The 56,573-nt window shown below is 40.3% G+C and carries 65 protein-coding genes and 1 tRNA gene (1 of these 66 running past the window's edge); 34 read left to right on the top strand and 32 right to left on the bottom strand.

All coding sequences use genetic code 11. From position 1 onward, the window contains the following. Both dph5 and KSK55_RS01385 read left to right on the top strand, forming a co-directional pair. Positions 1–151, top strand: partial view of a diphthine synthase gene (gene dph5 / locus KSK55_RS01390; RefSeq protein ID WP_218607877.1) — the 3' end only. Its footprint begins 605 nt before the window's first position; only the last 151 of its 756 coding nucleotides appear in the window; its start codon lies off the left edge, out of view; it ends in the stop codon at positions 149–151. Then, on the top strand, positions 141–716 hold the full coding sequence (locus KSK55_RS01385; protein ID WP_218607876.1) for a DUF357 domain-containing protein: 576 nt from the start codon (positions 141–143) through the stop codon (positions 714–716). Before dph5 ends, KSK55_RS01385 begins: the two co-directional genes overlap by 11 nt. Here KSK55_RS01385 and hisE read toward each other — a convergent pair. The 7 genes from hisE to KSK55_RS01350 form a co-directional block, all read right to left on the bottom strand. Continuing rightward, positions 713–1,006 (bottom strand): phosphoribosyl-ATP diphosphatase, encoded by a 294-nt coding sequence (hisE, locus tag KSK55_RS01380; protein WP_214418452.1) that lies wholly within the window; start codon positions 1,004–1,006, stop codon positions 713–715. The genes KSK55_RS01385 and hisE overlap by 4 nt on opposite strands. After that, complete coding sequence (locus KSK55_RS01375; protein ID WP_214418451.1) at positions 1,003–1,446, bottom strand: NusA-like transcription termination signal-binding factor; 444 nt, start codon at positions 1,444–1,446, stop codon at positions 1,003–1,005. The genes hisE and KSK55_RS01375 overlap by 4 nt, the downstream gene beginning before the upstream one ends. Positions 1,447–1,705: 259 nt before the next feature. Continuing rightward, positions 1,706–2,116: a hypothetical protein gene (locus tag KSK55_RS01370; protein WP_214418450.1), complete on the bottom strand. Its 411-nt coding sequence runs from the start codon at positions 2,114–2,116 to the stop codon at positions 1,706–1,708. A gap of 175 nt (positions 2,117–2,291) precedes the next feature. Then, the gene (gene cfbC, locus KSK55_RS01365) at positions 2,292–3,143 is read right to left on the bottom strand and encodes a Ni-sirohydrochlorin a,c-diamide reductive cyclase ATP-dependent reductase subunit (protein WP_214418449.1); all 852 of its coding nucleotides are present in this window, start codon (positions 3,141–3,143) and stop codon (positions 2,292–2,294) included. A gap of 22 nt (positions 3,144–3,165) precedes the next feature. After that, the gene (locus tag KSK55_RS01360) at positions 3,166–4,155 is read right to left on the bottom strand and encodes a phosphoribulokinase (protein ID WP_218607875.1); all 990 of its coding nucleotides are present in this window, start codon (positions 4,153–4,155) and stop codon (positions 3,166–3,168) included. Between the two features lie 42 nt (positions 4,156–4,197). Further along, entirely contained in the window at positions 4,198–5,385 is a 1,188-nt protein-coding gene (locus KSK55_RS01355) for an FprA family A-type flavoprotein (RefSeq protein WP_218607874.1), read from the bottom strand. A 127-nt stretch (positions 5,386–5,512) separates the two neighbouring features. Continuing rightward, positions 5,513–5,731 carry a hypothetical protein gene (locus tag KSK55_RS01350; protein WP_214418446.1) on the bottom strand — a complete coding sequence of 73 codons (219 nt, stop codon included), beginning with the start codon at positions 5,729–5,731 and terminating at the stop codon, positions 5,513–5,515. A gap of 101 nt (positions 5,732–5,832) precedes the next feature. Here KSK55_RS01350 and KSK55_RS01345 point away from each other — a divergent pair, with 101 nt between their 5' ends. Then, positions 5,833–7,341, top strand: a complete 1,509-nt coding sequence (locus tag KSK55_RS01345) for a methanogenesis marker 14 protein (protein ID WP_214418445.1) — start codon at positions 5,833–5,835, stop codon at positions 7,339–7,341. A 59-nt stretch (positions 7,342–7,400) separates the two neighbouring features. Continuing rightward, positions 7,401–7,640 carry a hypothetical protein gene (locus KSK55_RS01340; protein WP_214418444.1) on the top strand — a complete coding sequence of 80 codons (240 nt, stop codon included), beginning with the start codon at positions 7,401–7,403 and terminating at the stop codon, positions 7,638–7,640. Here KSK55_RS01340 and KSK55_RS01335 read toward each other — a convergent pair. Further along, entirely contained in the window at positions 7,621–8,217 is a 597-nt protein-coding gene (locus KSK55_RS01335) for a hypothetical protein (RefSeq protein ID WP_218607873.1), read from the bottom strand. The two genes, KSK55_RS01340 and KSK55_RS01335, sit on opposite strands and share 20 nt — an antisense overlap. A 45-nt stretch (positions 8,218–8,262) precedes the next feature. On the opposite strand from KSK55_RS01335, the gene KSK55_RS01330 reads away from it, so the two are divergent. From KSK55_RS01330 to KSK55_RS01315, 4 genes are all read left to right on the top strand, one after another. Then, positions 8,263–9,015 carry a type 1 glutamine amidotransferase gene (locus KSK55_RS01330; RefSeq protein WP_218607872.1) on the top strand — a complete coding sequence of 251 codons (753 nt, stop codon included), beginning with the start codon at positions 8,263–8,265 and terminating at the stop codon, positions 9,013–9,015. Between the two features lie 79 nt (positions 9,016–9,094). Further along, complete coding sequence (locus KSK55_RS01325) at positions 9,095–9,610, top strand: YeeE/YedE thiosulfate transporter family protein (RefSeq protein ID WP_214418441.1); 516 nt, start codon at positions 9,095–9,097, stop codon at positions 9,608–9,610. 9 nt (positions 9,611–9,619) lie between these two features. Continuing rightward, complete coding sequence (locus tag KSK55_RS01320) at positions 9,620–10,177, top strand: YeeE/YedE thiosulfate transporter family protein (RefSeq protein WP_218607871.1); 558 nt, start codon at positions 9,620–9,622, stop codon at positions 10,175–10,177. A 36-nt stretch (positions 10,178–10,213) separates the two neighbouring features. Beyond that, positions 10,214–10,537 carry a hypothetical protein gene (locus KSK55_RS01315; RefSeq protein WP_214418439.1) on the top strand — a complete coding sequence of 108 codons (324 nt, stop codon included), beginning with the start codon at positions 10,214–10,216 and terminating at the stop codon, positions 10,535–10,537. A 187-nt stretch (positions 10,538–10,724) separates the two neighbouring features. Here KSK55_RS01315 and KSK55_RS01310 read toward each other — a convergent pair whose 3' ends face one another. Beyond that, positions 10,725–11,048: a transcription factor S gene (locus tag KSK55_RS01310; RefSeq protein ID WP_214421368.1), complete on the bottom strand. Its 324-nt coding sequence runs from the start codon at positions 11,046–11,048 to the stop codon at positions 10,725–10,727. A gap of 108 nt (positions 11,049–11,156) precedes the next feature. On the opposite strand from KSK55_RS01310, the gene artA reads away from it, so the two are divergent. After that, on the top strand, positions 11,157–11,966 hold the full coding sequence (gene artA, locus KSK55_RS01305) for an archaeosortase A (RefSeq protein ID WP_218607870.1): 810 nt from the start codon (positions 11,157–11,159) through the stop codon (positions 11,964–11,966). Here artA and KSK55_RS01300 read toward each other — a convergent pair. Continuing rightward, on the bottom strand, positions 11,938–12,570 hold the full coding sequence (locus KSK55_RS01300; RefSeq protein WP_218607869.1) for a CDP-alcohol phosphatidyltransferase family protein: 633 nt from the start codon (positions 12,568–12,570) through the stop codon (positions 11,938–11,940). The two genes, artA and KSK55_RS01300, sit on opposite strands and share 29 nt — an antisense overlap. Before the next feature lie 156 nt (positions 12,571–12,726). Between KSK55_RS01300 and KSK55_RS01295 the strand changes: the two genes are divergently transcribed. Further along, positions 12,727–13,407, top strand: coding sequence for a RibD family protein (locus KSK55_RS01295; RefSeq protein WP_214418436.1), 681 nt, complete (start codon positions 12,727–12,729; stop codon positions 13,405–13,407). 8 nt (positions 13,408–13,415) lie between these two features. Here the strand turns inward: KSK55_RS01295 and truD are convergent, their stop codons facing one another. Together truD and pth2 are read right to left on the bottom strand one after the other, a co-directional pair. Further along, complete coding sequence (gene truD, locus KSK55_RS01290) at positions 13,416–14,684, bottom strand: tRNA pseudouridine(13) synthase TruD (RefSeq protein ID WP_218607868.1); 1,269 nt, start codon at positions 14,682–14,684, stop codon at positions 13,416–13,418. After that, entirely contained in the window at positions 14,681–15,043 is a 363-nt protein-coding gene (pth2, locus tag KSK55_RS01285; RefSeq protein ID WP_218607867.1) for a peptidyl-tRNA hydrolase Pth2, read from the bottom strand. The genes truD and pth2 overlap by 4 nt, the downstream gene beginning before the upstream one ends. A gap of 63 nt (positions 15,044–15,106) precedes the next feature. On the opposite strand from pth2, the gene KSK55_RS01280 reads away from it, so the two are divergent. Both KSK55_RS01280 and KSK55_RS01275 read left to right on the top strand, forming a co-directional pair. Continuing rightward, positions 15,107–16,282: an NAD(P)/FAD-dependent oxidoreductase gene (locus KSK55_RS01280; protein WP_256664136.1), complete on the top strand. Its 1,176-nt coding sequence runs from the start codon at positions 15,107–15,109 to the stop codon at positions 16,280–16,282. Between the two features lie 49 nt (positions 16,283–16,331). Continuing rightward, positions 16,332–16,649: a hypothetical protein gene (locus tag KSK55_RS01275; RefSeq protein ID WP_256664134.1), complete on the top strand. Its 318-nt coding sequence runs from the start codon at positions 16,332–16,334 to the stop codon at positions 16,647–16,649. 2 nt (positions 16,650–16,651) lie between these two features. Here the strand turns inward: KSK55_RS01275 and KSK55_RS01270 are convergent, their stop codons facing one another. The 3 genes from KSK55_RS01270 to KSK55_RS01260 form a co-directional block, all read right to left on the bottom strand. Beyond that, a complete protein-coding gene (locus KSK55_RS01270; protein ID WP_218607865.1) occupies positions 16,652–18,010 on the bottom strand; it encodes a tetratricopeptide repeat protein in 1,359 nt (452 codons plus the stop codon). Between the two features lie 81 nt (positions 18,011–18,091). Further along, positions 18,092–18,991 carry a nitrogenase cofactor biosynthesis protein NifB gene (nifB, locus tag KSK55_RS01265; protein ID WP_218607864.1) on the bottom strand — a complete coding sequence of 300 codons (900 nt, stop codon included), beginning with the start codon at positions 18,989–18,991 and terminating at the stop codon, positions 18,092–18,094. A 109-nt stretch (positions 18,992–19,100) separates the two neighbouring features. Then, positions 19,101–19,961 (bottom strand): TMEM175 family protein, encoded by an 861-nt coding sequence (locus KSK55_RS01260; RefSeq protein WP_218607863.1) that lies wholly within the window; start codon positions 19,959–19,961, stop codon positions 19,101–19,103. A 63-nt stretch (positions 19,962–20,024) separates the two neighbouring features. Here KSK55_RS01260 and KSK55_RS01255 point away from each other — a divergent pair, with 63 nt between their 5' ends. Then, a complete protein-coding gene (locus KSK55_RS01255; protein WP_214418429.1) occupies positions 20,025–20,417 on the top strand; it encodes a thioredoxin family protein in 393 nt (130 codons plus the stop codon). Position 20,418: 1 nt separating this feature from the next. On the opposite strand, the gene KSK55_RS01250 is transcribed toward KSK55_RS01255, so the two are convergent. From KSK55_RS01250 to KSK55_RS01235, 4 genes are all read right to left on the bottom strand, one after another. Continuing rightward, the gene (locus tag KSK55_RS01250) at positions 20,419–20,925 is read right to left on the bottom strand and encodes an Hsp20/alpha crystallin family protein (RefSeq protein WP_218607862.1); all 507 of its coding nucleotides are present in this window, start codon (positions 20,923–20,925) and stop codon (positions 20,419–20,421) included. A 303-nt stretch (positions 20,926–21,228) separates the two neighbouring features. Continuing rightward, entirely contained in the window at positions 21,229–23,643 is a 2,415-nt protein-coding gene (locus tag KSK55_RS01245; RefSeq protein ID WP_218607861.1) for a CDC48 family AAA ATPase, read from the bottom strand. An 8-nt stretch (positions 23,644–23,651) separates the two neighbouring features. After that, positions 23,652–24,215 (bottom strand): 5-formyltetrahydrofolate cyclo-ligase, encoded by a 564-nt coding sequence (locus KSK55_RS01240; RefSeq protein WP_214421366.1) that lies wholly within the window; start codon positions 24,213–24,215, stop codon positions 23,652–23,654. A gap of 8 nt (positions 24,216–24,223) precedes the next feature. Further along, positions 24,224–25,288, bottom strand: a complete 1,065-nt coding sequence (locus KSK55_RS01235; protein WP_218607860.1) for a hypothetical protein — start codon at positions 25,286–25,288, stop codon at positions 24,224–24,226. A 144-nt stretch (positions 25,289–25,432) separates the two neighbouring features. Here KSK55_RS01235 and KSK55_RS01230 point away from each other — a divergent pair, with 144 nt between their 5' ends. Continuing rightward, a complete protein-coding gene (locus tag KSK55_RS01230; protein ID WP_214418425.1) occupies positions 25,433–25,693 on the top strand; it encodes a pro-sigmaK processing inhibitor BofA family protein in 261 nt (86 codons plus the stop codon). 13 nt (positions 25,694–25,706) lie between these two features. Here KSK55_RS01230 and KSK55_RS01225 read toward each other — a convergent pair whose 3' ends face one another. Beyond that, entirely contained in the window at positions 25,707–27,263 is a 1,557-nt protein-coding gene (locus KSK55_RS01225; RefSeq protein ID WP_218607859.1) for a hypothetical protein, read from the bottom strand. An 11-nt stretch (positions 27,264–27,274) separates the two neighbouring features. Next, positions 27,275–28,060 carry a tetratricopeptide repeat protein gene (locus KSK55_RS01220; RefSeq protein ID WP_218607858.1) on the bottom strand — a complete coding sequence of 262 codons (786 nt, stop codon included), beginning with the start codon at positions 28,058–28,060 and terminating at the stop codon, positions 27,275–27,277. A gap of 259 nt (positions 28,061–28,319) precedes the next feature. Between KSK55_RS01220 and KSK55_RS01215 the strand changes: the two genes are divergently transcribed. After that, entirely contained in the window at positions 28,320–28,847 is a 528-nt protein-coding gene (locus tag KSK55_RS01215) for an FxLYD domain-containing protein (protein ID WP_218607857.1), read from the top strand. Between the two features lie 4 nt (positions 28,848–28,851). Here the strand turns inward: KSK55_RS01215 and purB are convergent, their stop codons facing one another. Further along, positions 28,852–30,192 (bottom strand): adenylosuccinate lyase, encoded by a 1,341-nt coding sequence (gene purB, locus KSK55_RS01210; RefSeq protein WP_218608844.1) that lies wholly within the window; start codon positions 30,190–30,192, stop codon positions 28,852–28,854. Between the two features lie 103 nt (positions 30,193–30,295). On the opposite strand from purB, the gene KSK55_RS01205 reads away from it, so the two are divergent. The 10 genes from KSK55_RS01205 to KSK55_RS01160 are packed head-to-tail and all read left to right on the top strand — an operon-like array spanning position 30,296 to position 38,181. Next, positions 30,296–30,649, top strand: coding sequence for a dihydroneopterin aldolase family protein (locus KSK55_RS01205; protein ID WP_214418420.1), 354 nt, complete (start codon positions 30,296–30,298; stop codon positions 30,647–30,649). Continuing rightward, positions 30,621–31,451, top strand: coding sequence for a TatD family hydrolase (locus KSK55_RS01200; protein WP_218607856.1), 831 nt, complete (start codon positions 30,621–30,623; stop codon positions 31,449–31,451). The genes KSK55_RS01205 and KSK55_RS01200 overlap by 29 nt, the downstream gene beginning before the upstream one ends. Before the next feature lie 45 nt (positions 31,452–31,496). After that, complete coding sequence (locus KSK55_RS01195) at positions 31,497–31,790, top strand: DUF424 domain-containing protein (RefSeq protein WP_218607855.1); 294 nt, start codon at positions 31,497–31,499, stop codon at positions 31,788–31,790. A 9-nt stretch (positions 31,791–31,799) separates the two neighbouring features. Continuing rightward, complete coding sequence (locus tag KSK55_RS01190; protein WP_218607854.1) at positions 31,800–32,837, top strand: 60S ribosomal export protein NMD3; 1,038 nt, start codon at positions 31,800–31,802, stop codon at positions 32,835–32,837. A 16-nt stretch (positions 32,838–32,853) separates the two neighbouring features. Then, the gene (locus tag KSK55_RS01185; protein WP_218607853.1) at positions 32,854–33,720 is read left to right on the top strand and encodes a class I SAM-dependent methyltransferase; all 867 of its coding nucleotides are present in this window, start codon (positions 32,854–32,856) and stop codon (positions 33,718–33,720) included. Then, the gene (gene coaBC / locus KSK55_RS01180) at positions 33,717–34,853 is read left to right on the top strand and encodes a bifunctional phosphopantothenoylcysteine decarboxylase/phosphopantothenate--cysteine ligase CoaBC (protein ID WP_218607852.1); all 1,137 of its coding nucleotides are present in this window, start codon (positions 33,717–33,719) and stop codon (positions 34,851–34,853) included. Before KSK55_RS01185 ends, coaBC begins: the two co-directional genes overlap by 4 nt. A gap of 2 nt (positions 34,854–34,855) precedes the next feature. Further along, entirely contained in the window at positions 34,856–35,725 is an 870-nt protein-coding gene (locus KSK55_RS01175; RefSeq protein ID WP_218607851.1) for a pantoate kinase, read from the top strand. Then, positions 35,722–36,453 (top strand): 4-phosphopantoate--beta-alanine ligase, encoded by a 732-nt coding sequence (locus KSK55_RS01170; RefSeq protein ID WP_218607850.1) that lies wholly within the window; start codon positions 35,722–35,724, stop codon positions 36,451–36,453. The genes KSK55_RS01175 and KSK55_RS01170 overlap by 4 nt, the downstream gene beginning before the upstream one ends. Further along, positions 36,440–37,435: an AAA family ATPase gene (locus tag KSK55_RS01165; RefSeq protein ID WP_218607849.1), complete on the top strand. Its 996-nt coding sequence runs from the start codon at positions 36,440–36,442 to the stop codon at positions 37,433–37,435. Before KSK55_RS01170 ends, KSK55_RS01165 begins: the two co-directional genes overlap by 14 nt. Positions 37,436–37,440: 5 nt before the next feature. After that, positions 37,441–38,181, top strand: a complete 741-nt coding sequence (locus KSK55_RS01160; RefSeq protein WP_214418411.1) for a class I SAM-dependent methyltransferase — start codon at positions 37,441–37,443, stop codon at positions 38,179–38,181. A gap of 9 nt (positions 38,182–38,190) precedes the next feature. Here the strand turns inward: KSK55_RS01160 and KSK55_RS01155 are convergent, their stop codons facing one another. Beyond that, positions 38,191–38,625: a hypothetical protein gene (locus KSK55_RS01155; protein ID WP_214418410.1), complete on the bottom strand. Its 435-nt coding sequence runs from the start codon at positions 38,623–38,625 to the stop codon at positions 38,191–38,193. A 177-nt stretch (positions 38,626–38,802) separates the two neighbouring features. Here KSK55_RS01155 and KSK55_RS01150 point away from each other — a divergent pair, with 177 nt between their 5' ends. From KSK55_RS01150 to KSK55_RS01120, 7 genes are all read left to right on the top strand, one after another. Further along, a complete protein-coding gene (locus tag KSK55_RS01150) occupies positions 38,803–40,257 on the top strand; it encodes a glycoside hydrolase family 57 protein (RefSeq protein ID WP_214418409.1) in 1,455 nt (484 codons plus the stop codon). Positions 40,258–40,316: 59 nt separating this feature from the next. Continuing rightward, positions 40,317–41,456 carry a glycosyltransferase family 4 protein gene (locus KSK55_RS01145; protein WP_214418408.1) on the top strand — a complete coding sequence of 380 codons (1,140 nt, stop codon included), beginning with the start codon at positions 40,317–40,319 and terminating at the stop codon, positions 41,454–41,456. A gap of 161 nt (positions 41,457–41,617) precedes the next feature. Beyond that, positions 41,618–43,381 (top strand): amylo-alpha-1,6-glucosidase, encoded by a 1,764-nt coding sequence (locus KSK55_RS01140; protein WP_218607848.1) that lies wholly within the window; start codon positions 41,618–41,620, stop codon positions 43,379–43,381. A 78-nt stretch (positions 43,382–43,459) separates the two neighbouring features. Beyond that, on the top strand, positions 43,460–43,957 hold the full coding sequence (locus KSK55_RS01135) for a hypothetical protein (RefSeq protein WP_214418405.1): 498 nt from the start codon (positions 43,460–43,462) through the stop codon (positions 43,955–43,957). Position 43,958: 1 nt separating this feature from the next. After that, complete coding sequence (locus tag KSK55_RS01130; protein WP_218607847.1) at positions 43,959–45,938, top strand: type B DNA-directed DNA polymerase; 1,980 nt, start codon at positions 43,959–43,961, stop codon at positions 45,936–45,938. Positions 45,939–46,045: 107 nt separating this feature from the next. Further along, positions 46,046–46,636 carry a response regulator gene (locus KSK55_RS01125; RefSeq protein WP_218607846.1) on the top strand — a complete coding sequence of 197 codons (591 nt, stop codon included), beginning with the start codon at positions 46,046–46,048 and terminating at the stop codon, positions 46,634–46,636. A gap of 6 nt (positions 46,637–46,642) precedes the next feature. Further along, the gene (locus tag KSK55_RS01120) at positions 46,643–47,842 is read left to right on the top strand and encodes a cation:proton antiporter (protein ID WP_218607845.1); all 1,200 of its coding nucleotides are present in this window, start codon (positions 46,643–46,645) and stop codon (positions 47,840–47,842) included. A gap of 5 nt (positions 47,843–47,847) precedes the next feature. On the opposite strand, the gene nikR is transcribed toward KSK55_RS01120, so the two are convergent. The 8 genes from nikR to KSK55_RS01080 all read right to left on the bottom strand — a co-directional run bounded on the left by nikR (position 47,848) and on the right by KSK55_RS01080 (position 55,149). Further along, the gene (gene nikR / locus KSK55_RS01115; RefSeq protein WP_214418401.1) at positions 47,848–48,303 is read right to left on the bottom strand and encodes a nickel-responsive transcriptional regulator NikR; all 456 of its coding nucleotides are present in this window, start codon (positions 48,301–48,303) and stop codon (positions 47,848–47,850) included. 78 nt (positions 48,304–48,381) lie between these two features. Beyond that, positions 48,382–49,038, bottom strand: coding sequence for a class I SAM-dependent methyltransferase (locus tag KSK55_RS01110; protein WP_218607844.1), 657 nt, complete (start codon positions 49,036–49,038; stop codon positions 48,382–48,384). Continuing rightward, complete coding sequence (locus KSK55_RS01105) at positions 49,022–50,086, bottom strand: MFS transporter (RefSeq protein ID WP_218607843.1); 1,065 nt, start codon at positions 50,084–50,086, stop codon at positions 49,022–49,024. Before KSK55_RS01105 ends, KSK55_RS01110 begins: the two co-directional genes overlap by 17 nt. Positions 50,087–50,132: 46 nt before the next feature. Beyond that, the gene (locus KSK55_RS01100) at positions 50,133–52,022 is read right to left on the bottom strand and encodes a beta-CASP ribonuclease aCPSF1 (protein WP_214418398.1); all 1,890 of its coding nucleotides are present in this window, start codon (positions 52,020–52,022) and stop codon (positions 50,133–50,135) included. Between the two features lie 40 nt (positions 52,023–52,062). Beyond that, positions 52,063–52,692, bottom strand: coding sequence for an archaeal proteasome endopeptidase complex subunit beta (psmB, locus tag KSK55_RS01095; RefSeq protein WP_214418397.1), 630 nt, complete (start codon positions 52,690–52,692; stop codon positions 52,063–52,065). 91 nt (positions 52,693–52,783) lie between these two features. Then, the gene (locus tag KSK55_RS01090; RefSeq protein WP_218608843.1) at positions 52,784–53,620 is read right to left on the bottom strand and encodes a CBS domain-containing protein; all 837 of its coding nucleotides are present in this window, start codon (positions 53,618–53,620) and stop codon (positions 52,784–52,786) included. Positions 53,621–53,646: 26 nt separating this feature from the next. Then, positions 53,647–54,075 carry a universal stress protein gene (locus KSK55_RS01085; RefSeq protein ID WP_218607842.1) on the bottom strand — a complete coding sequence of 143 codons (429 nt, stop codon included), beginning with the start codon at positions 54,073–54,075 and terminating at the stop codon, positions 53,647–53,649. A gap of 42 nt (positions 54,076–54,117) precedes the next feature. Further along, entirely contained in the window at positions 54,118–55,149 is a 1,032-nt protein-coding gene (locus KSK55_RS01080) for an amidohydrolase family protein (protein ID WP_218607841.1), read from the bottom strand. Between the two features lie 51 nt (positions 55,150–55,200). Here KSK55_RS01080 and KSK55_RS01075 point away from each other — a divergent pair, with 51 nt between their 5' ends. Next, a complete protein-coding gene (locus tag KSK55_RS01075; RefSeq protein ID WP_214418394.1) occupies positions 55,201–55,362 on the top strand; it encodes a preprotein translocase subunit Sec61beta in 162 nt (53 codons plus the stop codon). A gap of 5 nt (positions 55,363–55,367) precedes the next feature. On the opposite strand, the gene KSK55_RS01070 is transcribed toward KSK55_RS01075, so the two are convergent. Next, positions 55,368–56,069 (bottom strand): coenzyme F420-0:L-glutamate ligase, encoded by a 702-nt coding sequence (locus tag KSK55_RS01070; RefSeq protein WP_306128567.1) that lies wholly within the window; start codon positions 56,067–56,069, stop codon positions 55,368–55,370. Between the two features lie 146 nt (positions 56,070–56,215). Between KSK55_RS01070 and KSK55_RS01065 the strand changes: the two genes are divergently transcribed. Beyond that, positions 56,216–56,299 (top strand) — tRNA-Ser (locus KSK55_RS01065). Positions 56,300–56,573 lie beyond the last annotated feature (274 nt).

Raw genomic sequence — 56,573 nt, 5'->3', positions numbered from 1 at the left:
AGGTTCAGATAATCCAATCGTTGCAGCAGGATCATCAACCCAACTAAAACACATAGATTTTGGCCCACCTCTTCATATTCTGGTTATACCAGGAACACTTCATGAGATTGAAGAAGAATATCTGAAAATTTTTGCCGGATATGAACCTTGAGACTTATTCAGATATTCTGAAATCATTAGTTCATCAGATATCCATATGTTGTGTGAAAAACACTCCATATTATCATTTAACAACTGAAATAATCCAGATGATAGAATCATATCTTGATGATTCTGTTTTTTTTTATAAGAATAAAGACATCGTAAATTATTATGCTTCTTTAGCATACGCTCATGGCTGGATATGTGCCGGATCTTATCTGGGTCTTTATTCTATTCCATTTTTTCCAATTTCATGGCGGAATATAGAATTTCCCAAAGAATATGATAAAACACACTTAAATGAAAAAACTGAACGATATATTTCAATGCTTTCGTGTGCTATTCCATCAGTATCCAATTGTCTGATGATAGGATCACCACTTTCGAAAGCATCAGATCATTGCCTTTACATAGCAAAATTGAATCTAGAAAAAGGTGAATTTTTATACAAACAGGATTCTAATATCCCAGCCTTAGGTTATCTATGCTACGGATACGGATGGCTGGATACTGCTGTCAGATCTGGCCTGTTACATGTGATACAACGACCAGACCTTTTTACAACAGAATGTTAATGGCGTCTTGAATTAAGTTCGTCCCAGACCGCCTGAACATGTATATCTGCACGTTTTAATGCAAGCATCAAATGAAAAATAACATCTGCAGCTTCCTCAGTAATTCTTGACTTTTCACCATTCTTGACAGCTATAATAAACTCAGAACATTCTTCTCCGACTTTTTCCAGAGATTTATCAATTCCTTTTCGATGAGTTAGAATTCTGGTCGTGTATGAATCCTCTGATGGATTGATTGCTCTGTCTTCAATGACTTCCCAGATTTCGTCCAGGATTTCTGCTTTTTTCAAACTGTTCCCTCTTCTGGAAATACTTCACCAATTTCATACCCGTAGAACCGGCGAATGAGAAGACGGGCCTTTTCTATGGTGCATCCCCCTTTTCCAATTGCGATCCCTACATCATTTTTATCAGAAACCACGATGTTCATCTTTTTAGATTGATCATCGCATGAGAATCGAAGAATCTGAGCGGGTTTAAATATATTTGCAAGAAATTCCTGGAGTTCTTCGGCAAATTCAACCATCTCAACTTTTCGACCAGTAACTCCCTGAAGACGACGGATATTATCACCTTTTTTTCCGATGGCATATCCCATGTCCCCGGCTTTTATGACATAAATAATTCTATCAAATTTGTCATCAATTAAACAATCAAGAGCGGTAGATTTGGTAAGGATCCTGAGTTCTTCAATATATCTTCGTTCTTTAAATCCAAGATTTCGTTCCATAGATGATTCAAACTCCATATTCGCAATGTATTGATATCCGAGGGTAATCCAGCATAGAGGTGAGTATTACGAGAGAAAACTAATCTGCTTAAGAATTTATTGTGATAAAATCTGTGTGCCATCTCTTTGTTAGAAAACCGTGGAAATATTACCGGTTTAATCAATTAAAGGTTATGGTAATAAAAATATTGATTATCAGGAAAACTTTCCGGATTAACAGAGAATATACCTGGAACGCGTAAATGATGATCAAGAGAGATTAACAGGTGACAAGCATCCGCTGTGAGTCACCAGCAAGAGAAGGAAATTTTATTGCGCTACTCATGGGAAGACGAGCAACAGGTGCATAGGTAGAACGTTTGCATAATAATGATTTCAATGAATCGAGCGACACAGTATATCTGTTTCCATCAATCAATTCAATATTCATTGCTTTGCCTGAATATGACAAATATGCAAGACCAACTGTAGAACTTACATATTGTTTCCAGTTCATTCGTAACTGAAATGTTCTTGCAGAAATTTTTCCTCTGATGGCCCGTTTCAAATCATCCATTCCAATGCCAAACCTTTTTCCGTCAAGGACAAGTTCAATGATCTCAGTAGGGAATCCTTCTTCATCAATTGTTATCGTTTTCGCTTTTTGCATATAGCCTGCTTTTTCCAGCATTATTGTCACCCTGTTAATACTAGAACGTCTACAGTACCCTATTTAAATCTTTAAAAAGCAGGGTGAAAGTGAAAATAAATTTATACATATAATATAATAAAATTCAAATTGAAGATTTAAATTAAAAAAAATGAGAATTTGTTCTTGAAAAAAAAATAGATTACTTTCGCAAAACCTATATTTTTTTGTGAGAATTAAGATCTGGATGGAATTTAGGAAGGTATGATCTAGCTAATTTTTCCAGTTCTTCTATCTCTAACGGAGAGGGTATAACAAATTCTGAATTTGTTAATATTGCATCTGCCAATAATTCATAACTGTGGGTGAGAGATGATTCAGGAGCATATTCAACAACTGTCTGATTATGTAATTCTGCATGTTGAACAATCTCACTTCGTGGAATATATGCTATGATTCGTGAACCGACTGCTGTCGCAAATGCTGATACAAGGTTTTCTTCATCTGGGAGATTTCTACTATTACAGATTACTCCTCCTAGTCTACAAACCTGTCTGACATTCTGAGAAATTCTGACAATCGCTTTACAAATATTATTCGCTGCATACAATGACATAAGCTCGCCGGATGTTACCAAATAAATCTCCTGAGCATATCCCTTTCTCATTGGCATCGCAAATCCGCCACACACGACATCTCCAAGTACGTCATACACTATGACATCTTCGTCAAATGCAGACAATCGCTCAAGAAGTTGAAATGTTGCAATAATACCTCTGCCTGCGCAGCCAACTCCAGGTTCCGGACCACCTGCTTCTACACATCTGACTCCTTTGTATCCGGTAAAAACAACATCTTCAAGAGTAAGGTTTTCTTCGCCTCTCTCCCGGATTAAATCCAGTACTGTTGGTATTAAGGTTCCTGCCATCAGCATCCGGGTGCTATCACGTTTCGGATCACATCCAATCTGCATTACAGAAAGATCCTTGTTAACAAGGGCTGCAGAAAGATTTGCTGATGTAGTTGATTTCCCGATACCTCCCTTACCATAGAGGGCGATCTGTTTCATCCCTATTCAATACTGACGCTAATTATATCAGGGATGCGGTTTGTGAATGGTTAGGTAGAGACAAAGAAATCCTTCCATTAATAATCTGCCATGAAAGCATGAGACGGACAAGATCCGTGCCGGTTATGTGTTCCTGGTTTCGGAAAATATTGATAGGAGATACTCCGGTTTGGTATTCTATCTGCCGTTCAATTTTATGAATGGTGTCAGGCATTAGTTCCCCATCGACAACAAGTGCTCTCATCTTCCGATTATCCGGGTTTTGTGATATGCATGATAATGAAAAATTATGTGAAGATTTTTTAAATAAATCGCAAAGATCGATATTAAGTTCAATATCTTCAAAACAATACTCCTGTGCAGGCATCGAAAGAATTACCTGGTATACATTCCTCTTCTCCCCTTCTTCTTTTCCATAAGCGGAGTATTTTATCTGAATAACCGCATCAGCAATCAATCGTTGTGGTTCGACATATTGATGATAATCAGGTTCTCTTTTTTTTATCTCTGATTCAACATCGGTCCGATTGTAATTTCGTTTTCCCATATCACGCCGGATCTTCCAGTCATATTTAACATCCTTATCTGGATCCACAAATATCGTGTAATCATAGAGCGCACGAAGTTCATCAGTTGCATATGGATGGAGTCCCTCGACTATGACAAATTTTGTAGGCTCAAATTGCACATTCCGAGCAAAAGTTCCGTGTTCATGAGAGTAAACTGGTTTTAAAATTGATTTTCCTGCTTTAATATCCCTGAGATTCTGAGTTAGTAATGTCAGATTATTTGCAGAATGAAGAAGTGGGGTAATACCCATTTTTGCACGGTCATTACGATCATACAGATGATAATCATCCACCGTTATAGAAGAAACAAGTTCATCTCCAAATATATCGGATATTGCTCGGGTAAATGTGGTCTTACCTGAACCTGAATCGCCAGCCACTCCGATAAGGTATACTATTGGAGACTGTCGAATAACTTCCCTGAAATTTTCCGGATGAGTCATATCTATATGCATTTTCTTTGTAAACCGAGATCTGTCACAGTCTCAAGATATGAGGGGATCAGATGTGTGCTTTTCTGCAATTGCTTCTGCAAGGGCAAGAAGGTCTGCTCTGGATTTTTCATCAGGTGCTCCCTGGATGTAAACCGGGCTTAACAATTCGGCTTTAATATGGGGAATCATTGATTTTAGTGTTTCAACAGTTTTTCCACCCCATCCAAATGACCCAATTATTGAGGCAAACCTGGTTTTTGGTTTTACAAGATTTGCCAGATATGCAGCAGTTACCATTTCCGGGTGGGGCCCAAATAAAACGGTAGGAGTTGCAAACACAACCGTAGCAGCATCAACCAATTCAAGCGCTAACAGACCTGAATCTCCTCCGGTCAGATTAAAAGGTCTGACACCAATTCTCCGTTCCATAAGAAAATCGGTAAACATCCGAACCATTCTTTCGGTGCTGCCATGCATAGAGACATAAGGAATGAGAACGGTATTCCGGACTGAATCGCTCGTCCAATCTACATATTTTTCTAAAATCCACTGAGGATTATTTAGAAGAGGACCGTGGCTTGGAGCAATGATTGCAATGTCCATCTCTTGAATTTTTGCCAGGTATTGTTTGATGCTGTTCCGAAATGGCATCATAATCTCTGCATAATACCGTTTTGCCAGAATTTCTGTCCGGCATGGATCATCCATATATAGAGAAGAGGTTGCAAGATGTGAACCAAATAGATCACAGGAAAATAAGATTTTCTCTTCAGGACAATAGGTAACCATCGTTTCTGGCCAATGAACCCATGGATATTCAATAAATTGAAGAGAAATTCCTCCAAGATTAAGACTGTCTCCGGTTTTTACAATCTCAATACGAGAGGGAGGAACATCCAGTAAAGAGGATAAAAGGTCTTTGCATTTCTCTGTACAATATACCTTTGCACCAGGGAATAATTCAAGAATTACCGGCAAACTTCCTGAGTGATCCTGCTCTGCATGATTGATAATGATTGCATCAATCCGATCACATCCCGCCTTCACAAGATTTGTGATAAATTCTTCCTCATGGACAGGATCTACAGTATCAATTAAAGCTGTCTTTTCTTTCCCTCTGATCAGAAAAGAATTATATGAAGTGCCTTCTGGAAGTGGAATAAGATTATCAAAAATCCTTCTATCCCAGTCGATAGTTCCAACAGATAATATCTTATCAGTAATTTTTCTCACGACCATTTCAATCCCTCAAATATTCTGTTGAATATTATGGACAGGAAAGAACATAAAGAGCCCGTTTCTTTTTTTTTGATGATGAAAAAGAGATAGAGGGAAAGAATCTATATGAGTAAAAGGATTGAAAAAATCACCAGAATCCCATCTTTTTCTCTTTCCATTCAGCACATTTCCATGCAGGCTCAACTTTTGATCGCATATGTATGATTTTATATTTACCGTCGCTATCTGATCCAACATAAACCGGAACTGGGGGATTTTTCCAACACTCAAGCCGCAATATCTCTTTGCTTTTACCAAGGATTGGAACACAGAACTGACAATTTTGACAAAAATGCGGATCTGACATACTCATCAGATTCTGAAAGATGTCACATTTATAGATATACATTTGACTTATCTGACACTCAAATCGAAACATATATCGCAAACCCTGAGTCACAGGTTTTTATGAATCCGGGAATCTTCGACAAATTTTTTAAGCCACTTCCGAAACCTTACATTGTCGAAAGTCCTCCGCCACCCCTTATTGTGAGGGGGCCCGGAATGGAACACCGGGAATACGACGAAAAACCCTATTTTATCGTGGCATCAGTAGAGATGGGGAACACCACGACAAAATGTATTCTGACAGGTGTTAATCTTGAGACCGGGATGTGCTATGTAATTAATAAAACAGTCAGTATGAGCCGGGATGTGCGGCGTCCCCTACCTGGAGAAGAAGTATTTGGCAGGACATTGGATGGGACCGAGCTGACACGTGAATCAGTTACTGAACTGGTGCGTGACACACTAATTAAGTGTCATAAAGATGCCAAACTGGATATAAAAAAGGATCTTGATTTTGTTGTCCGGAGTACCGGAGTTGTGGCAGCCATGGACTCGCCTGATCAAGTAGGGGATTTTATTATTGCTCTTGCAAATGGCTGTCTTGAAGCAGGGGTTCCTCCAAAAAAGATGACACCCCCGATGTCTAAAATGAACCAGGCACAAAAACTCCAGCCCTTCTCATTTGCAGATCGTGTTAATTTTACAGGGGCAGTTGCAGGCGTTGTTCCTCCCCAGGGAACTACCGGAGTTGAGATGGTAGCAAATGAGATGGAAGGTGAACTTGCTATGGCAGGGATTAAAGAAGGCGCAAAATGGACCCCTGTTGATTTTAGAAATCCCTGTATTTCCATCGATTTTGGAACAACTCTTGATGGTCGCATAACCTCTCCGGTGGATCTAAAATCAACAAATCCCTTTTCTAAAACAATTGGTAACTTTTGTGGGCTGGCAGGGGCTATCCCGGATGCTATTGTAAAAGGGACTGGTCTTGTTAATGAGAAAAACGGAACCGCGCTTGATATTTTTGGTGAAAAAAGCAGACTTTCCGGATCTATTGGATCAAAAAAGATATCAGATACCGTCAGTTCATATGTTTCCCGCTGTCATGAACTCATATCTGTAGAAATTGTTCCAAAAGATAGAACCAGATATGGGATGGTACCAGTCTACGCTGAAGTGGCCATACAATCAGGAGTGGCTTTGATTGGTGTTGATGCAGGAGTAAATGGTTCCAACCTCCATGCACTTGGTGAGATCGGTAAGGAGATAGTAACAAAACACTCAATGCCAATTCTAAACGAGGTTATTGACCGAGTTTGTGCAGATATGGCATTACGCATGATTGATGTTGTTGACCAGCAGAATTTGATATATCCGGATACCTCAATAGGATTTACAGGACGGGCAGCAATTTCCGGGAAAAAACCAGAATATATTCTCCAGGGAATAATGGACAGGAAACTATTTCAAAAACCTGTTGATCATGTTGTCTTTGTTGATGATGGGCTTGCCAGAGGAGCAGCCCTAATGGGCAGATGTATGAATTCCTTAGGAAAGCCTGACAAGCCTATTGGTGGCGTCAGAGGGGGGAAATGTATTATGTCCAGGCGGATTGCAATAGGAAAATAAACTCTTTTTCCGATTCAAAAGGAAATGCTCATCCATGTATAATGGCAAACGATTGAAGCATGGAAGATGAGCAGTTATATGACCTTGTTTTTCCTCCTGGGACCCCCCGGACCATCATTCGTGAAATAATAAATAAATTTGACGTTGAACTTGTAGATAGAGGAGAGCCCATATCATTTGCGAACATGGAAGGTGATGTGCGAAATCTCATTGCTGCTCGGGGAAAAAAAGAAACGATGATTGAAGTTGAAAAATTTTTCAGAGCTCAGTTACAGGAATTTATTGGCGATTCTTCATAATGAAAACCATGGTTGCACCGAGAACCAGTGATAGAAGAACACAAAAGCCAGATATAGGACTTTTCTGAGTCTCAACAGGTGAAGGAGTTGTTATATTTGTTTCCGGAATAGTGGTTAATGTCGGAACAAGAGTATTATTCTCTTCTACCGTTTCGGAACCAGATTGGATTATTGTCGGGACAGGTGTATTACCAGTCTCCATTTTTTCTTCAGTCAAATCAAACATTACGGTCTCTACATATCCTTTCCCTATTACCTCAGTCCGTACCATATATGAATCAGGCATCCATTCTGCAGAATTGAATGATAAACTCCAGGAATAGGTGCCATTTGTTGATACTACAGGAACAACTCCTGAACCGCCACCAGTCATTGATGATTCATATTTACCTTTAGGACCAAAAGATGCAGGCCAGATTTCAATGAGAACTTTATTGTCAGTATTGTAATTTGTATTTCCACCGATGATAATCTCATCTCCTACGGAATAAACCGGCAGGACAGAAATATCTGCATAAATCGGAGATATAATACAGAATAAAAGACACACAATTCCAATAGCTGAATACCAGTTCATGATACTATTTAGATGCTAAAAAAGAATAAATCAAGTACATAAAACATGTCTGAAATTTTAAAAATCGAAACACTATCAAAAGGAAAATATGTTGTCGCGCTTGAACACGCACCATATGAGACACCTTGTTATATTACTTCGTGGTTAGCCAGTCAATCCATCCCGGTAAAAGAGATAAAGGTCTGGGAAAGAGAACCATTTCCGGACCATAATGAAGTCCTTCTTCTCATTATTATGGGCGGACCGATGAACATATATGAACATGATATATTTCCATGGCTTATTTCAGAAAAAAAGTATATCAAAGAGATTATTGATCTTTCAATACCTGTCTTGGGGATATGTCTTGGTGCTCAACTTATTGCAGACGTATTAGGTGGCGTAGTAACCAGACTCCCAGTACCTGAATTTGGATGGACTCATATTTGTCGAAATAATGAACACAAGATTCATTCAGAAATAGATCACCTGTTTCCGAATACTCTTGAAATATTTCAATGGCATCAGGATACCTTTTCAATACCAGAAAAAGCAGTCCATCTCTATTCTTCGCAAACTTGTACAAATCAGGCATTTATATATGCAGATTTTGTTATTGGACTACAATTTCATCCGGAATTATATGAGAACGATATTTTAAATTTTCTAATGTTGGTAGAAAAAGATACAGGAATAACAGAAGATGAATATCCAAAAATGGACATTCTTGATAGAATATTTTTATATCAACAAGGTATTGAATTTTTAGAAAAACTCCTGATTTTTCTTTTATCATCTTCAAAAATCTCTCTTTTGTAACATTTTAAAAATTAATAATTATTTCACTATTTTATGGTTTCATCGAACCATTCAAATCATTAGAAGAATGAATATTGGTATGCTTGAATTGTTGCTGGAACCGAGGTGGTCACCATATCTGGCTGGTGCAGGTATCGGATTGCTTCTCTGGTGTTCCTTTTTATTTTCAAATAAACCATTGGGATGTAGTACCGCTTTTTCACGGACATCCGGAATGATTGAAAGTGCATTTAATCCGGAAAAAGTAAAAAATTTGGAATATTATACTATTTTTCCTCCCGTAATTGAATGGCAATGGATGATGGTTGTAGGCATCATTATTGGTTCTTTCTTATCATCATACATATCAGGAACATTTCAGATTATATTTATTCCACACACTTTTTACACATTTTTTGGAGATAATCTCCTTTTCCGATTTCTGACTGCTCTCATAGGTGGCATTTTAATGGGGCTTGGAGCAAGATGGGCATGGGGATGTACCAGCGGACATGGGATTTCCGGTCTAGCTCAATTATCTCTTGCTAGCATGGTTTCAGTTATTGGATTTTTTATTGCAGGAATTGTGACAGCAATACTGCTATATTCTCTATAAGGTGACAGGATGTTCGAACAATACCATACAAATAGCCTACTTCAAAAATTTTTCGGATTATTCATCGGTATCGGGTTTGGGTTTTGTCTTCAGAAAGGAGGAGTAACGAGTTATGACATTATAATCGGACAACTTCTCCTTACCGATTTTACGGTAGTAAAAGTTATGATCTCTGCAGTTGTCGTTGGGATGATTGGAATACATCTGATGAAAACTCTAGGCTGGATTGAATTTCACACCTTTCCTGGTTCAATAGGTTCAAATGTTATTGGGGGACTATTATTTGGAATTGGATTTGCTCTTCTTGGATATTGTCCGGGAACTGTTGCAGGTGCAATAGGACAGGGACAGATGGATGCTCTTATAGGAGGAGCGGTTGGAATACTAATAGGTACTGGAATTTTTGCACATTTTTATCCCATAATAAATTCTAAAGTATTAACTATTGGAACGTTTCCTGTAGAAACTATTCCTGAACTGATTCAAATTCCTCGATGGATCGTAGTAATAATTATGATTCTTCTCATGATAGCAGTTTTACAGTATCTTCCGGTATTCGGATTATAAAGAATGAAGCAATCAATAATTTTTTAGAGCACATATATGACCGTTACCCCCCCTGAAAAAAGACAAATACGACCTTGTTCAGCCTGTGCTTTCTTTGTATTTACTTCAGATACTGGTGAAGGGAGATGTAATCTTGGGAAAGATGAAAAACCCGGATCTGATGAAAGGAGATGGGAATTATCAGAAATTTCCGACTTTATTCATTGGCCATGTATGTATAACCTGACCCCTGAGGAGATTGAAGTCTCTGTAGATTCCTGGGTAAAAAGTCTGGTTAATGAATCGCTCAGATTCAGAACCTCAGTTCAGACCCGGCGATCCATTTCAACGAATCGAAGAAAGGGAAATCGAAAATACTAAATTTATTCATCTTACTATTTTCCATGGCAGAGAAGAGAGTATATGGTGAATTAATATAACTCTTACGTTTAAGAATTTCCATAAAGGAAATTGCATAATTTAAATGAACATCCCTAAATTTTTTAGAAATATTCACAAAAAAATTTAAAAATAATTTTTTAAAGGATGTTAAAAATGATAGGAAAAATTAGTCGTATTCACGCCAGGTATGATTACACTTACTATTCGTACATCTAAAAAACCGGACCTCACTTTCATCAGCTGAACGAAGCTGCCGCAGCCACCAGAACGCTTCTCCATTCCCACAATTCGGGCACTTTACAGCGATGGTTGGAAGTGTGCGGAGTGATTCGGTGTCTTCTACAATGACGATTTCTTTTTCTTTTCTCTTATCGGTGATCTTCATTTTAGTCTCGCCATGACCCTCTTTTTCCCAGCCACAAGAGGTGCAGACAAATGAGCCACCTTGATTTTTTAGTAATTTTCCGCACTTCTCACAAAACATACTCATAAAGTCTGACAAAGATACATTTAAAATATACAGCAGTACTTCCTTACTCGTGTGAATAACCTCTTCCATAGAGAATAATTATCACATTCTCATTCAGACAATATGAGGATGTTTGAATTCCTAATTCCTGTTTCTTGTCTATTTTTCTTACTCGCTCTTTTTCCGGGTATACATCGGGAGTATGCAGGGATCTTAGCATGGACAACGATAATCATCGTCTTTATCGGAGGTCTTCCATCCTGGATAGAAGAAAGCAATATCTTGTATCCGGTCATGGCAGTTCTCTCAATACCATTCTTACTCATTACGATTCGGCTTCTTCTCAGGAAAAATATTGCTGTATTAAGTCTTACTCGTGCTGCCGGGGTGGCATTTATTATTTATGCGCCGTTTGCGTTCATTGAAGAGGTAGGAAACGCTCTCATATCTCTTGTCGTTTCTCATACCAGGTATGTGTTGGATCTTATCGGATACCAGGTGGACATTGTATTATGGAATACATTTCAAAGTGGGATATTCAGAGTTGAAATTATTCTCGCATGTACTGGAATACAGGCGATCGCAATTATGCTGGGTGTAGCATCTGCTGTTCCTACTACGATAAAACAGAAGGTGTTAGCCTTTCTTCTTATCGCTCCCGTCATTTACATACTTAATCTATTTCGAAATGCTGGAGTTATAATGGCATATTCAAGCCAGTTTTTTTCTTTCCTTCCCGATATTTCAGGAAATCCAGAGATTGGATATGCAAGTTTTTTCTGGGCACATAATATTCTTGCAGAAGGTGTGGCTCTCATATTCTTAATTGCTTTAGCTTACAGTCTTTTCAGACTTATTCCAACTCTTGGAGATTTTGCAGGTAATCTTGTAGGAACATATGAAAAAGAGATTAAGAGTATCGTTTATAAAGATAGGTAATTCTCTGAATTGCAGACATATTCGTGCAGACTGCAATAATCAACACTGACACCCAGATAAATCCGGTAAACCCGCCAAGGACGAGGACAAGAACTGTTTCAGGTCTTCCAAAAAAGCCGATACCTTCGAGGGGATCGTCAATTTTCCCTTCCTTTCTTTCAGTAAATCCTATCTCAGCATAAGTTACCGGTTTGATAAACGTGTTCATCATTGAACCAATAATTGCAATTGCTACAATTCCAAAATCCCATATATGGGGGACATTTGCTATCCCTGATATGATCGGAATTCCGGAAAGACCAACGCCAAGGAGAACTATCGTGTCTACATACTTGTCTGCTATCCAGTCAAAAACAGCACCAAACGGAGTCTCACGTCCGGTCATTCTCGCAACTGAGCCATCAACAAGATCAAGAATCGCCGAGCAGAAAAGTAAAAGGCTTCCAATAAAAAATGAGTGAAAAAAATACGATATTGAGCAGAGACAACCTGCAACTATAGATAAAATTGTAATGGTATTTGGGGTAAAACCAGCCTTTTTACATATTTCTGCTATCGGTTCAAGATGCTTAATAAACCTATACCGAAATGCAGTTATATTCATTCTTCACGTACCGTTGAGAGCCATGAGTGATATTTCTACCGATAGAAATCGTATCCCTGAATACTGGGTAATGAACTTTCTTCTGGTCAGAACTGAAGATTATCTGGTATCTCACATTATCTATTAGTCTTGTTCCATCCAATAGTACCGCTACATATGTCCGACCAGCACACCCGCCCTCATGTCATGCTCGTATCAGAAGTCACCATTGATGGTAAACTTACCGTTACCAGGGGCGCTTCATCCAAACTTCTTATGCAGTTCATGTCTCACGAAGCTGAAGTTCTTCTTCACCAGATACGAGCTGATTCTGATGCTATTATGGTCGGTGCAAACACTATCAGAATCGATAATTCATTTCTGACCGTTCGTCATGTTCCAGGAAAAAGTCCTATCCGGGTTATCCCAACATCAAAAGGAGATATTTCTCCTGATGCGAATGTTCTATCGCCCGACGCCCCTACAATTATTGCGGTTTCAAAATCAGCATCCCATGAAACATGTAATGAACTTGCGCAAAAAGGTGCAATAATAGAAGTTTGTGGAGAAAAATCAGTAGATTTACCTTATTTAATGAAGATTCTTTATAATAAACACGGAGTGCATAATCTCATGATTGAAGGGGGATCCACCCTGAACGGACAGATGTTTCAGAATGATCTAATCGATGAACTGACTCTAATCCATCTTCCCTTCATAGCCGGTGGAGAAGACACCCCTTCATTGGTTACAGGTCTGTATCCTCGTGATGTTGCGGATCTTTTAAAATTGGATCTTATTACCCAATATATGGCAGGAGATAATCTCATAACAAAATGGCGGGTTATCAGATCCTAATCAGGAGATCATATCATACTGATCGGATCCGATTTCATTAACTCACGCAGGATAGTGGTTGCATATTGTCCAGGAGGAAGAGAAAATCTGACAATAGTATCCTCTTCTATATGACTTATTGACAGATCTGTTTTCATCAGAATCGGACGAAATGATCCAGCAAAAGTTGTGTCAAGAGTTTTTGTAATAGTTCCAAACATATCCGAAGTTATTCCCTGTTGCTCCAGAATATGTGAGATATTTTTATCATCATCTCCAGGTCCAGGAACAAAGGTTCCTCCTGGTAGAAGAAGTGCCAATCCGCATTTCCCTCGTTTTGTCTGAACTGTGGCTGCACGAACAGTTGCAGATGTTGTCTGATCTGTTCTGCCATCCGGCCAGATCAACCGATCACCAACATCAGGTTCATACAAAGACCGTCCTTCTTCTATACGTAAACTTAAGGTAACATTAAAGATCCAGGACTGCACAGCGCTCACATACATCGATCGAAGTGTCCGGGGTAGTGAACGAATAGCACCAAGGTAGTCATGTGGACTGCTAACCAGGTAATGGAGAACAGATCGTTCCAAAGACAGACGGTTTGGTAGAAGATGAAGACACTGAGCTGGATCTTCTGTATCAAGATAGCAGGCCCTTCCTTCCTGCTCCCGCTCTTCCATACGAATTCCGGGTTTTCCAATCATCACCCTGATTGCTTCCTGATAATTTCCTTTTAAAATCTCTAATCCGATGTGATGGGTTACCGGACGTATCACACCAAACCGTTGGTACCCAACATAATTTGGAACACCCTCAGCGATGGTCTGAATGAATGATTCAGGAGATACTACTAATGATGAATCTGAAAGCCCTCGAATTCGAATTTTAAATTCATTTCCCTCCAGATTTCCAAGTCCAATAGGATGTTGAGATGTTCCAACCGGAGTAAGAGACATATCAGGAATTGAAAGACGGGAAATATCATTTTCTGAACAATTATATAAAGAAATATACTGAGTCGTTATAGCTCGTTTATCTTTAGTTCCGGCAAAACTAATTCGTTGCTGACTTATTCCAAGACCTGAAGCAATTGCTTTTATTGCCCGGTGTTGGTCCCAGTTTTTCTTTTTTAATACGCAGATGAGATAAGGGCCGGTACTCATTGTATGATTGGCAATCTCAGAGACTTCAAAGTCATCTGGTGTATTCCGGAGAGTTCCTCCGGTTCCGGCAAAATCAGTCCGATACCATGAAAGCCCAAGTTCCTGATCAATCTCCCAGGGACTTCGAATCATAATAATGAAAGTGAACCGGTAATTTTATCAAGATCTTCACATTTCGCCGGACCTAGTCCCAGAGCAGTGATCGTACCCGGAGGAATTTCAGTCATTCCAGCATCCTGAATTAGGGCCGCAGCAATTCCTGCTGACTCTGCCAGAGTTTTTAATTCAAACAAGGTCTTCTGATCCGATACTTTTAGGACAACTTTTTTCTGCCCTTCATTCATCCATGCTTTTTTCATTGTCAATGAGCTTTTTTCATAAGCGACGATGGCAGCATGTCCTGCCTGTGCACATTTTTTTCCACAACTCATCTTTACATCATTGCGGATTATGATACATTGCTTATACTTAAATTCAGGTTCTGGTACCATCTTCCTCTAGCAATAGGATTCCCAAGCACAAAGGTATGCCCTCCGGTGAGTTCATAGGCAGTCATGAAGAGTATATACCAGACTATGAACCGGAAATATGATGTTATTGTTGTGGGAGGAGGGCCAACAGGATCTACAGCGGCTCGAATTTGCGCTAAATCCGGTCTATCCACCTTACTTGTCGAAGAACAGGCTCACATTGGATACCCGGTTCAGTGTGCTGGTTTATTATCTAATAGTGCTTTTACAGAGTGTGAAGTATCAGATTCCTCTGTCCTCAATATAGTCTCCGGCGCAGATGTTCTGGCTGGGAAAGCCATGTGTTCATTTGATGCAGGAAGAGATATGGCGTACGTCGTGGACCGGGGGGCTTTGGATCATGAAATGATTACAGCTTCAGCAGATGCTGGTGCAGACATCAGGCTCAAAACAATTGCATCAGCTGTTTCGCGCACATCAAGATCTCTTTATCTAAAAGGTTTGTATGGAAAAGAACAAATAGAATATTCAATGCTAATTGCAGCTGACGGACCCAGAAGTTCAATAAGCAGAATGATTGGTATACCACGGGCTCCAGTATACCTTTCCGGACTACAATGTGATGTGGCCTGTTCAACTCCAACAGAACATGTTCGTATTTTCCCTAATGCTGCACCAGATTTTTTTGGGTGGATGATTCCTATTCATCCTGAAAGAACACGGATAGGACTTTGTGGAATTCATCAGGTACAGGAATTGTTCCAGAAATTTATCCAACCATATAAGAAAGCCTGTACACATTTTGTAAGTGGAACCATACCACTTGGAACATTAACCAGAACATATGACGACAGAATTCTGATAGCAGGTGATGCAGCAGCAATGGCTAAACCAACTTCAGGTGGTGGTGTTTACACCGGAATACGTGCAGCCAGACACGCAGCACGTGTTGCAACAGAAGCGATTGAGCAGAGTGATTATTCGATACAAAAAATGAAGACATACGAACATTCCTGGAAAGCAGATTTTGGTCATGAAATCAGAAAAGGATTTTATATGTATACTATCCGACAACAGGTGTCAATCCAGGATATGGAGCGAATTATTGAGATCCTGGCAGATCCTAAAATCAGGGAAATCATTTCAAAAAAAGGAGATATTGACCGGCCATCCCACCTAATCACATCACTCATGCAAAATCCCCTGATGATTCCAGCCTGGTATTTAATGGGAAAATCCTTGTTGAAAAGCTTGATCTAATGAAAACTTCATACATTTACTATTCAATACTACAGGTATGGTAAGTCATATGCCCACCAGTAAATATGGAAGAGGATTTATTGTAAATATCACTCATTTAAAAGTAAAATTTTCTCTTCCTCCTGAACAAGCTTGGCCCGGGATTCAGGATTATCTGACCGAACTTATTCTTCCAACACAGTTCAAAGGGACTGAAGTGGAAACACTAACAGATTTACTCAGGCAAAAAGTTGTATGGCATCAGGCTGGCGGACCTGTTGACAAAGAGATGTATACAGATGTAAAACGGTTACTAAACAGGATTATTGTTGCTATTGATAAAGAGCTTGGAATAGAAAATCCCGATATTGGTCAATATCATGCGTAATATCAGAAACCGAGAATGCTTCTAAATGAGCTGATTGAACCACCAATCACATCCCCATTTTTAAACTGAACATTTGACAGAGCATCAAACATTTCACTTTTATCTCCTCCAAATTCCAGCCCTTTTTGAAGTGCTGCAATAGCGTCATCACGCTGTCCATAAAAAGAATTGATGAGACCTTTAAAGAGATACGATCTTGAATATCCTGGTTCGACCTCAATAGCCTTGTCAATATTTTTCATGGCATCTAGATAATCACCGAGCATTCCGGTTGCATACCCATATGAGGAAAGAACCTCAGGATCATTTGGATAAAATTCCATGGCCCGTTTATAAGCATCACGAGCACTTTCCATACGCTCGGTTTTTATTGCACAATACCCTTTCTTTTTCCATCCTTCGGCATAATCAGGAGTAATGGCAAGAATTTGGTCATATACATCAATGGTATCCTGGTATCGCTTAATCTTATAATTGATTATTGTGGTTCGCTCCCACATACCTGTAAACTTGACATTACTTGCAATAGCCACATAATATGCATCCATTGGTTGCATATCCTTTGTTATCTGGGTATTTTTCGCTCCCTGATAATACCAGAGTTCGTTCTTAGCCAGGGCATTAAATCCACCATCAAATGAAAAAAATGCATCCTTCCAGTTACGGTTATGAAATTGTGCCTCACCAGAAACAAACCAGGCAGGAACACAGGTAAGATCCATGTTTCGGGCTGTTTTTGCACTTGAGAGTGCTCCATAATAATCACCTTTCTGAAGCAGCACATACCCTTTGTTGGAATAAAATTCTGGTTCATCCGGTTTGAATGAGATCGCTTTATCAAAAGCTGAAAGGGCTTTATCATATTCTTTCATTCCATAAAAAGTGACACCCATATTGTTCCATGCTGCAGCATAAGATGGATTAAGGGCCGTTGCTTTTTGAAATGCCTGAATAGCTTCATTAAATTTTTCCGTCCTGGAAAGAGCCACACCCTGCACATTAAACTGAACCGGATCATCAGGATTTAATGATACTACGTTCTGAAATGCTTCAACCGCTTTTTCAGGCTGATTTAAAAAACCCCATGAACTTCCTATGATATGCCATGCAAAACTGCAGGTTTTATCAACAACAAGACATTGTTCTGCTGCTTTGATGGCTTCAGGATATTGTTTTTCATTAAAAAAAATTAAAGCACGAAATTGGAGGGCTGTCAGGTTTTGAGAGTCATGAGATAACACATAATCATTTTCATTAATCAGATCTTCCAGAGTGATATTCTCGACCGAAGTGTTATCCTCCGCTCCACTAACAACACATATGATTATAAGCAACACAAGGAAAGGGAGGATAAATTTCATAGGATTTCCTCCCGCCAACTCAGTGGGGGGTACGCAATATTGGAAGTCGTGGTTAAAAAAGAATATGATGAAAGATGAGGTTTATGTTTTTCTGCCGATGCATGAATTAACATCTTTGCCAAGGCAGCCAACTGCATCTGATCTGCATCGTTGACAATGAGACATCTGCCTGACATATGGTTTACATTTTTCCTGCATTGCAAGTTTTTCTTCCATGGTTGGAGGAGTAATATGAGCAAATTTTGCCTGGGATATTAATGGAATAATGTTATGAATGAACACTCCCATTTCGCTAATCTTTTTAGCAATATCAGGAATATGATGATCGTTGATACCCGGAATATACACAGTATTCACTTTTATCAACATTTTTCGTTCAACTGCCATCTTTATTCCCTCCAATTGCCTTGACACCAGAATTTCTCCCATTTCATGGCTTGAATAATATCGCCGACCATTGAAATCTATATACTGGTAAACTTTTGCTGCAATATCGGGATCAATGGCATTCATTGTCACAGTAATGTTTGTGACGCCGTATTTTTCCAGAAGATCGATTTTATCCGGAAGAAGAAGGCCGTTTGTACTGACACAGAGAATAAGGTGAGGGTATTCTTCATGTACCAGCCTGAATGTTTCAAATGTTTCTTCGTTATCCAGTGGATCACCAGGTCCGGCAATTCCAATTACTTTAATATATGGATATTCATTGATAATGTCGCGGACTTTTTCAAATGCTTTCTGAGGGTCAAGAACTTCACTGGTAACACCAGGGCGGCTTTCATTGACACAATCAAATTTGCGGACACAATAGTTACATTGAATATTACATTTCGGTGCTACAGGTAAATGGGCCCGTCCGAATGTGTGACTAGCCTTTTCACTATAACACGGATGCTCTTGGATCTTACGTATCTGGTCGGGATCCCATTTTACTATTTGACCATCTATTTCGGTCTCCCGGTACGATTCCTCAGCCATGGAATACACGTTATCTTTAGTCCTATTATAGTTCATCGTTCGATGAATCCAAATGAACGATTCGAAATGTCAGAAATGAATGGATGTAAGTGGGTTAAATTTCATAGATTCAACCAATTTTGTTTAATTCTTGAACTTTAAGATTACAAAGCTGAGTCTCTTTTCCGGTGTTAACACGATTTTCAGAACTCCATCTGAGCAAAATTTTTTCTACAAGTTTATCTTTACTTATCTCCATTTCTTCAGAGACCTGATGAAGAACTGCATCAATATCTGGGTGTATACCTATCATAAGAGAGATAGAATTAATCTTTGATGGTAAACCATTTGCATCAGTTTGAAGATCGGTAGGTTTGAATAGCAGTATGAGTGCTTCAAATGCAAAGATGAAAAGATAACTTGCTGAACTCCAGGATGGACTAAAAAAGAGTATTCCGATTGCAATCAAAGATACCAAAGGAACAATACAGGATTTAAAAAAGATAAACCGGTATAATGTTTGAGTAACTGGAACAGATAATCTAGCTTTATTGATATATATCCATTGACTCAGGAATAACAGACCTAAAAAAAACATATTTAGATGAAATAACAGCAATGCGGATTCCTGAGAATAATTATCTCCGGCAAGACTGGACGTAAATGGCAACAGACAGGTGATAAATAATAGAATAAATGTCAGTCTGATGAGAATACTATCAACTTTTTTAACCAATACAAACAGTCGGTGATGAGCACTCCAGAATGCAGCGAGAATAAAGAAAGCTAATGCAAAATGAATAAACTGAGGTAACATCTCTTCAAGTATTTCTCCAGGTGATAAGAATTGGGAATTATCTGGCAGATTCAAACCTAATACCAGGATTGTCATAACAATAGCAAATACTGCATCAAAAAATGCTTCTAAACGATGAGGATTTTGCTCAGTATATGTAGAAACGAGCAGGTGATAAGGATAAATTTTTCTCATAAATAATTGGTGAGATGTAATCCCGAATCAATCTATATATATCATGACAGGAGAGGTCTGTATATGACTGAAGAAAATGTCCAGGAAATCAATGATATAGAATGGGAAAAACTGGTAGAGAGAAATGAAAAACCTGTTTTTGTGATGTTTTACAGTCCTTCCTGTACTCATTGTATTAGAATTATGCCATCGGTTGAAGATTTGGCAAAGGATTTTGGAACAGAGGTTTCGTTCGTGAAACTCAATCTTCTCAGATTTGATTATATCGGAGAGCGATATGGGGTTATGGCAACACCGACTTTTATCTTCTTCTGTGGAGGTAAACCGGTTCAGACACGAGTTGGGGCAATTTTCCCAGTTATGCTTAAAAAAATGGTAGAAGAAATGGTAACACAAGGGGAAGCATGTCGTCTCTCTTCAACTGAATGGAAATATGAAATTACCGGTTATGGATAATTTAACCTGTTTTTTCATGTTCAGGTTCTTGAATAGAACCTATTTCCTCACTCATTATTTCAGTTTGTGCAACAGTCTGACTCTCTTCAGGAGAACGCATAAGGTATACTAATTCTAATATCCCGTTTCGGAAAGTGCGAACACAGGATGATTCAACAACAGGAGGTAATGGTGCAGAACTCCGGTATCGTGTTTTTCCATCAAAGCCAATTATATGGAGAGTATTTTCAGATATTGCTACGTTAATTTGCTCATCAAACAGCCCTTTTAATTCGCAGGTAGCAATAACCCGATCATCCCATTCAATTACTTCTATTGGCGGGTGTTCGATATCATGGCCTGGACCTGACCCTCCAGGAAAAGGAAAACCGGGGGGGAGATTTCCGGCCATTATGATATTTACCCCAATGACACCCGGACGAATTTGTCCCTGGCCAAAGGCTTGTGAGAGTATTTTTCGTAATATATCTTCCATATTTCTGAAATCTTCTGGTGGACTATCATTCATGTGGTTTATTCTCCCTGTATCATAGGGTCTTCTTTCTTATCAAGTTCCTCAGTCATATATTATATGAAGGAAATTTTCTGAACATAATCGTAGACACCTGACCACTTTCGCTCAGGTTTTTGAGTCATTCTATAATACTCCACTTATGTTGATAAAACCATAACAGGTTTTTCCAAAATCAGAAAACAGCGTTAAAATGTTACCAAAGCGAATTTAGTGAGTTAAGATTAATAAATAATGTTTAATAAAAAAAATAAATCATCGATTTTTTGATTAAATTTGCTGAACAGAGAAAGGGTAAAATTATGATGAATTAATAAACGGTTTGTTTTTATTGATTTGTTTATGCAAAGCTTCTTCGACCTGATTTGTATGTTCCTCAATTTTAGAAAAATCCTTATCCTGCCAGAATGTCATATCCCGAAGTGCGGTGGCACGTTCATTTAGATCTGGTGAGAGTTCTGTAATTAATCCGGCTCGTTCTACCTGTTTGAGAATATAAGCAGAGCGGAGGAGGATCTGTTGCTTACTTCTGGGATATAGTAATGCCCATGCACCAGATTCAAATATCTCAAGGTTTTGATTATCAAGTGTCCCTTGTTGACGTGATAAAATGTCTTTCAGATAATCGGATGAAATTTTTGGAACATCATCAGGTTTTTTCGGTTTCGTGAATATATCATCGAGAAGATTCATCTTTACTTCCCTGACAAAAGCACTGATATCTGCTCCTACAAAATATTTCATTTCCTGTGCCATTTCATCATAGTCAATATCCTCATCCAGAAGAGATGAGAGATCTTTTAGGTATAATTGTAAAATTGATTTCCTTCCTTTTTGATCCGGAGGTTTGATGTAAATATGTTTTTCAAGCCTTCCTGGCCGAAGAAGGGCGGGGTCAAGAAGATCGGGCCGGTTCGTTGCTGCTATAATTACTACACCAGATAAGTCTTCCACACCATCCATCTCGGTAAGGATTTGAGATAAGACACTTTCTCCGACTCGAGAACTTCCACCATGTTCCTGACCACGCTTCTGAACCAGTGCATCAATCTCATCAAAAAAGATAATTGAAGGAGCTGACTGTCTGGCTTTTCTGAAAGCTTCTCTAACCTGTTTTTCAGACTCACCAACCCACTTAGAAAGAAGTTCAGGCCCTTTTACGGAGATAAAATTCATTCTGGATTTGGCAGCAACTGCTTTTGCAATCAGAGTTTTACCAGTTCCGGGCGGACCAAATAGCAGAATTCCCTTTGGGGGTTTTATTTTTAATTTTTCAAAAGCATCCCGCCTGTGAACCGGCCATTCAATAATTTTTTCTATCTCATGTTTTTCAGCATCTAGTCCTTCTACCATCTCCCAAGGTACTTCTGGTATTTCTATGTACAGTTCACGCATGGCAGAAGGTTCTATTCCTTTTCTGGCCTCTTGAAAATCCAAATTTGTGATCATGAGAGAATCAATAACTTCAGCTGGAACTTCCTGATCCTCTTTCATCCGACCCATAATTCCTCGTAAAGCATGCATAGCTGCTTCTTTGCAATGCAGCGCGATATCTGCCCCGACAAATCCATAACTAGTTTCAGCATAATATTCGAGGTCTACATCATCAGCAAGAGGCATGGTACGGGTATGAACATGGTAAATTTCAAGTCTGCCAATACGGTCTGGTATGCCAATTTCTATCTCCCGGTCAAACCGTCCTCCGCGACGAAGTGCGGGATCGATAGAGTCAGGCATATTCGTTGCAGCAATGACAACGACCTGACCACGACTGGCAAGACCATCCATCATCGTAAGAATCTGAGCAGTTACTCTCCGCTCAACTTCTCCGGTTGTATCCTGCCGTTTGGTAGCTATAGAATCAATTTCATCGATAAAAATTATTGAAGGAGCTTTTTGTCTGGCTTCTTCGAAAATTTCCCGGATTTTCTTTTCAGAATCTCCATAATATCTGCTCATCACCTCAGGACCTGATAACGGAATGAAATGAGCATCCACTTCACTTGCTACTGCCCGTGCAAGCAGAGTTTTACCTGTTCCTGGAGGACCATATAGTAAGACCCCTTTTGGTGAATCAATACCAAGACGTTCAAATATTTGCGGATACCGAAGAGGTATCTCAATCATTTCCCTGATAAGACTAATCTCCCGGGATAATCCACCTATATCTTCATAATGGATTGAGAGTTCTTCTGACTTTTTCTCTTCTGTCCGGTATGGTGTATCATGAAGGATAACCTCCGTTGTAAATGTTACAACCCCGGTACCCCTGGGCTCGATAGAAGCAACAACAAATGTAACTGTATTTCCAATCAGATCAATTCTGACGGTTTGTCCTTCTATGATCGGTCTGCCCCTGAGTTTTTTAGCCAGTAGTAGTTCAGGATTATTAAGAGAAATATTCGTGACTGGTTGCAGGACAACTTTTCTGACATCATGCACAATTACTCTTCGAACAATTACCCGGTCATCAATCCCACATCCGGCATTACTTCGAATCTCGCCATCTATTGCAATGTCATTCCTGCCTTGTGACACACTCTGGGAACTCCATGCAGCTGCTACGGCCCGCTTTCCTCCAAGAATCTCAATAAACTCACCATTTACTATCCCGAGAGCCCGCATCACTGCCGGATGAATCCGAGCAAGCCCCTTTCCTGCGTCTTCTTCTGCAGCACGGCGAACTTCAAGTCTGATTCCTGATTTTACGGTCATATTAATTCCTATGAGCAATGAAACGTAGTTGACTCTGTTATGATAACATCCATCCGGATATCATGTTCTTGAACCGGGATGGTGGGAACCTCCTGAACTGAATAGGCAATGCCTATCTTCCTTATATGTGAATGCTCAGATAAAAACCGATCATAATAACCCGCACCATACCCTATTCTTCCTCCGGTCTGATCAAATCCCAACATAGGGATAATCGCACAGGATATATGCTCTGGATCTGCAGGGATTTCGTACCCGACAGGTTCTGGAACATGGAAAGTACTTGGGGTGAGCACTTCACGGGTTTGTATATAAGATAACCGAAGACCTACTGTTTCTTCTTCAATAATCGGGACTATTACTTTCCGATCATTCTGAAGGAGATGATCAATGAACCAGCAGGTTTCAACTTCAGGATCTTTTGCACAATATACAAGAACCGTATCACATGGATGAACTACCTGTGAAAGGGTCATGCAAATTTTTTTGCTCATCAAAATTCGTTCATCTTCAGGCAAACTCCATCGTCTCTCCCGAAGTTCGGATCTGATTGCTTCTTTATGAACTAACATGCCAAAACCTACCAGATAAATTCCCACATAGCAAGCACAAACTCCATGGTGATGAGAATAATAATGACCCATTCAAGGAAATTCGAATGTTGAATCCGGACTTCATCAGACAGCATAGCGTAATTTTCCTGAATAACCTCAATTTTTCGGTTGACACTATCGCTCCAGAGCTGGCTTCGAAGTACTTTTAAAGCGGTGGCATATACCCGTGCATAGTATACATCTTCAGTAACCTTGATGAGATTATTTACTTTCTCGGTTATTTCGGATACTTCGGCATGAAGTTCCATAAGGTCAGCCATGATCTGATGATACAATCTCATGCGTGACAGCCAGGTAGAACGGTCAGCAAGTTCAATATCATCATACATTTTCTCCATTTTTCGTGAAAGTTCCTGGTCATAATACCTCAATTCCAAGACCTGAACATTTGCATATTCAATAAGATCAAAAAGATCGGTTGGAACCTCGCGGTTTTTTAAAAGAGCTGCCCCCCATGATAGAATAGTGACATCATCATCGGTATAACTCATACTGTTTTTGAGAATTTCTTCTCTCATCTGGTGTGAAAAACGGGTTCTCTCACCGAGTAGCAATACTGCTTCATCTATTGGTTTGTCCGGATTATCAGTAAAGAAAATAAAATAATCCTCAAAAAAGGTTTCATCTATTTGAATGTCGGTGATATGGGGCCTTAGTATTTCTTTCAGGGTGGTGAGATGTGAAGAAAAAAGATCAGATATTATTTCATCATTAAAAAATGATAAGCCCGTTTCCTCAAATGAAATATCATTTTTACTCTCATCGATCTCATATACAAAACAGATACTAATAGCACCAATATCAAATATCCGGGCAGAAACCTGTAAATCATACCGAAGTCCGGAAATAATCACTTCAGTCGGATGCATCCGTAATAATAGCGGAGGATCTTCTATCCTGATAGATTTGGGTTTTATTCTCTGAAAATTTGTTCTGGCTGTATAATAACTTCGTGCCAGAGCAATTTCCAAATTTTGAATATCAATTTCCCTTCCGATATCATATATACGAAAAAACCGGATAGCGTCCATGTTTTTTATACTCCTGTCTGATTATCAGTATGAAAAGATAGTTTTTGTTTTCACATCATAACCATCATCAGGTATGATGAAAAATTCTTTCCATATCATCTGCGTTCTGAAAGGTTAATATGCTAATATCTGAAGAAAGAATGTATGATAGGTACACTGATTTTGTTAGTACTCTGTCTGATTGTACTAGCAGTCCTTTGGATCCTCTTAAAAAATATTGCCAAAATTATTATTAACTCAATCCTGGGTCTTTTATTACTTGGTATAGTAAAAGTGCTGAATATCTTCCCATTATTGGGTTTTCCTGATATCCAAATAGGATGGTTATCGGTGATAGTATGTGCGATAGCAGGAATACCTGGAGCAATACTTCTTTTAATATTGCATATATTTGGATTAATATAAAATTATTACAAATTTATTTTTCAGAAGGAAGAACCGGAACAACCAGAACATCAGAGCTTACAATTTCCTGTGAAAGATTGGTATAGGATGCCCTGAAGTACCAGTATCCTGGTTTATCCGGTTGGATAAAAACTGTTTTTTGTTCTTCAGAAAAGCGTTTTATCTCTTCATACGGAAAAATTTTCCATTCATATCCATTATCAGAGTAATATAGAAGAAGCGAAAGTTCTGTTGTGTCCAACTCATCAAATCCCTTCTGGGATATGTTAATACCTATTTTATCAGATAAACGGATTGGAGATTGCTGTGCCTGCAAAAGAATATTCCCGGTAGGTTGAACCTCTTTATAATCTTCTTTTAATTCAGGGATTACTACAGACAATGCAAGAACATTTGAGTATAATTGATTTGAAGTAACACTTCCCGGCCTTCTTCTCATCCCAAGAAGGTACATTCCTGGTGTCTGTGGAGCTTTTACTGTGCATTCAAATTTTCCATCTGCATTCGTCAGAACCTGGCTGCTGTTCTGATATCTATCCCAGATCTTTTCACCAAAATTATACCATACAAGATCTAAGGAAGAGAGTGGAACACCAGAACCGCCATTTCCATTGTACCAACCAAACACGGTAATATTCTGAATAGGATCAACCGTTTCATTTTGAAGATATGCAATTATCGTCTCTTTTTCGTGAACTATCCGAGCAGGGGGATTTATTCCGGATTCAAGAGGGATAAAGGAGATTGTATTTGATCTATAGATTGGTTCATTCTGATTCTTTTGATAGGATAAGAAAAAATGAACTGAATCCGGACCGGAAAGATGGTAGGAAAAATTTACCCTCCCATCCTGTTTTGTTTGTCCGGGAACAAGAGGATTTATCGGATCGGTAATATTAGAATAAATATCAGGATATATCTTTATCGGTGCATAGGGTATTGGTTTATGGTAAGAGACAAGATATCCGAATAGAGATATAGATTCACCAGGAACAAATTCTAAAGAATTCGCATTGAGTGACAATGAGAGATTTTCTCCATAATTTTGAAATGAACCGTTCGTACTATTCAAATTAACAAAGGATATTTCCTCATTCAAGATATTTTGTTCACCTTGCCAATTCACAAGTACCTGATATCTGTCACTTTTCAAGGATTCACGACTGTTATCTTTCGGAACGTATTGAGCCTGATAATCAACAGGTCCAGTTTCATTTACATAATCTGTTAGAATATATACTCCGTTAGCATTAGTGACCGTTTCTAAAACAGAAGATAAATTTGTACCATTATACCGCTCAATTAGAACAGAAGCATTAGAAAGTGGTCCAAATATGCCTTTCAGTGTTCCTGATAGAACAATTTGCTGACCCGGTATTTGATAATAATGATCCGGAGAGATGAATAGAGTAAGATCTGCACCAGTCAGATAATCTATCTCATCACCTATGGCAAGAATATTCTTCCATTCTTCATGAGAGAGAGAAGGTTCAGCCAGAACCGGGAATATAATCCATATCAATCCCAGAATAATTAAAATAGAAAAACCCAGATTTTTCTTCAGATTCATTCATTGCCTCTCTAGTTTTTATCAAGGTATTTATATTGCGTATATCTGGATTCCAGGTCTCCAATTGTTTTTGGAACTACATCTATTGATCGTTTTGTCAATTTAAACTGAATTTCAACTGCTTTTCCAGGATTTAACCGGATAGCATTTTCATAACTTTTTATACCTTCGGTATAGAGATCCTGTGTCTTTAATTCATCATCAGCATTCAGCCCTGCTGTGGGAATAGTAAGAAGGGCGAAGATGACATCTCCCCTTTTTTCCCAAACCTGAGCATTCGTAGAATCTAATGCAAGTGACTGTGTGTATTGGTTATAAGCTTGTTGATACATACCCCGATCTAAGCCTGCGTCTCCAGAATAATCAAAACCAGATGCGGTTTTTGGTTTAATCTGATCAATACGGGAATATGTTGCATCTGATTCCTGAATTTTATTTAATGATTTTGTAATTCTGGCTTTTTTAAGCAGATATTCAATATTTTCTGGTTCTCGCCCGATAGCCCCATCAAGTGCAGTAACTGACTCTTGTAACTTTCCTAATTTTTGAAGATATTCTGATTTTTTCTCAAAGTAGTGACCAATTTCGGGATATTTGGTGATAAGATAATCATATACTTCAACACATGTTTCATATCTTCCAAGAATTGATGAACCATCTGCACATACTTGGGCAAAGGTTTGTCTCATTTCTGTTGGAAGAATCGGTTCGCTCGCCTGGAGCAGAAGAACCGGTGTGAATATCGAAAAAATTACAAAAAGAATCAGAATAACTATTGGGATGGTAATAAGTCTCATGATTATTCAAAAAATCTCGCTAATTGACTGCATACGGTAAAAATTTCTTTACCAAATTTGATCCAATAACTCATCATTTTTCTGGCCCCCCCTTTTTAACTGTTTTAGTTTTGAACAGTCTTGACCAGAATCCTATCATTACTCTGATTTTTGCCTATTTATCGGTAGTCTTATAGGTACAGTGAACAAATCAGAAGTTGTTAAAATAAGTAAGAATTATATGATGTATTTTTTGAATACAGGGGGCATGACATAGGGAATGAATAAAAAAATTAAAACCGGGGTTGCCTTTTTTTCGATCCTTTTCACATTGATTTTTCTCATAATTGTATCACCAGTATCTGTCTTTTCAGATCAGGTGATAACCATTGAAGATTACGGAAATTCTGTTCCGGTATATGATTCAGTAAATTATCAAGTCCAGAGTACCATTGAAAAAGAAGATTCAAACGGAAGAAAAATATTTGTCTCACGTCCATTTGGGTATCTTGAATGTACAGAAGATTCAATGGTAAATCTCTCAATTAAAAAGACCTATATTGACCGTATCTCCCGGGATAAAGCATACATTAAAGGTGAAATCAGAAACCTGGATGATAAAACAATTGACATCATTGTACTGACATTTAATCTCTTTAATGCTGATGGAGATCAGATAGGTAATGCCTATGCAACGATAGATTACCTGGAACCAAAAAAGACGTGGAAATTTTCCACAGATGTCATTGACTGTTCAGACTTTAAATTTGAACGATATGGATCTATCTTTACCGGGTATTATGATTAATTTTTTACAGATATAACGATTCTAATTTTTTAATTACCCGCTCAACCTGCCGGACTGATGTCCCGATATATGACTCGGGTGAAAGCAGTTTTTCAATATCTCTTGCTTGAATAAACCGGGTAACTTCGGGTGTCTGAGAGAGGAGAACAGAAAGTGGTTGTCCTGTGGTAAGAGCTTCCATACTCTTTTCTCTGATTACTTCATGAGCCTCCTGCCTTCCCATCCCTTTTTTTGTCAATTCAATCATGATTGATTCTGCCATATTTATTCCATGAAGCATTGACAAATTCTGTTTAATCCGGTCCTCCCTCAGGTTCAGGTCTTCAAGAACAGACACCATCGTTTTCAGAATATGGTCTGTCAGAATAGTGGCTTCGGGAAATAAAATTCGCTCTGGTGAAGAATTGGTCAGATCACGTTCATCCCAGAGAGTATTGTTCTGAAAAGCGGGTTCAACTGACGAACGTATAATTCGGGCAAGACCACATACCTGTTCACTTTTAATTGGGTTTCTCTTATGAGGCATAGTTGAAGATCCAACCTGCTTTGAACCAAATGCTTCCTCAACTTCACCTATTTCTGTACGCTGCAGAGATCTGATCTCTACACCGATTTTGTCAAGGGTTGTAGCAAGATTTGCCAGGAAACAGAAATATTCAGCATATCGGTCACGTTGTATAATCTGGTTTGAGACATCAACTGATGAAAGATTTAAAAATTTCATCATCTGTTCTTGTATCTCGATACCTTTCTCTCCAAGGGCTGCCTGTGTACCAACCGCACCGGTTAGTTGTCCGACACATACTCGTGGACGGATCTGCGATAATCGTTCAATATGCCTTCCAATTTCACTCGCCCAGATCGCAAACCGAAGTCCATATGTTGTCGGAACGCCATGCTGCCCATGTGTCCGGCCAATACATACCAGATGTTTAGTCTCTTCTGCTCTTTTAAGAAGCACAGATAGAATATTTTTTAATTTAATCTCGATGATATCGAGCGCATCACGAATCTGAAGTCCGGTTGCGGTATCAAGGATATCATTGGATGTAGCTCCATAGTGAATCCATCTCCCGGCCGGTCCACAAACTTCTGATACAGCCCGGACAACAGCCATCATGTCATGATGAATCTCTTCTTCAATCTCTTTTGATCGTTGAAGTGATGCCCCCTGAGCTTTTTCTGCAATAACAGCCGCATCTTCATCAGGTATCATTCCAAGAGATCCTTCAGCCTTTGCAAGAGCTATCTCTGCCTCAATAATACAATGAAAACGGTGTTCTTCGCCAAAGACCTGCTTCATCTCAGGGGTTCCATATCTGAATTCTATAGGGTGTATCGCCATTACATACCTGTTAGACTCCATGCTAGTTAACCATATGAATTCTCAAGACATGTTCGGGAAAAACGCGGGATCTTATATAGGCTGAAATCACTCATGTGAAGATATGATTACTGACAGGGAACGAGCAGCCTTTGAAGCTGGTATAAAACTGGGCGCTTTATACCATCAATGGGTAGGAGTGCCAGTATCCCGCGAATCTGCTTCATCCCTTGAGAAAGCAATAGAAAATGCGCACATTCAACAACCATATATGACAGACATAACGGTCAGCCTTGATCGTGAGCTCATGATCCCTAACAGCTTTGGGTATAGTGAACTAACTGGTCTGATGCTTGATGTTGAACTCACCATCAGGGTGAATGAAGCATCCTGCCATGCCTGTATAGCAAGAGAAGGTGATTACCCTATGATGAGAATCGAGTGGATGGATGAGGACACCGAAGTATCCAATCCTTGATGATCATATTCATATCGATCCCAGAAATGGGAAAGGTATCGAAGCTGCAAAGGAGTACCAGCGGGCAGGTGGCACTCATATCTGTCTTGTGACAAAACCATCATGGTCTCTTGGAGTTCATCCCACTACCGGAGAAGATTTCAATCAGGTATTTGATGAGACTCTGGATATTGCAAAGCAGATTCATGATAAAACAGGATTAATAGTTTTTCCAATTCTGGGGGTCCATCCGGCTGAGATAACGGTTCTGGCTGAACGCATGAGTTATTCAGAAGCTGCGGATATCATGATGGGAGGGCTCGCCTGCGCAGCACACTATGTTGCTGAAGGAAAAGCTATAGCGATAAAAAGCGGCAGACCTCATTACGACACCACTAAAGAGATAACAAACCTCTCAAACCAGGTTGTATCTCATGGATTCAGACTAGCAGCAGATATCGGATGTGCCATACAAATTCACGCAGAATCTGGTCCATGCTCTGATATGGTCGAGATGGCAAAAACAGAAGGCCTAGATCCGAATAAGGTAATAAAACATTTTGGAACCCCGGACACACCCCTTACTCCTTCATTGGTTGCAAAACATGAAGCTATTCCGGAGTTATGTAGACAACAACGGGAATTTACCATGGAGAGCGATTACATGGATGAAAACAGCAGACCCGGAGCAGTTATCGGACCAAAATCGGTTCCACGTTTTACCATGAGACATCTCGAGCAGGGGACCATCACTGAAAATGACCTCTACCGGATACATATGCACACTCCGAATAAAGTATACGGTATTGACATCTCGCTTTGATCTACCTGAAAGGTTTTTCTCCCTCTGGTACCCGATCATATCAGGATGTTACTTCGTATTCACCGATCTGCAGACAACAAAGAAGTCATAGGACTCTGCGACCGGGAACTAATCGGAAAGACCTTCACAGAAGGAGATATTTCAATATCTATTACAGAATCTTTCTTTGGCAATGAACCGGCCTTAGAAGAAGAGGTGGTCCGCGTTCTCATGACCTCTGATAACATTACCATATTCGGGCATCGGTGCGTTGATTTAGCGACCCGATATGGAGTTATAGAAAATGATTCTTGTCGACTTATCGAAGGAATACCCTACGTAACAATCTTACGGATATAAGCGATAAATATGGATTTACAAGAGGCAATTTGTCCAAAATGTGGTGGCCCGTCTCAAACAGGCGATATCTGCGGAAAATGTCGTGCATCTGATATCGATTGGTTTTCCTGTGATGGCCGGGTAAAAATGGTCCGTTGCCCGAGCTGTAATTCTATGCGGGATAAGAGTGGGTGGAATGATTGTGAAAGAAACCGAGAGGATCTTGAATATGAAGCTGCGCTCTCCGCCATTCATTTGTTTCAGGATATTAGAAAGCCTGAAGTCTCTATAAAACTTGACGAAAATAGTAAAAACCGGTCTTTTGCACATGTTTCAGTAGCCGGAACATTATATGGTCAAAAAGTTGAGGCAGCCTGTACGGTAGAGATACTATGGCAATATGATTCCTGTGACCGGTGTAGCAGATACCACGGAAATTACTGGCAGGGTGTTGTACAACTTCGTGCAGAAGGAAGAAAAGCTACACCTGAAGAGCAGGAACGAGCCAAAAGAATAGCATATCAGGCAGAAGAAGAGTTACAATTACAAGGTGATCGCCTTTCATTTGTAACCCGGATGGAAGAAGGTCGGGAGGGTCTTGACATCATTGTCGGGACACAAACCCTTGGTGAACAGATCTCCCGTGATATCACCAGAAAAATGGGAGGCAGGTATTCACTTCACCCGACACTGATTGGGGAAAAAGAGGGAAAAAAATTATACCGGATTACCTATGCAGTTCGTCTTCCGAGATATACGAAAGGAGATGTCATTTATATCAGGAATACATATGGAGAAATCCTTGGAGCGGAAGGAAAAACCATTAATTACCTGGATCTGGCATCAGGTATCCCACGAACAGTTCCGGAATCCACAGAATCCAGATACATAGGGTCAGTTAAAGATGGAACTCCAATGCTCGTTGTCTATCAGGATGGAGAGACACTCGGACTTATGGACGAAGTGACCGGAAAAACGGAAGAAGTTCCAGTTCAGTCATGGAGAAATATAACATCTGGTGAATGTGTCCATATCATCAGAGATGATGATCGGGTTTTGGTCGTATAATTCATACCCCTACTCTATGAATGTCCGGGAAATCCCCTCTAGGGATATAAAAAAGTATACATCTGCATCCTGGGTAGATACAACCAGAAAACCATATGTATATGGAGAAACTGCTTATATCCCGGTAAAAGACGGATATCCATATTCTGGTATAATTCCAGAACGGAAAAGAAACGGGAGAGGATTTCAAAAGATTGGACCGATCATCGCATTCCATGGATCTGAACCTTTAGATTTAGACATAAATGAGGTTATCAGATTGCATAATCCGCAGGCAATTATCTGGTACCGGGGACATAAAGGAGACATGCGAATTCCTGACACCACTACTCTCTACGGAGTTACTGGTGACATTCTTCACAAAGAATCAGGAATAAAATACCACCTTGATCCGACCAGGGTTATGTTTTCACAAGGAAACCGCGAAGAAAAAAAGCGGATCGCCAATCTAGTACAACCCGGAGAACAGGTTTGTGATATGTTTGCCGGGATTGGATACTTCACTCTCCCGCTCGCTAAAGCAGGAGCACATGTCCATGCAATTGAAATTAATCCAGATTCAATCACATATTTAAAGAAAAATATTCTTGAAAACAAATTAACATCACGCATTACGGTCACACAAGGAGATTGTAGAGATAATCTTGCCGGACCATATGATCGGATTCATATGGGTTTTTATGAGGCGGTCAGATTTCTTTCCATTGCTCTGGATCATGTGCAGTCAGGGACAATGCTTCATGTTCATGGTATAGGCAATACTACCGAAAAAATTGAAAGAATTCTCATGGAGTCAGGACATGAAGCTACCTGTCAACATCTGGCCATTAAAAAGATTGGCCCTGGAAAAGTACATACAGTAACAGATGTGAGGATATCATGACTCTTTATGGTAAAACGATCCTTCTCGGAGTTACCGGAAGTATTGCAGCAGTTGAAACAGTTCGCCTTATTCATGCTTTGAAAAGAAAAGGGGCTCAGGTTAAACCAGTAATGAGCCAGGCAGCCTGTTCCATAATTCACCCTGATGCTCTGACCTATGCAAGTGGACAAGACACGATTACCCGGATAACCGGTCATGTAGAGCATGTTACCTATTGTGGTGATGACGGACTAGCAGATCTATTTTTGATCGCTCCATGTACGGCAAACACGATATCCAAAATTGCATGCGGGATAGATGACACGACTGTTACAACGTGTGCGACGACTGCACTGGGTCGGAAAATGCCCATTATTATAGTCCCTGCTATGCATCATGCAATGTTCAGGCATGATATCGTCATAAAAAATCTTGACCTGCTCACTCAATCCGGAATTACTATAGTGGGTCCCAGGATAGAAGAGGGAAAGGCCAAGATTGCTGACATCAATGAGATTATTCTTTGGTGTGAACGCTTATTATCCGGCGGTCCTTTATCCGGAAAACACATATTAATAACGAGCGGAAGATGTGAAGAACCGGTAGATGATGTCCGTGTTCTGACCACAAGATCTTCAGGAAGAATGGGACAAGAGCTTGCCTATGAAGCATTCCGACTTGGTGCAGACGTGACTATTATTCACCGTGACGAGATAAATATCGGAACTAATATTCGGATCACAACTGCAACCTCCATGGGAGAAGCTATACAAAAGGTAATGAAGGAAAAGAGGCCTGATATATACATCAGTGCTGCAGCAATCTCTGATTTTGCTCCGGAATGTCTTCAAGGAAAGATTCCAAGTGGAAAATCCGTAAACCTGACATTACACCCACTTCCTAAGTTAATCGATCTTGCAATCCAAAATGTTCCAATAACAGTAGCATTCAAACTAGGGACAAACGCCCATGAAGAAGGAAAAAGACTCCTTCAGAACAAAGTCTCTATGGTTCTTGCCAATACTCCTGACAATCTGGGATCAGAAGAGGGAAGATATACTATTATGGACTCTTTTGAAACTCATGAGATTTCTGGAAAAAAACAGGATATTGCAAAAAAAATCTTTGAGCGAATCATTACCAGGCACCTTTAATCATGGAATCAGCCAGCGTCACTGCATTTTGTCCAGGCCATATATCTGGATATTTTCTTCCGGTCATACATGAAAATCCAGATAAATCCGGAAGTATCGGTGGAGGGCTTGTTCTTTCAGAAGGAGTCAGGGTGGTTGCCAGACAAAATCCAATATCATCGGTTAAAATTTTTAAAAGTGATAAAACCGGATTACCAGAACAAATAGGAGATACCTCACCAGTTATCATGGATCTCCTTAAAAAAATGGCAGTCCATGCTGCTATTGAGACGACATGTTACCTTCCAATCGGAAGTGGATATGGCATGTCTGCTGCCGCTCTTTTAGGGACGGCTCATGCTGTAAACTCACTCTATAATTTAGGACTCTCCTCACATGATTGCATAAAAATTGCACACCAGGTAGAAGTAATGCATCGGACAGGTCTTGGAGATGTTTCTGCCTGCCAGGGTGGAGGTGCGGTTATTCGAAAAACTCCCGGCCCTGATGGAGAAATAAGAAGACTAATGGATCTACGACCTATCTATGCAATAACTCTTGGTCCAATAAAAACATCATCGATTTTAACTTCCCCATCCTGGATGGATAAGATATCCAAAGCATTTCCAGATTATATTCCTGAAACAGTGGATGAGTTGTTTTTAGCGTCAAGAGAATTTGCAGAGAAAAGTGGACTTATTTCTGAAGAGGTCCGAACAGTGCTGAAGGTCTGCGATAATAACAGGGTTTTGGCAAGTATGACCATGCTTGGATGCGGGGTGTTTGCAATCGGAAAAACGGCAGAAGCAATTCTGAATATGTTTGGAGAAGTATACCGACTCTCACTATCTCCAGGAGGGCCGAGAATTTTACATGGAGAACGATGTTCATGATCCCAGAAAGCCATCCCCGGTATCGTTCACTTATTACTCGTGAACGACTGGCAGCATCGACAAAAACAGGAGTTGTCTCGCTCGAAGGATTGACAGCTCATGGAAGAGGAGAAGCCTTTGATTACTTACTTGGAGAAAAAACTACTGAATCTGCTTTACGAGCAGAAAAAATTGCAGCAGCCCTTCTTCTCGTAGCAAGACATCCAGTTATATCGGTGAATGGAAATACTGCAGCACTTGTAGCAAAAGAAATTGCAGAACTCCAGGTAATATCAAAAGCACGGGTAGAGGTAAACCTGTTTCATCGTACTGACAAACGGGTGAAGGTAATTTCAAATCTCCTGAAAGATCAGGGAATCACCTTGGTTGAAGGAGATGTATCCCGTTATATCCCGCTCGACCATGACAGGGGATTATGTCATTTTGACGGGATGTACTCAGCAGATGTCATTCTCGTACCTCTTGAAGATGGGGATCGGGCACAGGCGCTTATTGCCATGGGAAAAAAGGTAATAGCAATAGATCTAAATCCCCTCTCCCGGACCTCGAAGGTTGCAACCGTACCGATAATTGATGAAGTGACTCGGGCGATCCCAAATATTACCCATTTCTGCAAAGATCTTTGTTCTGAAGAGATTCAGGAGCTTACTCAAACCATCAACGGATCCGAATTTATCAGGGATGCCCTTGAATATATACGGGAGAGGCTTTTGGATGTTCTGGATTGAAAAATATCGTCCTGTCAGTTTTGATCAGATTCTGGGACAAGAGCGGGTTTGTGAGGTTCTCAGGAGATGTGCCGCAACAAAAAACCTCCCACATCTCGTAGTATCTGGTCCGCCCGGAACAGGTAAATCAGTCTCTATTGAGACTACGCTTCGGGAACTATACGGTGATTCCTGGCAGGATAATGTAACAATCTTCCGGACATCTGATCTCATGGAACGAGGAAAATCTTCTCTTGAATCAGATGAACGGTTTTTACATCTATATCGTTCTGACGAATCATTTCTTTCAAATTTCAAACATATTATCTCTTCATATGCTTCAATACGTCCTATTAACGCAGAATTTAAAGTCATGCTCTTTGAGGATGCCCAGGCACTATCCCATGATATCCAGCATGCACTTCGAAGAACGATGGAAAGATACAGTGGAACCTGCAGATTTGTCTTTTGTACTACCCAGGCTTCATCCCTCATCCCTCCCATAAAATCACGGTGCCTTCCACTTTTTTTTACTCCCCTATCACGTGAAATTATACGAAATTGTCTGAACCGAATCCAGGAAGATATCCAAACTGAAAAGCCTGTACCGGAAGATGAGATCGGTCTTATCGTTGCCGCATCTGCAGGAGACCTCCGAAAAGCTATCATGTATCTTCAGGTGAGGATTGAAACAAATACCCCTTTTAACCCAGATACACTCAGCAGAACCGATACTCAGGAAGAAGTATGTATTGCACTCCATGCTATGAAAGCAAAAGATGTTGCCAATGCACAAAAGAGATTGCAGGATCTCATGATCACTCAGGGTCTGTCAGGAAGAGAGATCATAACAACCCTTCTTCAGGTCACAGAGCGGGAATATAATGATCCTGCAATTGTCACCCGGCTGGCCGATGTAGATGCAAAACTTACCCATGCAGGGAATGAGTATCTTCAAATCAATGCCATGGTTGCAACAATAGTTGCGGAGGTGTTTTCATAACAGAAATGAAACCATCGGTTGAAGCCAGGGTTCAGTCACATTATGATGACATTGCCGATGTGTATGATCAGCGATATGATCACCGGGAGCGAGGCAGAATATATTATGACCACATTGCAGGGGCCGTCCTCAGTAAAATTCATCATGAGGGACATTTACTAGACATCGGATGTGGGACAGGTCTTTTTCTGGATCGGTATCTTAAAGAAGGTACAAACCGGACTGCCACTGGTATTGACATAAGCCCAGGAATGATAAAGAAAGCCCAGGAGCGATATCCTTATCTGCCGTATGTTGTAGGAAATGCAGAAATGCTCCCATTTGAATCGGAAACGTTTGATTCAATCTCAAGCTTACTGGCATTTTCCTACCTACAAAATCCCGGACAAAGCCTTCACGATTGTCTAAGAGTATTAATTCCTGGAGGTAGGCTTGCGGTGTGTACCCTTGGGAAAAATATCTTCACATCAAGTCTTCCCGCCCTATATAGCATTGGAGCAAAGATGAAGATAAGGCGGGTAGGGGTTGGTTCTTTTGCAGAACACTACTACAGTGCAAAAGAGATGTATGATCTGTTAGATAGAGCAGGATTTGAAGAGATAGAAATATTCAGATGTTCATTTGCTCACTTTAACCTGGCTGGACCTTTATTTATGATCGCAAAAAAGGTTGAATCCTTTATTGAGGATAATATTCCCTATCTGGCATATAATCTGATTGCAGCAGGAAAAAAACCGGAAAAATAAAAATATTGATTATTTTCTCTTTTTCCCTTTCATTTTTTCAGATAGAACCTTGAAAGTATGTTCCATTTCATAATGACAACATTTCCTTTCTGGTAGCCAGAAAAATTTTTTCTGAAACTCATCATCTACTTTGGTAATATGAAATGCAAGGGCTAGCTGAAATGCCAGAATAATAATTATTGTGAGAATAATGTCCCGAAGGGTAAGTGTTATTATCGAAAAAAAGACATAATGAGCCGTTATATAATATCGTATCTGTTCTTCAAGTCCAGCCACCTGACCAGCAGTTATTGCAATAATAATTACCAGAAGACTAATTAATAAAATTAACAAACAAGACAATATCCAGGAACGTAAAAAACTGCCAAATATTGCGACAATTGTACAAAAAATGAAAAGTATTATTATAGGATCTGTGAGTGCCTGAAGCATTGATCCATCCATTCCTGTAGCATCTCATGGCATCGGGTTTATTTTTTTCTATCGTTCATTTTGTTTTTTTTATTCGGATTCCGTATCCCGCATGGTTTATATAGGTTACCTGAATAGTAAAACTATGGCTCAGTCAAATCTCTCTCGTATCGAAATACGATCCTTGATTTTACGTGAACCGGAGTATATATGAATCAGCGTTTTTTTTTAGGTTTTGAAGTTCATCAACCATATCGTTTGAAAAAGAATTTTAAGCCTAAATTATCTGGAAACTATGAAGACCCGATGGAGCGCTACTTTGATGATGCCAATAAGGAGATACTTCTTCGTGTTTGCAATAAGTGTTACGAACCAGCAACCTCAATAATACTAGATCAACTCGATGACGGATTTTGTTGTGCTTTTTCCCTATCCGGAGTTCTCATTGAGCAGATGGAAAAATGGGCACCTGACGTTCTTGAACTTTTTAACCAGGCTGCCCGGCATAAAAACGTTGAGATGATTGGTCAGACCTATTTTCACAGTATTTCAAGCCTTTTTTGGACGATGGAAGAATTTTGCAACCAGGTAAACCTCCATCGTGAACTCCTGAAAGACACATTTGGTGTAGAACCAGTAATATTTGAAAATACAGAATTTCTTTTTGACAACAGAATAGCAGCGACAGTAAAAGATCTCGGATTTAAAGCATGTCTTACTGAGGGAGTAGACAATATACTGGAATGGCGCAGTCCTAATTACCTCTATCAATGTGCCGGTCTCCCCGTTATCATGCGAAATTTCAAACTATCAGATGATATAGCATTTCGTTTTACCTGCCGTGACTGGGAAGCATGGCCGTTATCGGCTGATCGGTATGCCTACTGGATCTCAAAAACTCCCGGAGATTTTGTGCCGGTATTTATTGACTATGAGACACTCGGAGAACATTACTGGGTTGAATCAGGTATCCTGGAGTTTTTAAGACACCTGGGTCCAGAGATCCAACGATCTGATGTCCAGATGATAAAACCCTCAGAGATCCTCTCATCACCAGTCCGAGATGAATTTTCCATACCTCTTCCGATTTCATGGGCTGATGCAGAAAAAGATGGTACTGCCTGGATTGAAAACAGAAAACAGAAAAATGCGTTTCGGGCTGTTCAACGTGCCAAGACCTTTTGTGAAGACCTGCATACCTGGCGGTGTCTTCAGATAAGTGATCATTTTTACTACATGTCATGTAAGCATGGATCATGCGGTGAAGTTCACACCTATTTTAGTCATCAACCCGAACATGAAGCATTCATCACATATATGGATGTACTAGCTGATTTTGAAGAGAGATCCATACAGCAAATGGAAAAGAAAGAATTTTTGTATCCGCTCAGGTCACTACCCATTGATGATGCATTTTACTTTTCAAGTCCGGTAGGATATACCGGTCATGTAGCATTTGATATGGACCAGTTTGCTGATATGCTGCAAATTGTTCCTGCTGATTCTATCTCATACCATCATCAAAAAGGCGATTTAGCAAACTGGTGCCGAACAGTTATAAAAGATGAACCATTAGCCCAGGCAATCGACAGAGCGAATAACCGCCAGGAATTAATTCTTGCAGCAGATACCAGAAGACATGAATTATGGGCTGCATTACAATAAAGGATATTGACGAACTTCATTTGTAAAAAATTCTCATAAGAATGTCATGGGTGTAAATTTTGTCAGGAAAACGATATAAAATAGCAATTTTTTGCTGGGAAAACCTTTACGGAGAACGGGTAGGAGGACTATCAAACGCAGCGACATACCTTGCCCAGGCTCTTGCCAAAGATTATGAAGTCCATTTCTTCACCAGAGGAGACGGGGACTTTGAGATGAACGGGGTATATTTTCATACATATCGCCCCAGTGGAAATAATATCGTAGAATATTGTGCAGATCTTTCAAAAGGGCTTGTTAATCGATTTTATCAATTTGATAATCCGGCCTTTGACGTCATTCATTTCCACGACTGGCATGTAACCGAAGCACTCCATCTCCTGCAACATCGCCCAACCGTTTTTTCATTTCACTCAACAGAATATGGGCGAAATGGAAATGTACATGGTGACTGGTGGGAGTACCATGAGATATGTAGTAAGGAGTGGTATGCAAGTCTTATTGCCAGGCGATGCATTACAGTTTCCTGGACACTTCGAAGCGAAGTACTCTCGCTCTATAAAACAGACCCAGAAAAGATACACGTTATTCCGAATGGGGTCGTGAAAGAACAATTTGATGTCAGTATTGATCCTGGAGCAATCAAAACACAATTTGGATTACATTACCTTACTCCATTGATTACATATGTAGGAAGAATGGCCTATCAGAAAGGTCCAGACATCCTGGTGGATGCAATCCCACTGATTCGGGAGAAACACTGGAATGCAGCATTTATTATGGCCGGCGGAGGAGGTATGCGGGACTGGCTTATAGAACGGACACAAGGATGGCCGGTTCAACTTCCTGGATTCATTTCTGATTCAGAATACGTAAGACTCTTACATGCCAGTGATATTGTCGTAATTCCGAGCAGAAATGAACCATTTGGAATCATACTTTTAGAAGCATGGAGTGCAAATAAACCAGTCGTCGTTTCAAGAGTTGGTGGACTTGCGGAGAATGTGGAGCATGGTATAAATGGACTTGTTGTTGATCCAACACCTGAAGGAATTGCCTGGGGAGTAAATTATTATCTTGATAATCAGCATGATCGGATCCGGCTTTCACGAGGTGGATATAATCAGGTAGATCGACGGTTTTTCTGGGATTCTATTAAAGATCAGGTTATGTATGTATATCTTGAAGCTATGAATTGATAATCCAATCAAAAAAGGAAACACATACTCCCCAATATCCGTGCGCTATTGAAACCTCGTAACCAATGTATATTCACTTCTCTTTTTATCTAAAAAATTTATTAATATAATCGCTCTATATTATCCGGTATATTCAAGAGATACGAAGGAGATATCCTGTCGTGCATTTTAAAGGCCATCAGGCCATGACTTCACTTCTGGCACATGTTCCAGATCAGATATGGTACGGACCAGAGCGTAGCCACACGGCTCTTGCATCATCCCGTGAATTTCTGATGAGTGAGGATACATTTTTTTGTTCTACTTCATGGGCAGGAAATTCTCGTAGACATCATGGTCTTTTCATAGATGATGGACGAATTATCCTTTCAGCCTTGCACGAAACCATAAATGAAATCTCACTCCTACCCGGATGGTGGGGAGAACGACCACCAGATGAGATGCTTCAATATATCCTTTCAACACGACTTTATCCGGTCACCCAGGAATTATCTCTACAATCGGCCCTTATAACAAAAACAATTGATCTCGACCACGGCCTTTTTGTCAGATGGGAAGTAGATGGCACAGCCGATTTTACCATCAGACCACTTATGATCGATCGCAACATCCATGCATGTGAATCTGACCGGTCAGTATTTGTAACTCCGGTTAAGGATGGATATACCTGGAACAAATATCATTTCAGATGCCAGTTGCCATTCACTATTAACCACATACCATATTACCATGCCAGGTACCCAAAAGATACCATTCAGGGGAAAGATCTCACTGAAACACTTATCTCACCAGGATATTTTTCAGGGACCGTAACCGATGCCAGTATTGAACTCCAGGTGTATCCGGATTGCACCATCCCTCCACCTTCTCGTGTACATACCACACAATCACCTGATCTTTTAACCCGTGCATCACAACTCTGTCTTCTAAATGGAGGAATAATTGCAGGATATCATTGGTTCATTCAGGAATGGGGGCGTGATACTTTTATCAGTATGCCAGGACTTCTTCTATCGAGGGGGAAGTACCGAGAAGCAGAACATCTGTTTCGAAAGTTTCTCAAGGCTCAGAAAGGAGGACTTATCCCTAACTGTATTCCGGATTCATACAACTCTTCAGATGCTCCACTCTGGCTTTTCTGGGCTCTTTTTCATTACCTGCAGACACACCAGAATTCACCTTTTGTTGATGAGATTTTGCCAGATCTTGAAGCGCTCATATCTGCATATCCTGATACCGAGATAACCCATCTTGACAAGGATCTCATCACGGTAACTTCAGGTACAACATGGATGGATACACCATATACACCACGGGAAGGAAAACCAGTTGAGATAAATGCACTCTGGATACTTGCTCTTGAAATTTGTGATTATCTTGAAATTGATCATCCAGTATCACCAAAACGTGTACGAAGTGCCTATTATGCATACTGGAATGAAAATACTGGTTGTCTCTTTGATGTGTTAGATCCTGATGATCCCTCAGTCAGACCAAATCAACTTATTGCATTATCATTAGGTCTTGTTCCATTTGATGAAGGCAGAAAAGCACTTGCAAGAATACGAAATGATCTCCTGACACCATATGGTCTGCGTTCGCTCGCACCTAATTCACCCGGATATCTTGGAACCTATACTGGAGATGCTTCCTACCATAACGGAATGGTCTGGCCCTGGTTTATCTCATGGTATATTGACGCTCAAATACAATATGGAGAAAGCCCAGATCGTGCATCACGAAGACTTCTCCCCCTCTGGCATTATTTCTTCACAGAAGGAGCCGGGATGCTTCCTGAATTATTCAACGGTGATTTCCCTCATGCTCCTGCAGGTGCCATCTGTCAGGCATGGAGTATAGCAGAATTTATTCGAGCAAGAAATATGGTCCTTTCATATAATCCTCAGGTCTCTGAAGAGAAATGAGGACTATTTATATGTGTTTTTCACTTTCACCCTGCTTCCTTTAGTATTATATGTGGGGTACCAACATCCTGCTATGCCATGTCAGTTCCTCTCATATCACAGTTCTCAGTCTCTCATGGTACCTTCACTGCTTTCATTGCACCAACAGAGGTACTGACCCAAGCGCCCGAATTATTTCTTAGGAAAGAACAGGGACTTATTCTCTACCTGTGTGGCAATTATCCGATCATACTACCAGATCTTTTCAGATTTTCTGAACGATTTGTTGTCAGAAGGGCCCTAACTGCATTTCAGATCCTTACAATTCTTGATGATGCCTATCAATCATTCATAATCATTGAACATGATCGATCTTTATTTGAAGAACGTGCAGATTTACTTCCCATTATCGGCCACCGGTGCAAAGAACATGCAGCGAGAAGTACCGGCGTTTTACTCCTGACCCCATATGCGGATACATACATACAGGCCCTGGAACCCTTTTTTCATCGGATTATTCTATACAGGACTATTAACGAAAAGCCGGGTCGAAAAATGAAAAAGACCCCATCCAGGCAACTCACTCTGGAGGTCTGATATGACCCATGTAAAAAATGACTTCATTTTCGATGTCTCGAGGACGAAATATGGAGTAGACCTCTGGATAAAAAACGGTGAAACGTTATCCTGCACTCATCATATCGTGAACCCGGGTTTTAAGATCTCATTTCCGGATATGCACCAGTATTATGATCTCCTTGATGGACTGGATGAAGTATATGATGTCACACCATGCACTATCAGAACCATATATGGAACTGAAGAAGGATTTCATATACAAGCAGACAGGGAAACTGCATTACAAATTGAAGAGCAGACCTGCTACCAGGCAAAATTATTTAATGTAGATATTAGGCCTGAACAGTTTTATTGTGCAAGTACAAATCAGGTCGTTGGGGGATATGCCAATGCTAATCGGTTCTCTCCTGACCAGATAATAGAACTTGATCTGATGAAAATCTCCTGTAGTGAAAATCCTCATCGTTCTGATCATCCCGGAAACATCTCGATTTCCATGGATACAAAAAAATGGTTCCTTGAAGGTTCGAAAAAAACTCTGGCAGATGATCTCTTCACTATCATCAATGATCAGGATCCTGATATTATCCTGTTTCCGGACTATGATACATGGTCAGGGATCTTCTATAATGCTGCACATGAATACAACCTCTTTAATTCGTTCAGTAGAACCGGAATATTTCATACCGTATCTCCCAGATCATATTTTAGTTATGGGCGAATGGAACACCGGCTTGGGGCAAAAATCCCCGAAGGCAGAATCATCATTGATACCAGACAGAGCTTCATGTATCGTGAAGGCGATCTCAGAGGAATATTTCTTGCATCACGATTATCAGGTCTCTCCCCTAACCTGGCATCACGGCTGACACCAGGAACACTCATCTCCACATATGAAGTCTATGAAGCACTGGCACGAGGTCTGGCTGTTCCATTCAGAAAAAGTGATGCAGAAGCGAACCGGAATGTCAGATCCATGCGACTTGATTATCGCGGAGGATATATGCTGCAACCCCATCCAGGTATATATGCAGATGTAACCCAGCTTGATTTTACATCCTTTTATCCAAGTATCATCGTCAAAGAAAATCTATCACCTGAAACCTTGATGAATCCTAATAGCGAAGGATTTCTTCCCTCCGTCCTGAAACCGATTCTTGATCTCAGACAGTATACGAAATTGAAAAAGAAAACAGATCCAACATACAAAGGCATGGACGGAGTCCTGAAATGGATGCTCGTCACCTGCTTTGGATACACAGGATACAAAAATGCACGGTTTGGGAGAATCGAAGTACATGAAGAGATTACACGTTCAGCCACACGAATACTGAAAGAATGTATCACACTTACCGAGGAGAATGGAGGAAAAGTCCTTCATGCAATAATAGATTGTCTGTTCATCAAGGGAGGCTGTATTGATTCCATTCAAAAAAGGATTGAAAAACATACGAAATTTCATACCGAATGTGAATATTTTGACTGGGTAGGATTTTTGCCTCAAAATGATGGAAGCGGATCATTTAGTTCTTATTTTGGCAGACTGACAGATGGAACGATGAAGATGAAGGGTATTTCCATAAACAGAAGAACAACCCCTCCTTATGTTGCCAGAATGCAGACCGATATGATAGAGCACCTGGCTCAATACCCGGATGCCCGGCAACTTCACCATGCACGAGAAATTTTGCATAATCTCTATACAAAATACCGACATGATCTTTCCAGTACAGATCCAGAGGAACTGATAATTACCCGTCGGATTGGAAAAGAAAAATACAAATCTCACTGTATTGCTCAAGCAGTTCTGGATACATATCGTGAATACAATGTTACTATAGAACCTGGAATGGATGCCTCATTTCTGGTCAGAAATGAAGAACGACTCCTTGTTGATCCATCATGGGATCCAAAGGGGATTGATATCAGGTATTATAACCGACTTCTCAAAAAGGCTTATCAGGAAGTGAGCATCGCAACTGACAACCTGAATATATAGTATATACACCCTATTCTTTAGATGGCAAAAAAGAAATTTCCCTTGAGAAGATAATACTACATTACCACGTAATGGAATGCTCAGGTGCTATCACAAATATTAAAAAAATGACCCGTGTTTTATATATTGATGATGAAAAGACGTTGCTCACTCTGACACAAATTTATTTAAAAGAAGAAGCAAATCTCGATGTAGAAATTGCAGACTCAGCAGATGAGGGACTTACCCGGTTACGGTCTGAACAGTTTGATGCCATCATTTCTGATTATGATATGCCTGATATGGACGGCATTGAATTGCTAAAATGTGTCAGGTCAGAAAATCCATCTATTCCCTTTATCATCTTTACCGGTAAAGGAAGGGAAGAAGTGGTAATTGAAGCACTAAACAACGGGGCAGACTTTTATCTTCAAAAAGGAGGAGACCCAAAACCTCTTTTTACAGAACTTGCCCATGCAGTCCGGCACCTTGTCAGGAGAAATAAAGCAGAAGATTCTGCAATCCAGAACGAAAAGAACTGGACATTAACGAGATCTGCAATTGCATCATATATCGCCGATATTGAATCATCAACAAAAGCATTACGTGATCTCCATACTGATCACCCAGCCACACAGGATCAGATCAGGAAAATATTGGACCGGACAAATCGTATCCTGGGTGAACTTGAACCAAAACCACATATCACGGAGAAATAAGTAATTATGAGCCCAGAAGGTGTGATCTCTTCTATTGAATTTCAGATGAGCCTGCTACTCTTTGTTGCTCTTGCTGGATACCTTCTTGCATCCCGAATAAACCAATCAGCAGTCATAGGGGAAATTCTGGTAGGCCTCATTGTCGGACCCAGTATTTTAGGTCTTGTCACCTACACGGATTTTGTAAGTAGTATTGCCCATCTTGGAGCAATTATTCTCCTGTTTGTAATTGGTTTTGAATTTAATATCAGAGAAATTTTCAATGTAAAATATAGTATTATTGCCGGATTTGGAGTTATCATCCCTTGGATAGGGGGGTATATTACAGCAGTTCTCTTTCACTTTGACATGCAGGGGGCATTTTTCGTTGGAACCGCCCTTACAGCAACAAGTATCGCTATTACTGCTAACGTACTTCGTGAGATCAACCAGCTTCAGTCGGATGCAGCAAAAGCAATTATTGGTGCTGCAGTAATTGATGATGTGCTCTCACTTCTGGCGCTTGCAATCACTGAAGATTTCGTTTCCGGTTCATTCACCCCAGAAGGAGTTGTCTTTGTCTTCATCAAGGCCATCGGATTTATGGCAATCTTTGGTCTTTTGGGAGTTTCAGTAATTAGTAAATTGTTAATGAAACTGGATCAATCCAGGATAGCAGAGAAATTTCCAGAATTTGCCTTTATAACCGCAATGATGATTGCGTTTTTTTATGCCATGGTAGCGGATCTCGTCGGTCTTTCCGGAATTGTTGGCGCATTCCTTGCAGGTGTTTCAATGGAGAGTGTAGGCCTTAGACATAGCAAGGATTTGAAGGAGGGTGCAGAATACCTGCAGATCATCTTTGCATCAATATTCTTTGTATCTCTTGGTATACTGGTTGACATTCATGCATTAACAGTTGACGGAATAATATTCATGCTGGTGTTAACGGTTGTGGCAATCCTGACAAAAGTGGTAGGATGTGCCATACCTTCCCGACTTATTGGTATTTGCAATCGCGATTCGTTAATTGTCGGTTTTGGAATGTCACCCCGGGGAGAAGTGGCAATGATTGTTGCATTAATCGGACTGACCGGAGGTATAATCGGGCAGGATATTTATGCAGGTATTGTTTTCATGAGCCTGCTTACAACTATCAGCACGCCGATAGTATACAGAAACTGGTTGTACCGGAAAAACCCTTGTCTTTCAGAGGGAACAGAATAAAAGAATTACCCCTCAAGGGGTATCGTCGTTAATTTTACCGTCTCAACACCTTTTTGTGCCATAAGACGTTCTGCAATACTTTTAACTTCCTGTGCATCTCCTTTTACCAGCAAGACCTCAACACACCGGTTATGAGTAACATGTGAATGAAGAGATGCTTGAATTAATTCCATATAATCGTGTTGAATATCCGTAATTGCTGCTACAAGTCCCCTCTGATGGTGATCATATACGAGTGTAATGATACCCTGTCTGGGTCCTGAAAGATCTGCCATCCATTTGTGATATCTGATATATGAACGGATAGCGTCACGTATACCTTCAGATCGAGATGAATAGCCTCGTGTTTTTAGAATTTGATCAAAATTCTGTAGCAGATTAGATGGAAGCGATACTCCAATACGGGAGAGATCATGATCATACAAGTCTTCCTGTTCTGAATCAGCAAAGCTAGGAGACATGGTGATTACTATTTATGTAATATGGTATATCTTTTTCTTACGGCGTATGCTACAAATGTATCGTGCATATAAACTTTTTTAGTATGTATTCTCTTTTTTATACGAAACTACCCATGTGGAACGAACATATTCGTTTCCTTTAACCTTCATGATCCAGGAACATGGTTCTAATGAGACCTGATCCATATCTAAGAAAATTTTGTTGATCTCATCAGATGAAAAATAATGAGTGATAATCCCGGTTCCTTTCATGAATGTTCCAGGTTCTACCTCATATCCATGACCATATCGAAGATCTTCTGACCCAAAAACAGTAATCAAAACTTCGCCACCCGGAGAGAGAATTCGATTTATTTCATTTGAACAAAGATATCTGTCCGGAGAAAGAAGATGTCCAAGAATATGATGGGCATCAATCGATTGAATCGCATTATTTTTTATCGGGAGATGTCTGACATCTGCACACAAACAGGTGACATCACATAAATCAGGATTTTTCCGGCATAAACGAAGAGCATGCATAGAAAAATCAAGACCGATACGCAGGGTACCGGTTTCTCCTCTTCGGAGATTTTTACCATCTCCACATCCCAAATCTAAAAAAATCCCTTTATTTGATCCTGCAGTTGGTACAAATGGAACTTTCCCCCAGAGTCGCCCTTTTGTTCTGTATTCATTGTCCCATATCTTTTGTTGTTGTATTAGAAGATCAGATATTTCATACCCCTTTTCCATGAATATCAAATCCTCTGCATGAACATCTTCCAATAATAATTGCAGTTACAATTGCTCCAAGAGCGATAATAAATGAGGCAAATTCAAATGAAAAAAGACTGATCAGAAATCCACCAATGGCAGGAAGAAATGTCATTCCTGCATAACTACATGTTGAATAAAGACCCATGGCAATTCCCTGATGTTCTTCTGCTGATGCGAGATAAGCTACCTGAGAAACCATGATAAGACCTGCAACTCCCCCCATGATAAGAACAATAACCGGAGCTATGAGAAATGAAAATAATAACGGGACAATCACAAGGGCCGAAATCCGAATAAGCATGACCGGTTCTATCTTCAGATAAGGAGTCAGAAGAGATGTGATGATGGTTGCAAAATTCATGGCTGCAAGAACAGTACTAACTTCATGTACCGGAGATCCGGATAATTCAGGAAATACTGCCTGAACATATCCGGTTGAACCAAGGAGAACGATTACTGATATCCATAGGGGATATTCCCTTATGACCTGCGACCCGGTCTCTCGGGCAAGGAGAGAAGCGTCCATCAATTTCTGTGTTCCAAATCGTTGCATTCGAATAAAAACTGATATTACAAGTAATAATCCACTCAAAACGGTGAAGATGACCACCCCAAGTAAAATATTACTAGTAATTTGTGCAAGCCATCCTGATCCAATAAGTCCACACAATAGACCAAGATTTAAAGAGGCCATGAAAAATCCGGTGTTTTTGAGATTATCCGGCTGATATCCGATCCAGGATAGACCTGATGACACGAACATCCCAGCTCCAATACCTTCAATAAACCTCCAGATCAGAAGATCGACAGGATCGGTAAGAGTCAGAATTAATATTCCGGATATCAAGGTAAGCATAAGAGAAAATCGAATCATCACCGGCTGACCAAATTTATCGCTGGCAACTCCTGATGGGAGGGTTGAGATCATTGCTCCAAAAAAATATGCAGAGAAGATAAGAGTCTGGAATGAAAGATCATCAGAAAGCTGGGGGAGTACTGGAACAATGGCGTTCGAAAGCGCCATGATAATGAAAATAGAAAAAAAGAGAAAAATTGGTCGGTTCATCTGATCATATCAACCGGTATGTTTCCAGATTCATGGGAGATGTTGTCTGAATATGCAATTTCTTGTAAATAGAACTTGCTAGATCGATTGTTTTATTCTCATCACCATGGATTGCAAATATTTTTTCAGGTTTTGGCTGCATATGAGAAACAAAGTTCATCAGCTGTCTTCGATCTGAGTGACCTGAAAATCCATCTACTGTGATACAATCAAGATTGACAACTATTGTCTCACGGTTTCCAATTGGAATCTCACGCCAGCCTTTTTGAATTCTCCGTCCAAGTGTCCCATCAGCCTGGTAACCGACAAATACCAGACAATTTCTTTCATCTGCAGCAAGATTCCGCAGGTATTCCATAACTGGACCACCGTTTAACATACCGCTGGTGGTAATGATGACACAGGGCTCTCCGGTTATGACACGCTCACGCTTTTCTGCTGAATCAACCTGTTCAAAACATTCAGCCAGGAATGGATTGTGGCCTTCTTTGAAAATAAGGTTGCGAAGCTCTGAATTAAGATACTCTGGATAGGTTGTATGAATTGCAGTTGCTTCCTTAATCATACCATCCAGATAGACTTTCACTGGTGGGAATTTTCCAAGTCGCATGCCTTCTTCAATTGCAAGCATAACTTCCTGTGAACGTCCGACAGCAAAAGCGGGGATAATGATCTTGCCACCACGTTCCAGGACTTCGCGGAAAACACCATAAAGTCTCTCTTCTGCTTCAGCACGGGAAGGCTGCATATCCTGGGCACCACCATAGGTAGATTCCATGAATAAAGCTTCAAGACGAGGATAATGGTTTACTGCAGCGTTGAAAAGACGGCTTTTTCCATAGTGGAGATCTCCAGTGAAGGCTACATTATAAAGTCCATCACCTATATGGAAATGAGCAATGCCTGATCCGAGAATATGACCTGCATTGTGAAATGTCAGTTTGATATCTGGCGCAATATCCGTCACACATCCATAATTAAGAACAATGGAGTGTTTAATATATTCTTTGACTTCATTGGAGGAATAGGGAATAGTTTTTCCTTCCTTATTAACCACGTCAAGATAATCAAGCTGAAGCATGGCGGCTAGGTCACGTGTTGGCGGCGTAGAGTAAACCGGCCCTTCATATCCATATTTATAGAGAAGAGGAATATAAGCACAGTGATCCAGATGAGCATGGGTCAGAACCACAGCATCGAGCTGTGAGAGGGGGTGTATTTCTGGGACATAGAGATAAGGTGTTGCTTCAAAACTATCAGGCTTTTCTCCACAGTCAATCAGTACACGGCTTTCCGGAGTAGATAACAGAAATGCTGCACGACCAACTTCTCGACAGCAACCAAGAGTAGTAACACGTATCCATTGATCCTTTGAGATAACATCCCGGTGAATACGTCTACCAATTCTTTTTAAGAGTTCTTTTCTTTCCTGGTGAGCAGCCCGCAGATATTGTCGTACCTGTTTTACTGTACTGCTTTCAATAGGGGGTGTTCTGACTACTTTGGGTGTCCACCCGATCTCCCGGGTTATATCCCGAAGGGTTGCACCGTTCTTCCCGATAACAACACCAGGTTTTTCTGCCTCGATAAGGACTTCTCCACTATCTGCTTCAAAAAATATATCCGAGATTCCTGCATTCTCTCCAACGACCCGACGAATTGCTGATGCAGCTCGTTCCGGATCTTCAAGAATAGTCGGTCGGACAACAATTCTTTTTCTAATATCCCGTGCCAGAATTTTTATGAGATCATCCTGATCTGCAAAAGTTTTTGGATCATCAGTGTAGATAACCAGTTCGGGGCCTTCAAACTCAACTGAAGCTACCTTGATTCCTTTTGGCACTTTCTTTTTAATTTTTTCCTGAATCTCTTTGAGACGTTCCTCAATAAGCATAAAACCGTCCTAAAAAAGTAATAAAATATTGTAAAATAGTCTAATTTGGTGTTAGAGCATTAATTTCTTCATCTGTTAATTCGTTATAGGATTCATCAGTAATGACAACAACCGCAATTCCTTCTCCTGATCCGGCATCACGTTTGATTGCTGAGCGTAATGCTCGAATAGCTAATTCCACGGCTGATTTTTCTTCCATACCGGCAATATACCGATCTTCCAGAACACCATAAGCCATGGGAGATCCTGATCCTGTTGCCACAATCCCATCTTCTTTTCCGGTTCCTCCAACTGCGTCAACGGAGAAAAGAACCGGTCCGGTCTCATCTACGCCGCCGATCAAAAGTTGGACATAAAATGGGAACATCCTGTTTCCATGAAGAATATTTGAAAGCAGGGTAGATGCTGCCTGAACGCTGATACGCTTGCCTCTCCGAATTTCATAGAGATTTGCTTCAACGGTCATGAGCCGTGCAAGCTGTTGTGCATCACCGACTCCACCTGCTGTAGTAAGTCCAATCCGAGGAGCTACCTGATAAATCTTCTTTGCTGTTTTGTTGGATATCAGATATCCCATCGTTGCACGTTTTTCACTTGCGAGCACAACCCCTGATTTAAATACAATTCCAACAGTGGTTGTTCCTTTCATTGTATCGCTCTGTTCGACCATAATGAACTCCGGAAATAATGAGTGAAATGCGAAAGTATTGCAGAAGCAAAAATGCCTTAGTTACAAATAACCTGCAATAATTTAAAGGTTTTTATTGATATTTTTCATCAAGCAGAACTTTGATGAGTTCTCTATCAAAGAGAATGCTTTTCAGCCGGTTATCGCCGTTTACTATTGGGAGCTGATCGACCCTGGCACGTTTCATCTTCAGGGCACATTCACTCACTTCAGCATTTGGCGGAACCATGACCACATTCGTAATCATAGCCTGTTTTACCGGTCGGTTTGGAAGCTGAACCCTTGATATTCCATAGCTGATGTGGTGCACATCACGGATACTCTCCCAGGTCCATTCATCATCATCAGTCCCGGTTGTTGAAAGATCAGATGTCTCAACAGAATCCTCGATCATAGCACATCTGATAAGATCTCGTTCGCAGATGATACCCTGAAGTTTTGAATCTCTGTTGAGGATTGGAATTGCCTCATGCCCGGATATCTCCATAATTCTCCCAACAAGTGGCAAGGGAGTTTCTTCCCAGAGTGCAAATGTGGGACTGGTGTATATATCTTTTATCTCATCCTCAATTTTCATTCGTGCAATTGCAAGGATAAGATCTGCTACGCTGATAAGCCCCACCAGTTTATTTGCCTCATCGACAACTGGAAGACGGCGAATGTTCCGCTGTCTCATCATTTTTGCAGCTTCGGTCAGAGTAGCATCGTACCGTATAGTAAGCGGATTAGGGGTCATCAGAAGAGCGAGCTGATTCTCTTCTGGTTTATGGAGGAGATCCTTTCGGGTAATAATACCTACAAGTTTATTGTCTTTTAAGACAGGAACTCCACTGATTCCGGTCCTTTTTAAAATTTTTAATACATCATCCCTATTTCCAGGTATCTCCACGGTGACGACATCACCAGTCATGTAATCAGATACCAGGGGGATTGACACTATGATCTCACCACCAACACAGAGACCTTACTGTGTTCAACTACGAAGGAACTAACGCTTCCAATCAGGATGCGGTCAATATTACTCTTTCCATGTGATCCCATGATGATAAGATCTGCATTCAGTTTTTCAGCGGTTGAAAGAATAGTATCCCCGGCATGACCCTGTTCGAAATGAGTAGTCACTTCAAAGTTCTGTTTCTGGGCAATCTCCCGGATTTTATCAAGAGCAGCGTTCCCTTCCTGCTCCAGAAGACTGTACATGATTTCAAGCTTGCTGTCTGCCGGAATATCAGTAAAAAGCCCCGATTCTACGACATAAACGGCATGAAGTTTTGCTTTCCAGGCTTTTGCCTGTTCGACGGCGGCTTCAAATGCCTTTTCACTAATAACAGATCCGTCAATCGCAACAAGAATTGTGTTGTACATATACTCCTCACAAAAAGGCTTCCCAATTAATTTGGACTTTACCTAAAAAATTCTTGCGCAAAAATGGCTCAAAGGAGCCCTCTTCACAATGGTGGATTCGATATCGCGGGAATAGTGAATGTTCCCCCAAGAAGTATCTAAAACAAAAAAAGAAGCCAAATTACCTTTTTCTATACAATGTGATACCCCTATAGGCGGAAATCCAGAAGTGGCACTTTTGAGTAAATCATGAGTAGGCACCCCATACACCGTATGAACGAAACTCAACTCCTGCATCATATCTGGCTGCACAAACATGACATTGTCAGTTCCGATTAACAACCGAACACCAGCATTGAGCATTTCCTGCACAGGGGGATGATGATTTCCAGATGAAACCCCCAGAAGAAAATTTGACCGACAGCATAATACTACTGGAATATCTTCATCAGCGATTCTTTTTACCTGATCAGATCTTGCATGAGTGCAATGCACAAGAAAATCTGGATTCATATCCAATGCAGCATCAATATCAAGAAAATCTCGTTCCCCTGCATGAAAGCCAACAATCTTACCTTGTTTTTTCATCCGATCGACTATCTCCTGTGACGAGGAAACATCACGAACGCTGCTGATGCCCGCTCCATCAGCATTCACCTCACCACCTTCACGCCCCAATATAACCGGATGAATGGGTAATGATGATGCGGCCTGTTTTAAAGTTAAAACTCCTTCTTTTCCCCCTTCCCGAAAATCAGCAAATCCTGCAGTTCCGGAATGAATCATTTCTTTCATAGATTCATTCATTGCTGTAATAAGCCGATCATCCGGAGTATGAGCAAGAATTTGATGTTTGAGTCCATGTGGGGGAGTAACGAGTTCATCAAGAGTTCCATTGCAGGGGAGATCCATTGCAACGGTATCAGCAAGATGGGTATGAGCGTTAAAAAATGCAGGACATATCCATTTATGAGAGACAGAGATTTCATCTTCGACAGCAGTAATAATGCCATCCTGAACAACGATAGTTACATCCCGCGCCTCAAGGTTTTCACCAGTCAGAGCAGTCCCTGATACCGAATACTCTTTAATCATGATATATTGCCGGCCTTGTCTTTTATATAATTCAGCGGTCAGATATAAATTATGGCAAAAAAAGCAGGTGGACGATTAATCTCATCTGCTGGTCTCGTCAATTACTATGACAGTGAAGACCGGCGGGCAGTCCACATCAGCCCCTATGCAGTATTAGCTGCAGCAGTTGTATGTGGTCTTGCCATCTTCGTCCTGAATATGGTTGCATTCTGATTCTCTTACACTTTTTTTAATGCCTTTCTGATGATGTCTTCATCAGGCTTGAAATATATCTCGTCATGTCCTGACCATACAGGTATACCTCGGAAGAGCACAGCAGGTACCCCATTATTGCTTTCACCCATGACAAGATTAGCAAATCCAGCGATTTCATCAACCACCGCTTCTTCGGTTATCTCAAGTGTCCGACCAAAGAGATCATTATCTCCTCGAAAATCTCTAATTGCTGACATCCCACTCCAACCGATTGCATGACCGGTCTGTCCTCGTCGAAATGATCTCCCACAGGTATCTGTGACAATGACACCACAACTTTTTCCGTTGAGATTATTGAGTTCTTTTCTAATCTCCTCTGCCTCATTCATGGGATCCGGGGGGAGTGTGATTACCAGGCCATCTTCTACATTGCTTGCGTCTACTCCTGACCTGACTCCGACATGACCACATGATACTTCAGTAAGAGTAAATGGTGTTTCAATGAGAACATCACAGGCCTGATCAAGGACTACCTGAATAAAACGGGGATCTTCACCAGTCTTCTCTGCTATATGTGTTGCACGATTACCGGGAATGATATCTTTCAGGTGCCGAGTGTATCCTTTCGCTTTTGATATGATGGTACTTGCGATACAGATGATGTCTCCATCTTCCAAAGCGCATTTGTCGATAATCAGACGTGGAAGGTTATCTCCTTTCTGAATCAGAGGAAGGCCCCTGATCCCAGTTACAGTTATGGAAGTGTGCAGAATTATCCCTCTCCTTTCAGGTGAAATGTAAAAGAATATACGGGTATTGATCGGTACTTGATGAATATATTTTTAAAGTAGATATACAGACATGTATAGGTGCCGAGATAGTCTAGTCCGGGAAGGCGGTGGTCTTGAAAACCACTGGTGGTAACACCTCGGGAGTTCAAATCTCCCTTTCGGCGTTAAAAATTCTTTTTGTTCTTATGATTGATTTCATTGTTGACCTTAACTTCATAATGTCATGTGTTTGATTTGCAGAAAATTTTCTGCAACCATGAGTTATTTTCTGCAACGATCCGCCCTAATTAAATCCTTCGATCATATATTTACCAGATTTATACATTTTTTTCATTTCATTTTCTGCAACCATGATCTCATACATGAACATGTATGAAAGATCCAACCTCTTGAACTCAGGTTCGGAAAACAGTACGTGAGCGTATGTGTTGCAGAAAA

It is taken from the genome of Methanospirillum hungatei (assembly GCF_019263745.1).
Taxonomy (GTDB): Archaea; Halobacteriota; Methanomicrobia; order Methanomicrobiales; family Methanospirillaceae; genus Methanospirillum; species Methanospirillum purgamenti.
This window is presented reverse-complemented; position numbering and strand designations above follow the sequence as displayed.

What these genes read in the sequence shown, in the direction of transcription:
- KSK55_RS01385 (WP_218607876.1), top strand. Translation starts at nt 141, where the DNA reads ATGAACCTTGAGACTTATTCAGATATTCTGAAATCATTAGTTCATCAG.
- KSK55_RS01375 (WP_214418451.1), bottom strand. Translation starts at nt 1,446, where the DNA reads ATGGAACGAAATCTTGGATTTAAAGAACGAAGATATATTGAAGAACTC.
- KSK55_RS01370 (WP_214418450.1), bottom strand. Translation starts at nt 2,116, where the DNA reads ATGCTGGAAAAAGCAGGCTATATGCAAAAAGCGAAAACGATAACAATT.
- cfbC (WP_214418449.1), bottom strand. Translation starts at nt 3,143, where the DNA reads ATGAAACAGATCGCCCTCTATGGTAAGGGAGGTATCGGGAAATCAACT.
- KSK55_RS01360 (WP_218607875.1), bottom strand. Translation starts at nt 4,155, where the DNA reads ATGACTCATCCGGAAAATTTCAGGGAAGTTATTCGACAGTCTCCAATA.
- KSK55_RS01355 (WP_218607874.1), bottom strand. Translation starts at nt 5,385, where the DNA reads ATGGTCGTGAGAAAAATTACTGATAAGATATTATCTGTTGGAACTATC.
- KSK55_RS01350 (WP_214418446.1), bottom strand. Translation starts at nt 5,731, where the DNA reads ATGTCAGATCCGCATTTTTGTCAAAATTGTCAGTTCTGTGTTCCAATC.
- KSK55_RS01345 (WP_214418445.1), top strand. Translation starts at nt 5,833, where the DNA reads ATGAATCCGGGAATCTTCGACAAATTTTTTAAGCCACTTCCGAAACCT.
- KSK55_RS01340 (WP_214418444.1), top strand. Translation starts at nt 7,401, where the DNA reads ATGGAAGATGAGCAGTTATATGACCTTGTTTTTCCTCCTGGGACCCCC.
- KSK55_RS01335 (WP_218607873.1), bottom strand. Translation starts at nt 8,217, where the DNA reads ATGAACTGGTATTCAGCTATTGGAATTGTGTGTCTTTTATTCTGTATT.
- KSK55_RS01330 (WP_218607872.1), top strand. Translation starts at nt 8,263, where the DNA reads ATGTCTGAAATTTTAAAAATCGAAACACTATCAAAAGGAAAATATGTT.
- KSK55_RS01325 (WP_214418441.1), top strand. Translation starts at nt 9,095, where the DNA reads ATGCTTGAATTGTTGCTGGAACCGAGGTGGTCACCATATCTGGCTGGT.
- KSK55_RS01320 (WP_218607871.1), top strand. Translation starts at nt 9,620, where the DNA reads ATGTTCGAACAATACCATACAAATAGCCTACTTCAAAAATTTTTCGGA.
- KSK55_RS01315 (WP_214418439.1), top strand. Translation starts at nt 10,214, where the DNA reads ATGACCGTTACCCCCCCTGAAAAAAGACAAATACGACCTTGTTCAGCC.
- KSK55_RS01310 (WP_214421368.1), bottom strand. Translation starts at nt 11,048, where the DNA reads ATGAGTATGTTTTGTGAGAAGTGCGGAAAATTACTAAAAAATCAAGGT.
- artA (WP_218607870.1), top strand. Translation starts at nt 11,157, where the DNA reads ATGTTTGAATTCCTAATTCCTGTTTCTTGTCTATTTTTCTTACTCGCT.
- KSK55_RS01300 (WP_218607869.1), bottom strand. Translation starts at nt 12,570, where the DNA reads ATGAATATAACTGCATTTCGGTATAGGTTTATTAAGCATCTTGAACCG.
- KSK55_RS01295 (WP_214418436.1), top strand. Translation starts at nt 12,727, where the DNA reads ATGTCCGACCAGCACACCCGCCCTCATGTCATGCTCGTATCAGAAGTC.
- truD (WP_218607868.1), bottom strand. Translation starts at nt 14,684, where the DNA reads ATGATTCGAAGTCCCTGGGAGATTGATCAGGAACTTGGGCTTTCATGG.
- pth2 (WP_218607867.1), bottom strand. Translation starts at nt 15,043, where the DNA reads ATGGTACCAGAACCTGAATTTAAGTATAAGCAATGTATCATAATCCGC.
- KSK55_RS01280 (WP_256664136.1), top strand. Translation starts at nt 15,107, where the DNA reads ATGAAGAGTATATACCAGACTATGAACCGGAAATATGATGTTATTGTT.
- KSK55_RS01275 (WP_256664134.1), top strand. Translation starts at nt 16,332, where the DNA reads ATGCCCACCAGTAAATATGGAAGAGGATTTATTGTAAATATCACTCAT.
- KSK55_RS01270 (WP_218607865.1), bottom strand. Translation starts at nt 18,010, where the DNA reads ATGAAATTTATCCTCCCTTTCCTTGTGTTGCTTATAATCATATGTGTT.
- nifB (WP_218607864.1), bottom strand. Translation starts at nt 18,991, where the DNA reads ATGGCTGAGGAATCGTACCGGGAGACCGAAATAGATGGTCAAATAGTA.
- KSK55_RS01260 (WP_218607863.1), bottom strand. Translation starts at nt 19,961, where the DNA reads ATGAGAAAAATTTATCCTTATCACCTGCTCGTTTCTACATATACTGAG.
- KSK55_RS01255 (WP_214418429.1), top strand. Translation starts at nt 20,025, where the DNA reads ATGACTGAAGAAAATGTCCAGGAAATCAATGATATAGAATGGGAAAAA.
- KSK55_RS01250 (WP_218607862.1), bottom strand. Translation starts at nt 20,925, where the DNA reads ATGAATGATAGTCCACCAGAAGATTTCAGAAATATGGAAGATATATTA.
- KSK55_RS01245 (WP_218607861.1), bottom strand. Translation starts at nt 23,643, where the DNA reads ATGACCGTAAAATCAGGAATCAGACTTGAAGTTCGCCGTGCTGCAGAA.
- KSK55_RS01240 (WP_214421366.1), bottom strand. Translation starts at nt 24,215, where the DNA reads ATGTTAGTTCATAAAGAAGCAATCAGATCCGAACTTCGGGAGAGACGA.
- KSK55_RS01235 (WP_218607860.1), bottom strand. Translation starts at nt 25,288, where the DNA reads ATGGACGCTATCCGGTTTTTTCGTATATATGATATCGGAAGGGAAATT.
- KSK55_RS01230 (WP_214418425.1), top strand. Translation starts at nt 25,433, where the DNA reads ATGATAGGTACACTGATTTTGTTAGTACTCTGTCTGATTGTACTAGCA.
- KSK55_RS01225 (WP_218607859.1), bottom strand. Translation starts at nt 27,263, where the DNA reads ATGAATCTGAAGAAAAATCTGGGTTTTTCTATTTTAATTATTCTGGGA.
- KSK55_RS01220 (WP_218607858.1), bottom strand. Translation starts at nt 28,060, where the DNA reads ATGAGACTTATTACCATCCCAATAGTTATTCTGATTCTTTTTGTAATT.
- KSK55_RS01215 (WP_218607857.1), top strand. Translation starts at nt 28,320, where the DNA reads ATGAATAAAAAAATTAAAACCGGGGTTGCCTTTTTTTCGATCCTTTTC.
- purB (WP_218608844.1), bottom strand. Translation starts at nt 30,192, where the DNA reads ATGGCGATACACCCTATAGAATTCAGATATGGAACCCCTGAGATGAAG.
- KSK55_RS01205 (WP_214418420.1), top strand. Translation starts at nt 30,296, where the DNA reads ATGATTACTGACAGGGAACGAGCAGCCTTTGAAGCTGGTATAAAACTG.
- KSK55_RS01200 (WP_218607856.1), top strand. Translation starts at nt 30,621, where the DNA reads ATGAGGACACCGAAGTATCCAATCCTTGATGATCATATTCATATCGAT.
- KSK55_RS01195 (WP_218607855.1), top strand. Translation starts at nt 31,497, where the DNA reads ATGTTACTTCGTATTCACCGATCTGCAGACAACAAAGAAGTCATAGGA.
- KSK55_RS01190 (WP_218607854.1), top strand. Translation starts at nt 31,800, where the DNA reads ATGGATTTACAAGAGGCAATTTGTCCAAAATGTGGTGGCCCGTCTCAA.
- KSK55_RS01185 (WP_218607853.1), top strand. Translation starts at nt 32,854, where the DNA reads ATGAATGTCCGGGAAATCCCCTCTAGGGATATAAAAAAGTATACATCT.
- coaBC (WP_218607852.1), top strand. Translation starts at nt 33,717, where the DNA reads ATGACTCTTTATGGTAAAACGATCCTTCTCGGAGTTACCGGAAGTATT.
- KSK55_RS01175 (WP_218607851.1), top strand. Translation starts at nt 34,856, where the DNA reads ATGGAATCAGCCAGCGTCACTGCATTTTGTCCAGGCCATATATCTGGA.
- KSK55_RS01170 (WP_218607850.1), top strand. Translation starts at nt 35,722, where the DNA reads ATGATCCCAGAAAGCCATCCCCGGTATCGTTCACTTATTACTCGTGAA.
- KSK55_RS01165 (WP_218607849.1), top strand. Translation starts at nt 36,440, where the DNA reads ATGTTCTGGATTGAAAAATATCGTCCTGTCAGTTTTGATCAGATTCTG.
- KSK55_RS01160 (WP_214418411.1), top strand. Translation starts at nt 37,441, where the DNA reads ATGAAACCATCGGTTGAAGCCAGGGTTCAGTCACATTATGATGACATT.
- KSK55_RS01155 (WP_214418410.1), bottom strand. Translation starts at nt 38,625, where the DNA reads ATGGATGGATCAATGCTTCAGGCACTCACAGATCCTATAATAATACTT.
- KSK55_RS01150 (WP_214418409.1), top strand. Translation starts at nt 38,803, where the DNA reads ATGAATCAGCGTTTTTTTTTAGGTTTTGAAGTTCATCAACCATATCGT.
- KSK55_RS01135 (WP_214418405.1), top strand. Translation starts at nt 43,460, where the DNA reads ATGTCAGTTCCTCTCATATCACAGTTCTCAGTCTCTCATGGTACCTTC.
- KSK55_RS01130 (WP_218607847.1), top strand. Translation starts at nt 43,959, where the DNA reads ATGACCCATGTAAAAAATGACTTCATTTTCGATGTCTCGAGGACGAAA.
- KSK55_RS01125 (WP_218607846.1), top strand. Translation starts at nt 46,046, where the DNA reads ATGACCCGTGTTTTATATATTGATGATGAAAAGACGTTGCTCACTCTG.
- KSK55_RS01120 (WP_218607845.1), top strand. Translation starts at nt 46,643, where the DNA reads ATGAGCCCAGAAGGTGTGATCTCTTCTATTGAATTTCAGATGAGCCTG.
- nikR (WP_214418401.1), bottom strand. Translation starts at nt 48,303, where the DNA reads ATGTCTCCTAGCTTTGCTGATTCAGAACAGGAAGACTTGTATGATCAT.
- KSK55_RS01110 (WP_218607844.1), bottom strand. Translation starts at nt 49,038, where the DNA reads ATGGAAAAGGGGTATGAAATATCTGATCTTCTAATACAACAACAAAAG.
- KSK55_RS01105 (WP_218607843.1), bottom strand. Translation starts at nt 50,086, where the DNA reads ATGGCGCTTTCGAACGCCATTGTTCCAGTACTCCCCCAGCTTTCTGAT.
- KSK55_RS01100 (WP_214418398.1), bottom strand. Translation starts at nt 52,022, where the DNA reads ATGCTTATTGAGGAACGTCTCAAAGAGATTCAGGAAAAAATTAAAAAG.
- psmB (WP_214418397.1), bottom strand. Translation starts at nt 52,692, where the DNA reads ATGGTCGAACAGAGCGATACAATGAAAGGAACAACCACTGTTGGAATT.
- KSK55_RS01090 (WP_218608843.1), bottom strand. Translation starts at nt 53,620, where the DNA reads ATGACTGGTGATGTCGTCACCGTGGAGATACCTGGAAATAGGGATGAT.
- KSK55_RS01085 (WP_218607842.1), bottom strand. Translation starts at nt 54,075, where the DNA reads ATGTACAACACAATTCTTGTTGCGATTGACGGATCTGTTATTAGTGAA.
- KSK55_RS01080 (WP_218607841.1), bottom strand. Translation starts at nt 55,149, where the DNA reads ATGATTAAAGAGTATTCGGTATCAGGGACTGCTCTGACTGGTGAAAAC.
- KSK55_RS01075 (WP_214418394.1), top strand. Translation starts at nt 55,201, where the DNA reads ATGGCAAAAAAAGCAGGTGGACGATTAATCTCATCTGCTGGTCTCGTC.